This window comes from Nocardia sp. NPDC052001 (genome assembly GCF_040680615.1).
Taxonomy (GTDB): domain Bacteria; phylum Actinomycetota; class Actinomycetes; order Mycobacteriales; family Mycobacteriaceae; genus Nocardia.
The window spans coordinates 1-48,221 of the sequence record NZ_JBFAXC010000023.1 but is presented as its reverse complement, the minus strand read 5'-3'; the positions used below and the strand labels follow the sequence as shown (position 1 = coordinate 48,221).

The following is a 48,221-nucleotide window of genomic DNA, read 5'->3' as shown; positions in this document are numbered from 1 at the left end:
GAACTCTTTCGGATACGGCTTGGGCACTGTGACATCCTCTCAAGCCTGCCGCTCGGCAAGCTATCTCGGTTGTCACCTACTCCTGCAGCAGCCCCTACGCACGAAGGGTCGACACGACCTCGTGTGCCGCGTTGAACGGATCCCCACTGTTGCTCACCCCGCGAGTATGCCGTCTCGCGTGGTTCCGGTCGCCATGGTGGACTCGCGTGATGGAGAAGAGCAGGGGCCTGGACGATCCTCAATTCGCTGAGCGAGCACGAGGGATCAAGCCGGTCGACCCGAACAACCTGACCGAGCGTGAGTAACTGCGCCAGTTCGTCGCACGCCCAGGAATGTTCATAGGCTTCACCAGTTTTCGTGGAGTGACGTGTTTTCTCGACGGCTACGACTACGCCACGCGCCGCTCGGGCGGTCCAGGACTGGAAGGGTTCCGTGACTGGCTCCTGGCCAATCATCTTCACCGCCAGAGTAACTTCGCCTGGCCCGGCTTGATCAAGCAAATCGCGTTGCCCGAGTGGGACTTCGTCACCGATCTCACTCCCGAGCAGGAAACTCACCTCATCGATGTGCTGTTCGAGCTGCTCGATCGCTACCTCGCGGAACACGAAACCGCCAGCTGAACACTAGCTCGTGCCGCCAGCCGCCGGTTGGTCAGCCATCCAATCCGGCTGGCTGGCACCGCTGCCCGTCCCGCGCACGACGGAAGAGGCACAATCACCGTCGTGGATTCGGACAGCGCACACTCATCTATCGAGCCCTCTGGTGGCGGCGATTCGGTTGCGGCTCAATGGAATCTTCTCCGAACCGAACAGACCTACTACCGTCGCTTCCTGGACCACGATCTGATCGAGGCCGTCTACGCCCACCCACGGCTACGAGTGCTTTTTCCATTCACCAGTGTCGCGACCCTGCACCTGAGCAGATGTACTCGCTACCCGTTTTCCTTCGATATCCCGTGCGTCGTCTCCGATTACGGCGGGGGCTTCGACGTCATACGCACACCCAAAATGGTGGCCGGGCCGAGGATGATCGGGGTCGGTGTGACGGTCTCAGAAGCAGTGGCGTTGATCGCCGCGCATCTGCCGCACGGGTGCGGGCCTGCGATTGAGGCAACAGCCGAGAACCTCCGCTGACCCGACTCCCGGAAACGACCGCCTGAGCCCGCACCGTACACCGCGCTGTTCGCAACGGTCAGGGGGATACGTCGGAAAGTCAACCGGCAGTATCGATCTGGTACTGACCGAGCGTCGTCGACTGCCGTTTTCTAGTGCTCCCTGATAGGTCCATAACCAAGGCAGTATGCCGCGGGCCGCGAGATCACCGGGACCTCTGAGAGCCCTTACAACCGGGAAATCTCCTTGGCCTTTGCGATCGCCCACAGCAGCAGGTCAACGGGAACCTCGTTGACGTCGAGGCGCACCACCGCATCGGTCCATGACCCGTTCCCCTCGTCCGGGTCCGGGACTGCAATGGCGAAGTGTGAGCCACGTCCGGGTAGGGCCGGGTCGGTGAACTCGAAGACTCGCTGATCGACGCTGATATCGCTGAAATCGATGATCTCTATCTGTCGCCCTTGAAAGGTATTGCCGGTCATGCTTTCCAAGCCCCGATCAGTTCATTGACGTGAAAATGGTCCCCACGATCAGCTGCCCTTGATCCGAACGGGATCGCCAGGAAACGCGTGGGTGACAGTTGGCTGTCCACTCCAACCTCGCCCGCCAGATAGCGGTGATTCCAGCGAACGTAGATCGCCCACCGCTCGAGTTCCCAGGCCACCGCTTGCTCGTCCGCGGGCCAGACGTAGTACGCGTCGGCCGCATCGGCATAGTCGAAGTATCGACACTCGAAGTAGTGCGGTCGACCGTCGACATCAGCGACCCCGGCACGCGGTCCGTCGTAGCGGTCCGACTCGATGTAGATGCGCTCAAAGCGATCCGCGATCAGGTCTGCTTCATTCCGATCTCTACCCACGGCCGGATGCTGACCCGCAGTCCGACACTCACGCCGCCCAATATCCGCAACTAGCCGCGACCCGAGCCTTGGTCGCCCCCAATCTGGTTGTCTGGCAGCGCTTCCTACGGAGAGGGTGTCGAAGAGCGTGCGCTGGAATGCGTCACCGCCGGGATGGGAGAAGTCGGGATAGTCCGAGACTCGACGTCGAACCCCTTGCTCGACGTTGGCGATCAGAGCGGTGCCTGTTGTTGGGTCCCATCCGTCCACGGGGCGTTGGCGCGCGATCAGCGTCGGTGTTCCGGTGAAGTAGGCGATCCACCCGGTGGCTGTGAAATCTCGAATACTCGACGTGCCAATCGTCATTGCCCACCGCCGGCGTGCTGGCGTAGCTCGTCGAGGGTGCGGGTCGCCCATTCGCGAGTTCGTTCGTCCTCCGATGCGGCGATAAGCACCGAATGCCATGCGGGTGTGGCCAGCAGTGACCAGTAGCCAGTGCGCAGTAGTCCCAGGGTTGCCCAGTCCGGCGGAGCGAGGTTGCGGCGACCGTCCAGAAAGCACGCGAGGGACCACACCGATTGATAGCGACCCTGGTTCGGGGCAAGCGCGCTGATGTGTGAAAGATAGTGCGCGAGAGTGTGTTCGGAGTGCTCGTACTCACGCAGGGTCCAGCCCATGCCGCCGCACCAGGCCAGGGTGGACAGCAGGTCGCCGGTGTGGTCGATGAGAGCCTCGTCGGCATCGGGTGCGGTTATCGCGTCGTGGACCGGCGCGGCGCACGCGACTTTGTAGGCGAATTCACCGTTCAAGTGGTCTCCGTCGCAGGCCTTGCGCAATAGCCACGGATCGGCCGCGGGATCAGCCAGCTCGCAGAGGGCGTACACCAGGTACACCCGGCCCCAGCCCGCGGTGCGGTCGGCGAGCCAGATGAGGTTGTTCGTGGCGTCCGGCAACCGGGCAAGTGCCTGTGAGGCCAGTAATCCGAAGGTGTCAGAGAGCAATCCGATTGTCTGGATCAACGCTATGTCGTCCTCGGTACCGACGACCGCGAGCAACGCCATACCCAGAACGGTCGGGTTCTGGTCGGTACTGGTGAGGGTGAGATGTCGGCCGAGCTCGCGGGCCTGGCTGGAGTCCGCGCGGTGAACCGCCGCGACGATCGATGGCCACAACGCGATGCCTATGTCGTAGTCGATCACCTCGCGATACAGCCGGGCTATGTCACGGTGTTCGGTTGGCGTGCTGAAGAATTCGTCGATGAGTCGACTCGTGCGCGTGCCCTGGTCGTCGGACCTGTCCGCACTCCACACGCGACCGCTGCGGCGGTTGGCATCGGGGTACGGTTCGCCGTCGCGGGGCAGTGGAACGTCCGGGTACCGGTGGGCGAGGGTGAGTGCGTGTTGGTAGAAAGTGGTCGGGGAGCCGGGCTGGCCCGAGCCCGTGGACGCGCTCATCGCGCGGGGATGAACTCGATTCTTTCGATCATGGGAACCGATACTGACAGGAGTTGACTGCCGTCGCAATTGAATTGAGCTGCCCTGGCGAGAAGTTTCGCTACGGTGGTTCTCGAACTGTTCATCCGTGCCGCATGGCGTGCTGATCGAACCGGTCAGCACTGTGTCGCGAAAGATGAAGGGGCAGTCCTGGTTCGAGGTTCCACAGGCGGCATCGACTGCTAGTAGTGGTAGGTGAAGTACCCCGAGGTCCAATGGTCGCGATCCACACGAGTCCTGTCGATGTGAAAACAGTCGGGTTCGTCCTCGAAGCCGGGTAGGGTCCGCGCCTGCAGGATTCGTTCTTGCGCACGCTGCTCACTCGAGTAGACACCCAAAAGTTTGATTTCGTCCTCTTTTTCGTCCCAGATGAGGTCTCCGTCATCGTCGATGTGCCGTATCGGTGAGCCGTCCGGTGGTTGTGCATGGTGGATGTGTCGCAGCAGGTAAACGTCCACCCGTCGGACCCTACCGGCGAGAGCGTGAACCTACGTTTCGGCCAGGACAATCGAGTGGTCGCGCGGCATTGACCACCATGAGCTGCGGCCGCGAGGATTACGACCATGACCACGACAGCCTGGCTGAACACCGCCGACCGGTTCACGCCTGGCGCTGAGCTCTATCGCAGCGAGCGTTGCTTCGCTATGTGGGCGTACACGATCAGCCACGGGCAGTTGCTGTTCCGCAGTAGGCAAGGACAAGACTGGCTGCGTCGCGACTATGACACCACCATCGACGTGTTGTTCAAACCAGCCATCGCGATGAAGCTCCAAGACCGCTATGAAGGACTGGTGGTCCGATGCGCTACCGGCGACGAAGCAGCTCACGTACTGGCAGATCTGCCTCAGGTGAGCCTGTTTCCCGATGTGTGATTCCCCCGGAATCTGTTGTGGCAGAACAGATTGATTCCTCGAACCGCTACTCGGCTGGAATCAGCGGGTGGCGTCGGGGACCCACATGTATCCGCTGGCCCCGGTGTTGACGCAGATGACCGGTTTGCCGGTGTTCACATCCCGGGTCTTATGCATCAATTCGCTGTGCGGGCACCAGGTGTGCGCGATCGGTGTGGCGTTCGCCGATGCGGGTCCGGCCAGTGCGATGCATGCCGCCGCGATGATTCCCCCGACTACCACTGTGCTCGGGAATGCCTTCAAGGTGTTCTCCCCTCGTTGTGTGAGAACAACGTTGCCGTGAGGGCGTTAACGAAACCTTGCGGTTGGCTTGTACCGGATTCGTGCCGCGCGGCGTCGATCGCTACCGTCCGGGGCGCGACGCACCGCCCGGATCCTGCTCCCTGCCCAGCAAATCCGGCGGTGCGGGGTGGGCGATCTCGTTCGCCCTGTAGTCCAGTCGGTCGGCCGAGACATGGATGTGCGCGATACGGCGCGCGGCGCTGAGCGCGGCTTCACCCAGTACCGTCATCACCGCGACTCCGTCGACCATCTCGGCTCGTCCCGATGCGCGCAGCGCATGCTCCACGTCGAGTTCGGCGACGGCCTCGGCCGCGTCCAGGTAAGTGTCCAGCGCCTCGGATGCCCATGTGCCATATCCCAATTGCGTCATCCGGACCACGACGGCGATCAACGTGTCCATCGCGGAGGTGCGGTAGTCGACCTCCCAGCCGCGTCGGCGCAACGCCGCGTCCACTTCGGCGCGCGCACTGGCCCATTCGTCGTCCTCGGACTGCGTCTGCGGTTTGTCGAGGCTGCCGGCGACCGCGCCCATCAGTTCGAACGTCGGCAGTTCGGGACCGTCGATCGCGGCGAGCACATTGCCAATCGCGGTCACCGAGACCCCGCCCACCTCGATCAGCGCCCGGATCATGCGCAGTCGGCGCAGATGGTCCGGACCGTAGGTGGCCTGGTTGGGCCGGGTAAGCGCGCCGGAGGGGAGCAGTCCCTCGCGCAAGTAGTACTTGATCGTGGGCACCGGGACGCCGCTGCGTTTGCTCAGCTCGGCGATCCGCATGCGGTCGGGTTCGATTTTCGCACCTCCACTTGTCTGCCCCCCAACGATGTGGATAGTGTAGCTATCCATCAATGGATAGTTGAACTATCCATTAGAGCCGATGGGCCTCGAGGAAGGGATCCCGTGAAGATGAGCGTGTTTCGGCATGCGGCCGAGCGAACGGTGATGATCGGGGTGAGCATGGGTGTGGTCTGCGCGAGCACCTCCTCGTGCAACCCCGACTCGACGGCCGAGCTGCAGAGCGCCGCGCAATCGGCCGCGATCGTGCGGGCATTGGACGAGGTGGTGCAGGCGGGACTGCCCGGAGTGCAGGTCGTGATCACCAAGCAGGGCTGGGATTGGACAGCGACATCGGGAGTGGGGGACCTCGGCACCGGCGCCCGCTTTCCGGGCAAGGGCCGGATCAGGATCGGTAGCAACACCAAGACGTTCGTGGCGACCGTACTGCTGCAAATGGTCGCCGAGAACGCGGTGGCCCTGGACGCGCCCGTGGAGCGCTATCTCCCCGGCGTGGTGCGCGGCGCCGGCAATGACGGCACGCGGATCACAGTGCGAAACCTGTTGCAGCACACCAGCGGTCTGCCCGATATCGAGCAATTGCTGTCGCAGACGCCGCAGGACGAACTGGCCGCATTGCGTTGGCAGCGAGTCGACGCCGCCGATCTGGTGCACCGGACCATGGCACTGCCACCGCGTTTCGATCCCGGCACGCGGGCCGAGTACAGCAACACCAACTATCTGCTGATCGGGCTGCTCATCGAGCACCTCACGGGTCGCCCGGTCGCCACCGAGATCACGCGCCGCATCATCACGCCGCTCGGGCTGCGCGCGACCTACTACCCCGAGCCCGGCGACACCGGTCTGCGCGATCCGCACCCCTCGGGCTACGCGTACATCGCCGGGCATCGCGTCGACTACACCGATTTCGACCCATCCTGGGCCGGCGCGGCGGGCGCGATGGTGTCCACCGGCGCGGAACTCAATCGGTTCTTCATCGCTCTGCTGGCCGGAAAGCTGCTCTCGCCAACGGAATTGGACGAGATGACACGCGATCCCCGGCCATTCGACCGGTTACCGGGCGCGGGCTACGGGCTCGGGCTGATCCACATCCCGGTGTCCTGCGGCAAGCAGGTCTGGGGCCACGGCGGCAGCATCTCCGGTTTCCACACCCGCAACGGCGTGACCGCGGACGGTCGTGCGGTGACCGTCGTCGTCAACGCGGACCCCGGCGACGACCGCGGTCACGACGCGGTGATGAAAGCCTTCGACACCGCGATCTGCTCGGCGAGCTGAATCGGTCCCGACCTCATCGCCCGCCAGGGTGTGCGCGATCCCCACGCTGGTCCGGTGCGGTGAGTCGGCGGGCCGCCAGCATGGTGGCCGCGCGCCGCTCCTGGGCGTCGGCGCGGTCGTTGTGCAGGGCGTGGACCGCCGCGGTGCGAGCCAGATCGGTGAGCAGGGTCAGCAGGGTGTAGGGCTGGAACAGGTCGGTGATGAGCCCGTCCTGCTGACCGCGCCGGATCTCGGCGATCTTGGGGGCCACGGCGTTGCGGATGGCCTCGTCGGCGGCGGGGATGCGGGTGACCTCGATTTCGGCCCAGGCCTGCAAGCGCGCGTTATCGGGATTGCGCAGGTAGTGGTCGAAGAGCCGCCCGACATAGGACGGCAGGTCCGCCGCGTCCAGGGCGGTTTCGGCGGTGGTGTCGTTGGCCCACTGCGCGGTCACGGCCGCGTACAGCTCGTCCTTGCCGGCGAAATACGCGTAGAGGCGGTCCTTGCTGGCATGGGCTTGGGCGGCGATGCGATTGCGAACTCGTCCCGCGCATCACACTGCTCGACCCGCGACTACTGTCGCGCGACCACAGCTACTCCGTGCGCCTGGGCACCGAGGCGGTCGAGTTCTTCATCGACGGCAGCGAGGTCGGCGCCTTCGACCGCCCGCCGCACGGACACGGCGTCGACCTCTCCGGACAACCCATCCCGTTGATGGGCCAGCTCTGGCTCGACGGCAGCTACTGGTTCCCGCTGCCGATCCCCGAATACAACGACCGCGCACAGCAATTGACGATGACCCGCTACCGCCAAGGCACGACCGAGTCGGGCCCGATCGGCTAGCCGCGCCCGAACAGCCTTGGTCCGGAGATCGCAGTCGACCGGTGACCGCGGGCAGGACCTCGTCACCGGTCGACGGCCCGGAGCCCTCGTCCAGGTGGTCACGGCGGCGGCCGATATCTCGATCAGCCCTCGAGACAGCCGAACCCGGCGACCCCGATCAGGGCACCGGGTGCGATCGGGTCGATGCCCCCGGCGTGGACCGTCGACTCGCCGCGCCCGCTATCGATGTGCTGGAAGGCAGCGGGTGAGCAGTGCGCGGATGTCGGCAGCGGTCGGCGGGGTATCGGTTGCTATGCCGCGCAAGGTTATTCCCTGTGCGGTGTCGGTGAGCAAGGTGGCGGTCTCGGGATCGGTGTAGTGGGTGTACATGGTGCGGGTGGCCTCGGTGAAGCGGTCGGCGATCGGGCGCAGCGCGGGGCGGCGGATGGCGGCGATGTACAGCTCGAGTTGCACGGTGGTGAGGGTGCGCTCGGTGGTGAAGCAGTCGATCAGGGCGCGCGCGGTCTGGTCGATGATCCCCTCGATCGTCAGGGTGGGGTCCGCTCCGGGGATGGCGGCCATGATCGCCGCGTAGTCGGTGACGCAGAGTTCGAGGGCCGCGGCCAGGAGATCCTCTTTGTCCCGGTAGTGGTACGTGGTGCCGGCGATCGGGACGTCGGCGGCCTCGGCGACCGCGCGGTGGGTCAGACCCTCCACACCGCGCTCGCCGATGACCTCGATCGCGGCGCGCGCGATGCGCTCGCGGCGGTTCGGGTCGAATCGGCGGCGGCGCAACGGTTTCGGTTGCACCTGGGCGGGCTCGCTCACTGATACCTCCATCGCGGCCGTTCGGGCGTCTCCCGAGACCCGTTCAGGGTACATATGTACCTAACGTGTTCCGTGTCATATTCGGTCGCGCGCGCCCGCATGCTCAAGGTACAGTCGCGCGCGCCCGCATGCTCAAGGTACAAATGTACTCAGCGACCACGACGCGAAGCACAGGGTGCTCCGCTCCGATCGAGTTTCGAGGTGATGACTTATCTCCCAGGCCAAGTAGCCGTCTGTTCCGGCACCGACCCCGCGAGCCACGCTGTGCGTGCTCGGGTCGTGTCGTGGACGGCTCCTCCCGATGGCCTGGGCGTTTGTCGTACCCACCCCACCCTCCTGAACGCAGTTGGCGTGCGCGGCCCCGGCCTGCCCGTATTTCCTCTCAACTGTCAGAACAGGAGGTTTTCGTGTCTTCGGAAACCCTTGCCGGGGAGCGTGATTCGCACACCCGCACGAGTCGCGCGCTGACCATCACCCTGGTCGTGGTGCTCGTCGCCGAGCTGATGAACGCGCTCGACGGATCCATCGTCTATACCGCCCTACCCACCATCGCCGGCGACACCGGAGCAACCAGCGCCGCGGTGCAATGGATTGCGGCCGCCTACACCCTCGTGTTCGCCCTCGGGCTGATCACCGGCGGTCGCCTGGGTGACCTGTTCGGCCGCAAACGGGTCTTCCTGGCCGGGACCGCCGGATTCACCGTGGCCTCGCTGCTGTGCGCCGTGGCGACCGGGCCCGGCATGCTGATCGCGGCCCGCGCGATACAGGGCGGCGCGGCGGCGGTCATCGTGCCCCAGGTGCTCACCACGCTGTACGTCAGCTTCGACGGCGCGGCCCGCGCCAAAGCCTTCGGGCTGTACGGGCTGATCATGTCGCTGGGCGGCGTGCTCGGACCGGTGCTGGGCGGAGTGCTCACCGGCGCGGATCCGTTCGGTCTGGGCTGGCGGTCGATCTTCGTGATCAACCTGCCCGTCGGGCTGGCCACGGTGGCGCTGGCGTGGCGATGCATGCCCGAATCGAGCGATCCGTACGCGCGGCGAGTGGATCCGATCGGGATACTGCTGTGCGGTTCGGGTCTGTTGCTGATCGTCTATCCACTCACCGTCGGTGGCCAGCACCGGTGGCCCGCGTGGAGTGTGGGCATGCTGCTGGCCGGTCTGGCCGTTCTGGGCGCCTTCATCGCTCAGCAGCGCCGCAACAGCTCCCCGCTGATGCCGCTGTCGCTGTTCCGGGGCAGAGCGTTCGTGGGCGGGGTGTGCGCGCAGCTGATCTTCGGTCTGATCTCGGGAGTGTTCCTGCTGACCTGGACGCTGTTCATGCAGGACGGTCTCGGATTGTCCGCGGCGCAGTTCGCACCCGCGGCCGCGGCGGTGGCCGTCGGCGGTATGGGCGGGGCCATGTTCGCCTCGAAACTCGTTGTGGCCCAAGCACGGCGAGTTCCGCAGGCGGGGGCGCTGCTGGTGGCGCTCACGCTGGCGGGATATCAGCTGATGGTCACCGCGCAGGGCACCGGCGTGCCCGTGCCGGCCGCGATCGCTCCGATGCTCGCGCTCGGCTGCGGATTCGGGATGATCGGCGCGGGCGTGGCCGCACTGGCACTGGGCCAGGTCGATCCGGCCGATATGGGCTCGGCATCGGGTGTGTTCAACACCGCGATGCAGGTGGGTACCGCGGTGGGAATCGCACTGGCCTCGGTGGTGTACTTCGTGCACGCTCCCGCGGGCAGTGAGGGACTCGAGGTGACCACCGCCTTCGCTGCGGCGCTGCGGTACGCGATCGGCGCGGTCGTGCTGATGTGGGCGCTGCTGTTCCTGCTGCCGGGCCGGCGAGCCCGCGACTGAGTGCCGGGTTCGGTCCGGCCGTGACATATCAACGCATCCAACATATTCGGCATCCTCGGAAACGGATGGTCGATGATTCGAGTGCTGATCGGCGGCGGCCCGCGGCTGCCGCGCGAAGCGATGGCCGCGGTGCTGTCCGCACTGCCGGGCCTGCGGGTGGTCGCACAGGTCGGGCTCGGTACCGAGGTGGTGCCCTGTGCGCTGCGCACCGATCCGACCATCGCGCTGCTGGACGCCGATCTCCCTGGGCTGGACGGGATTTCGGCGGCAGCGCGACTGCACGCGGTGCTACCGGGCTGCCGGGTCGTGCTGGTGACACCGCCGCACCGGCCCGATCTGCTGCGCGCGGCGCTCGCGGCCGAGGTGGACGGGCTGGTGAGCCGAGGCGCGCCGCTGACCGCGCTGACCGAGGCCGTGAGCCAGGTCGCGCAGGGCCGGCGTGCGATCGAGCCGCAGGCGTTCGTCGAGGCCTTGCGGGCACCGGGCAATCCGCTCGCTGCCCGCGAGGTCGAGACGCTGCGGCTCGCCGCGCAGGGCCGCACACCCGGAGAAATCGCTGCGGCACTGCACCTTTCGGCCGGGACGGTGCGCAACAACCTGGCCGCGATCAACCGCAGGATCGGTGCGCGCAACCGCATCGAGGCGATCCGGATCGCCACCGCGCGCGGCTGGATATGAGCGCTCGTGCGATGTGCACGCACTCGCGTGCGATCTGCATGACATCCACTTCGACGAGCCGGCCCGACAGAGAGAACTCTCGCAGGTGAGCACGCTGATTCGTGTTCGAGCGGGGCGTGCAATCGGCTCGCGTGATCGGTGACCGAGTCGAAAAGCTGTCCGGGATAACCCCATTGACCCGAACCGACGGTGACCACCGTCGAGAACAGGAGAGACCATGTCTGCCCACTGTCAGGTGTGCGGTAAACAGCCCAGCTTCGGACAGCGCGTCGCGCGAGCCGGGCGTCGCGCCCAGCAGCGCTATGTCAAAGGTCGCACCAGCCGCCGCTTCAACCCGAACCTGCAGCCGGTGCGCACCGTGCGGGACGGCACCCCGGTGCGGATGACAGTGTGCACCTCATGCCTGAAGAAGGGCCGCGTGCAACGGCGTCCGACGCGATGAGCGCGACCCCCGAACGGGACGAATTCCCGTGCCACGACTGCGATGTGCCGACCGCGCCGATCATTGGTCCGCACGAGTGGTACACCGTCCACGACCTCGTGTGGGCTCGCGCCCGAGCCCGGCCCGACAGCATTCTGTGCATCGGCTGCGTGGAGACCCGGCTCGGGCGGCGACTCACGCACGGCGATTTCCTGCCCGCGGCGCTCAACGATCCCGCCTACGGGCAGCACAGCGCCCGCCTGAAAGACCGGCTCCGCCGTGACCGACATCCATCGAACCAGGAACCCATCATGTCCCCACCCCCGTTCACCTTCCGCGAGGCCACCGCCGACGATCAGCGTTTCCTGACCGAGATGCTGATCGAAGCCGCGCACGCCTCCGGGCAGATGCTGCGCATCGACACCGTGCCCGACACCGACTCGTACCGCTATGTCGCGGACTGGGGCACACCCACCGATCTCGGCGTCATCGCCCACGATCGCTCCGGACGTCCCGCCGGTGCCGCCTGGCTACGACTGTTCGACCGCTCGATCGGCTCACCCGCGTTCATCGACGAGCACACCCCGGAGCTGACCATCGCCACGACCGCATCCGCGCGCGGGCGGGGTGTGGGAACCGCTCTACTGCACCACCTTCAGACCCTGGCCACCCACGCCGGGCTGCCCGCGCTGAGCCTGGGCGTGCATCGCGACAACCAACCCGCCCAACGGCTTTACCGCACGCACGGCTGGACGCCCCATACGATGGCGGGCGACTACCGCATCCTGGTCAAACACCTGCGCTGAGAAGCGTTCCGAGCTCGTCCACGAAAGGAGAACACCATGTCATTCGCACCCTGTCTGGGCGTCGCCGACACGCGGTGAGCACAGCCTTCTACCAGAAGCTCGGCTTCACCGTCGACAGCCGCACCGCCACCGCGGACACCGACATCCACATGCTCCTGTTCGACGGCCAATTCTGCGGAATGCTCTACCGCAACACACAATTGGAGAACTGGCTCCCGTCGCTGACGGGCAAGCCGATCGGATTCACCGGCATGTTCTACCTCGAGGTGCAGAACTTCCAAGCCATGCTCGACACCTGCGCTGCGGTCACCGCGATCCTGCGCGGCCCGTCCGCCGATCACACCGGCACCCGCGAGTTCTACATCGCCGACCCCGACGGCTACATCATCGGGATCAACGACGCCGCCTCCCGCCGGAACAGTGACCTCGTCGGCGACTACACCACCTGACGCGCGCCGCTCGTCGCGGTGCCCGAGCAGGGCGGGGTGGGCCGTCACAGCACCCACCCCGCGGTCTGGCTCTCCGCGGGCAGGCGGTCCGCGCGCCGGAGCCGGTCGGCGAGCAGGCTCAGATAGTCCAGCGATTCCGCGGACAGCCCGGCCGCGGCGTTGATCAAGCGCCGCAATCCCGAATTGGTCAACCCGGCTGCCACATGGTGCGGCGCGGTGTCGAAGTCCTTGCCCGCGTTGGTGAAATGGTCGGCCGGCACATCGAATACCCGCGCCAGTGCGACCAGCAGTTCCATCGAGGGCCGATCGCGCCGTCCCCTGCGGAGCTGTGACAGATAGGCCATCGACATGCTGTGACCGGCCTCCGCGAGCCGCGCGACCAGCTCGGTGTTGGGCAAACGGCGACCGTGCTGATGCTCCCAGCGGCCGATCGACTCGTTCAACCGGTGCGCGAAGACATCGGTCACCATCGAGCGTTGACTTCGCATCGCTCGTTGGGGGAGAGCCCGCCCCAGATGCCGAAGCGTTCCTCGTGGGCCAGTGCGTATTCCAGGCATTCTCGGCTCACGCCACACCGCGCGCACACTTTCTTCGCGGCATGCCCGGTCTGGCCCCGCTCGGGGAAGAACGATTCGGGATCGGTTTGCGCGCACACCGCACGCTGCACCCACCGTGCGGTGCGAAAAGCGTTGCCCCCGAGATGGGTTCGTGTATCGACCCGTTCCAGTGTCATCGGTGCGCCTCGATCCTCGGTGGTGTGGGCGATGTCGTCGTCCGCGAGAGCCCGTGGACTCGGTCGGCACTCCGGCGGGCATTCCCAAGGGGGCCAGCCGATATCGGCCGAACAGCGCACTGTCGCGTCGTTCGGCCGATACCATTGGAGGGTCGACCGTTCGAGTCGGTGCGCCCGGGTGGATATGCGGTGACAGTGCCCCCTCGGAACGGTGGTCGTTCCCGGAGGCACCGCGACTCGCGTCCGGTGTCCCCGTGAAAGGCCGCGAGCCGGTCAGCGTCCCTCGATGAGAGTTGCTGACTCGTAACGAAGATTGCCGGTTCTGCCCGGTTGGGGTCAATCGACCTTGGTCCCCTCATGCGGGGACCTAATAGGGTATTCGGACATTTAAGACGAATGCGACGTCTCATCGGCGGGAGTCGCACTGCCCGTGCGTGATTCGCGTCGATGATCGCTCCACGGTTCGGCGGATCACGAGGAGGCGGTGAAAGCCCTTGGCGGCCAAGCAATTACGCGGACGCAGGTTTGAACGCGGTTGCCGGTACCGCGGCTGTGCGGTGTCCCGGTACGGATGGCCGTCCACGAATACAAGTGCTGTTCATATCGCATTCGTGTGCCGTTTCAAATTCCTTAGCCTGCTGGACATCAGAGAAATCTGATAGCTGACCGGCGACGATGGTGATTGACGCCACCGCCGGACGGCGCAGAGTCGCGGGCGTGGACTCGCCGCGTGGTGGGCGTGGATGATGCGGGCCTGCGAAAATGCGCCCGGTCGGCGAGAGTTGGCCGGGCGGAGGCCTTTCGGCCCTACCTCGCCGCCTGCGGGCAGCCGGTGGATGGCACGGCAACGGATGCTTGTCGAGGCGAATCCGATATGCGACTGTGTGTTTGCTGAAAGATGTCCAGCCATCGGGTTGCCGGGCTCTGGAGGCAGTCTTCCGATGCGCCGCTGTCACCGTCGATGCTGGAGGTGTTCGACTCCAGCATCCATCACGACAGGTACACCGGTGCGATCAAGCATCGTGTGGAAACCCTGGTCGATGGGGAGGACACCGTCGAGGGTGGACGAACGGTCGTCCGCAGCGCGTCCATTGTCTCGCATCGGATTCGGGGGATCCTGGTGGACCGGTTGTCTGCCAACTCCATTGGCGAAGGACCATGCTGGCCCACGCGATCGGGCATGATCTATGACCCCTAGATCCCTTCCCGTCGGCAGCACTGCGGGATCAGCGCGCGGCCTGACCCTCGTCGTAGCCGAGACGGGCGTGATGCACCTGGTCCATATGGTCCTCGGCCCAGCCCTTGATCGCCTGCATGACCGGGAGCAACGACACACCGAGTTCGGTCAGTTCGTAGTCCACTCGGGCCGGGACCGAGGTGGTCACCGTGCGCGCGACCAAGCCGTCGCGTTCCAGATTGCGCAGGGTTTGGGTGAGCATTTTCTGGCTGACGCTGGCGAGGCGGCGTTGCAGATCGCTGTGCCGCTGCGGTCCGTCCGCCAGGGCGTTGATCGCCAGGCTCACCCATTTGTCGGCGATGCGATCGAGTAGTTGCCGCGCCGGGCATTCCGCGAGATAGGCGTCATAACCTGCGCTGGCTTCGATGCGGCGCTGCGCGGCCGTACGGGTGGGCAATGGGGCTCCTTCGGGTGCGGTAGGCACTCGCGAGTGCCTACTTCCTGGAGAAGGTCAACTCGACTTTATTGATCGATATGCCCATCACAGACACCATGCGCGCGGTGATTGCGCGCGGCTACGGCGGCCCCGAGGTACTCGAGTTGGTACAGGTCCCCATCCCGGTTCCGGGGCCGGGACAGCTGTTGATCCGCGTGCACGCCGCCACCGTCAACCCGGTAGACCTCGTCACCCGCTCCGGCGCACTGGCCGACGCCGGTCTGATGACCCCGCGCGCGAGCACCGGTATCGGCTGGGATGTTGCGGGCGTGGTCGCAGCTGTAGGCGTCGGCGAGACCGACGTCGCATCACCATTTGCGTTGGGGCAGAACGTCATCGGCATGCGTGATCTCCTCGATCGTGATCTCGGCACGTACGCCGAGTACGTGGTCCTGGATGCCTGCGCGGTGGCCCTGAACCCGGGCCTGGACGCCATCGCGGCCGCCACGCTCCCGCTCAACGGTCTCACCGCTTTGCAATCGCTCGATCTGCTCGACCTCACCGCCGGCGACACCCTGCTGGTGACCGGAGCCGCGGGCGCGGTCGGCGGATTCGCCGTCGAATTGGCCGCCGCGCGGGGGCTTCGTGTCCTGGCTCAGGCGAGCGCGTCCGATGAGGCGTTCCTGCGTGCGGCAGGAGCCGAATGGACTGTTCCGCGTGATGCACCCGATCTGGGCGCGGCGGTGCGGGCACTGATTCCCGGTGGGGCACACGGTGCCCTCGACGCCGCCGGGCTGGGCATGCGAGCGGTAGCCGCCGTGCGGACCCGAGGCGCGTATGTCACGGTGACCGGTGGCGCGCCGCCAATCCCGCTGCGAGGCATCAGAGTTCACCAGCAGTGGATCAGCGCCGACGGACCTGCCCTGGCCCGCCTCGCCACCGCCGGGCTGACACCGCGCATCGCCGACACTGTTGCCCTGCATCACGCCGCGGACGCCCACCGCCGTGTGGAACGCGGTGGCCTGCGCGGGCGGGTAGTCCTGACCCCGTGACCGGTGGCGGATCCACGCGCCGCCCGCGCCTGGCAGCAGCGCCGGCCTTACGTCGCCCTATCGGACAGTCGGCAAGAACCGGGTCGATCGGGGCAGACCGCCGCAGAGCCTGTGCATGGTGAGCGGATCCAGCCGATCCTCTCCGTCGCGGTGGTATCCGGGTGTGCTCTGGCTCACCGATGTGGTCGGCGGTGAGCTGCGGGGTGCCGGTGTCGTTCTGATAGCCGCGGCGGCGCAACCGCTTTGGTAGCGGGAACCTGCTCCGGGTGGGGTTCACCCCGGTTGGGTGAGGTGAGTGCGGCGGTGTCCGTCCTACCGTGACAGCAGGTGATCGATTCCGATCGGATTCACCTTCTCACCCTGGACCCGACATCGGAAGGATATCGCCATGTCATCTGAGACCGGTGCGGCCCGTAGATCGATCGCCGAGGAACAAGCCGTGGCGATGGGGGTTCCGGCCTCGGCGCAGGCCAGCGATAGCGGTGGCACCGTCCTCGCCGTCGTAGACCGCTGGTCGGTGCGATGAACCCCCGGCCCGGCCGATCCATTCGACGGATACTCGAGGTCGGGCCGATATCGGCGGCTCGATGCGCATCCGGCTCGAAGCGCTCGCGGTGTGCACCGCCGCCGTCCTGGCCGGAATGGCGGTGACCACACCCATCGATTTCGGTTGGGCCGCAGCGGGTTCGACACCGAACCTGCAACTGATGCTGTTCAATGTGCCCCGCGCCGCCGCGTGCGCGGCTTTGGCCGCGGTGCTGGTGTCGGTCATGTGTGAATCGGTGACCGTGCGTACCACCTGGCTGATCGCGTCCGGATCCGCGCTGCTGCTGGCGAGCAATCATCTCCTGGCGCGCGCGATGAGCGGTGAGGTGCTGTCGCTGGGACTGGTGGACACCATCGTGGGTGGGGCATTGCTGGGTGCGCTGCCGGCGCTGGCCGGTCGCCGTCGTACGGCGCAGGCCGCACTGCTGCTGGGTGCGCTCTCGGGGGTCATCATCGCCGGCCGGTTCACCGTCACGGGCCACGGGGACGATGCGCGCTCGGCGCTGCAATGGGCGCTGTTCGATCCGCCTCCCATGGCGTTGATCATCCTCGCGCTGGGGCTGCTGATCTGGGGAGCCTGGACACACCGGCACGCCGAGCCCGCCCCCACCGCGGAGGTGCCGTTGCGTCCGGTCGCGGCGGTGCTGGTGCTACTGGTGCTGTCGCTGCTGCGCACCGATTGGCTTGCCGGACAGAATAACTGGTCGTTTCGCATGATCGCCGGCATCGGGTTGACGGCACTGGCGACCTTGGTAGCAGCATTGCTGTTGCCGGGCCGCGACGGTGTGCTGCTGGCGCTGGCGTTCGCGTTCACCGTCGCCGGTGGTGCGGTGGTGCTGGCCGGACCGCTCCCGGCGTGGTCGGTACCGCTGGTGATCGCGGCCGTCGCGGCGGGTCTGGCGTGTGGTGTCCGCTGGCCGCGCCCGGTCGCGGCGGTCGCGGTCACCATCGCACTCGCGGTATTCGCCACCACCACCCGGGTTCATGCTCCGATCCCGGTCGCGCTCATCGCGATGACGGTCGCGGCGGTCGGTGGTTACTGCCTGGCGACCGTCCTGCCGCAGGACCCCCCGACCACCGTGGTCGCGCTGGTCACCCTGATCACGCCCTCGATCGTCGCGGCGCTGGTGAACCGCCGATACCACCACATCGCCGACTCGAAGGTGTGGTTCCGCAGCCCGTCGTGGGCGTCCTGGGCGCCGGGATGGGCCGCGGTCGTGGTCACCGCAAGCGCCGGGATCATCGCGTTGGCTCTGCCACATCTGCGCCACTCGAGCCCGCCCACACAGCGCCCCTCCGCACCGATGGTCACCGTCGGGTGCGGACCGCTCGCTCCCTGAAATGAAGGAATGATTGCTATGCGTATGACTCGAATCGTCGTCACAGGCGCCCTCGCGTTGCCCATCGCAGCGGGAGTGACACTCCTGGGCACCGGGGTCGCCAATGCGGCCGTCGTGGACCCCACGCCACCGGCGGCCCACGTCGTGGACGCTGCCGTTCAGCGTGATCCGGCCACCGGCCTACCGGTGGCGACGCTGAACAGCATGATCGGCTCGGCAGGCTCGGGTGCTCTGATCGGTGCGGGTGCGGGTGCGGGTGTGGGCGCGGTCGCGGGCGGAGTGGCCGGTGGCGTACTCGGCGGCGTCGCCGGGCTTCCGATCGGACTGGCCGGTGGCGTGTTCGGCGCTCCCATCGGCGCGGCGGCCGGTGCGCTCGCGGGCCCGGTGGTCGGTGGTCTGGTCGGCGGCGGTGTCGGTGTCCCGCTGGGCGCTGTCACCGGCGGCATCGCGGGCATTCCGCTGGGGCCCGCCGCGGTGGTGAGCGGCGCGCTCGCCGGTGGCATCGCGGGCGGCATCGTCGGTGCCGGTATCGGCGCGGGGATCGGTGAGGCCGTGGGTGTGCCGGTCGGCACCGCCAGCGGCGCGGCTCTGGGGTTCGCCGCCGGTGAGGCGGTTCCGGTGGGGGCTGGAGCCGTCGGTGGCGCCGCGTTCGGCGCGGGTATCGGTGCCGGCGTCGGCGCGGGTATCGGTGCGGGCGCGGCCTATGCCACCGGCGCGCACTGAACCGGTGAAAGGGCCCGGCGGATGCCGATCGGAGACCATCCAGCACGGTCATGCGATGCACGGTCATGCGATCGCCGTGCGCACCAGGCGCACCCGCGGCCCGGCGACGAGCGTAGCGGCTCGGCGCCGGGCCGGCGGGCTCGGAATACTCAGTGCGGCACGGTGACCGGATCGCCGCAGCTGGACGGCGGCGCCACCAGCGAGCACGGGGCGGGCGCACGAGAGGGGCGGTAGTCGGGCGCGACGCCACCGGCGCGGGTGATGTCGGTGTAGGCCGCGACGGCGTCGGTCGGGCGGCGGGTCAGGGCCGGATCGGTGAGCACGTCGACGGTGTACAGGCCGAAACGTGGACTGTACGAACCCCATTCGTAGTTATCGGTGATGCTCCAGTAGTTGTAGCCGATGATGTTCATGCCGTCGGCCTTGGCGCGCTGCACCCAGTAGACGATGTCCCGCAGCGACGCGGCGCGGGTGTAACCGTCGGTGCGGGGGCGGCCGTTATCGGTGGGCATCCCGTTCTCCACCACATACAGCGGCCGTCCCGGGAACCGCTTCGAATACTCGCGCAGAGCGTAGTAAATGCCTTCGGGCTGTAGCGGATTGCGCCAGGGCTGTGTGAAATCGGGCGGGGTGATCGCACCGATAGAGAGCCCGTAGTAGTAGTCGATGCCGATATAGTCCAGCCGATCCGCGATGCGATCGAGCACCGGGAGCGCGAGCACGCCGTCGACCACCGGTATGTACGCGTCGTTGCTGGTTACCATCGCACCGGGTTGCACGCGGTGGATGTAGTCGTAGATCGCGTTGTGCGCCTGCGTGATTCGATCAGCCATCACCGGAGCGTCGGTGAGGCCGATACCCCCGTGGGTGAACTCCTGGTAGATGTACATGGCGGGTTCGTTGAAGGTGACCCACATCGGGTCGAATCGCGCGTACCGATCCACGACTGTGCGCGCGTTCGCGAGCCAGTCGCTCACCATGGCGTCATTGCGCCAGCCGCCGCGCCCGGCTTCCCAACCCGGATAGACCCAGTGGTCGATGGTCAGCATCGGGCGCATGCCCGCCGCCACGATCGCCCCGACGACATCGTCGTAGAACTTCAATCCCCGCTCGTCCCATACACCCGGGCTGGGCTGGATCCGAGCCCACTCGATGCTGATGCGGTAGGTCCGCACCCCGAGCTGTTGTGCCAGAGCGATATCGGATGCGTAGCGGTCGAAGAAGTCCACCGAGTCCTGGTACGGATCGGCGGTCTGACCGGCCGCGATATAGCGGGTCCAATTGCTGTCGGGCGCATGGCCTTCGGTCTGAAAGCCCGAAGATGCCACACCCCACAGAAAGTCCGCGCCCACCGGTGGCAGGGTTGCCGTGGGCGGTGCCGCCGGGGCGGGGACCGCCCCGGCGAACAATGTCCCGGTGAGGGCCAGCGCGGAGATGGAAAACAGAACCGTACGTCGATTCACCTCGCCGCTCCCGTTTCCCTAGTGCTGGTCGGGCATGGCGCCCGCACCGATCAGTGCGGACCGCCGACCGAACCCGTCACCGCACAGCAGTCCGCTCACAGCGAGCCCCAGGCCTGCAGCAGGTAGGTGATATTGGCCAGGGTCGAGGTCACCACACTCGCGAGATCGATGGCGGCCGAGCCCAGGTTGATGATCGGGAAATTCATTGCGCACCCTATCTGTGAATCATTGGCGTTGACCCCGTCGACTCTTGTGCACGGGCGCGCGCGGCGCCTCACCCGATTCGTGTGAAGCACTGGCGAATTCGCGCCGCCATCCGGTGACCGTAGGCGCCGACTCCGGCGGCGAACCTCGGGCCGCGTCGGGGACCGAACCACCGCGCCGCACGCGAACTATCCGCCGAACACCCCGGTGCGAGTCGCCCCGGACAATGTCGTGCGAGCCGAGACCGCTCTCGAATGCGCTGTGGTTATGCCGGTAACCGCACCTCACCCGAAATAGGCGGGGTCCGCGCGCGCACACCGCCCTAGCGTGGCAAGCGAATCACTCGGAGCACCGCTCGGATACACGGGTACCCGGCCGGACCGGTCCGGAAATCGAACAGGAGAACTCCATGCGAATCGATGTGCACGCACACTATTGGACCGATGATTACCTCGACCTGCTGGTCGAACTCGGCAAGACCGATACCGATACCCAGCGCGGAATGGGTGCGGGCGGTGGCGCGGAACTCGACGCGCGCCTGCGGCTGATGGACCGGGCCGGGGTCGATATGCAGGTGCTGTCCACCGCCCCGCAGAATCCGTACGGGCAGGATCGCGATAAGGCCGTTGCCGCCGCACGATACGTGAACAACCAGTATGCGGAAGTGGTGGCCGCGCATCCGGATCGATTCCTGGCCTTCGCCTCGGCTCCCATGCCGCACATCGGGGAATCGATCACCGAAATACGCAGGGCGCTGGACGATTTGGGCATGGTGGGGGTGGCCATGAACACCACGGTGCTCGGGCGTGCGCTGATCGATCCCGATTTCGCCCCGGTCTTCGCCGAACTCGATTATCGCGGCGCGGTGCTGTACCTGCATCCGGCCGGGAACAGCGCGTGCTCGCCGCTCATCCGGGACTACAACCTCACCTGGATGGTCGGCGCGCCGATCGAGGACACGATCAGCGTTATGCAGTTGATCACCAGTGGTTTTCCGGTGCGCTACCCGAACATCAAGATCATCAACTCGCATTTGGGGGGCGCTCTGCCCATGCTGTTACAGCGGGCCGACAACCAGTACCTGTGGGAAGCCCCGCAGACCCCCGAAGCGCCCAGCGTGCTCGCTCGCAGAATGTGGTACGACACCGTCGGCCACGGCCATCTGCCCGCGTTGCGCGCCGCGATCGATTCCTTCGGTGCGGACCGGCTGATTCTGGGCACCGATTTCCCCTATGAGAACGACAAGATCTTCGTTCGCGCGATCGACTACATCTCGGATGCGTCGATCGCGCCCGCCGCTTCGCAGGCGATTCTGGAATCGAACGCCGAGCACTTGTTCGGACTCGTACCCGCCGCGAGCCACACCGTGTGATCTTCGCGGCCTCCCAACCCGATGCCACGGCCGATCCGATCGCCCGCGCGGCGGTCGAATGCGGCTGACTCCAGACCAATTTGCCCGGATGCGGTGCGTTGTCCCTACCGATGACGCGCCGCGTCCATCTTTTTGGAAGGCCTGCCGCGCGCTCGTGAATCCGCATGTGAGGAACCTCATCGGATGCCGGCACCGCCAGTGTTTGCGGTAAAGTCGCTGGCGGCGGTTGTGACGTGTCAGCACGCGAGCCGGAGGTTTCGGTGACCACATCACAACGAACATCTGTATGTCCCCGGTCGGTATTGGAACGCTCGGCCCCATACCGGATACCCACACTCACCTGCGATCCGATTGCCCGTTTCGAGCTGTTCGATCGTCTGGACGGCACCGATAAGCAGGGCACTGCGCGGGTGGTGATCGTGAGCGCACCCGCGGGTGCCGGAAAAACCGTTCTCCTGCTCGACTGGATCGAACGACGGCTGCGCCCGCGCGCGCCCGAGACCAGGATCGCCTGGCTGACCGTCACCGAGAGCTTCAACCGGGATCGCGGCAGCTGGCCCGCGGTCGGCGCGGCACTGAGTCAGGCCCTCGGCGCGTCGACGCCCCCGCCGGGCACTACGTTCGCCGCACACGTGATCGATGTGCTGAGCGAGCACCGCGCACCGGCGGTACTGGTGATCGACGACGCGCACCTGCTCACCGATTCGCGCGCGCTGGCCGCGCTGGAATACCTGATCCGGCATGCGCCTCCCACCCTGACGATCGTGCTGTCCGGGCGCTTCGAACCGCCGCTGCGCTGGCACACCCTGAACATCGGCGGCCGCGTGACCCGCATCCGCAAATGGCATCTCGCACTGACCAGATCCCTTGCCGCGCAACTGTTCACCCAGCACGGCTGTACCCTCACCGAACCCGAACTCGACGCGGTCATGGAGTCCACCCAAGGGTGGACCGCGATGGTGCGGATCGCGGCGCTCGTGGTGTCCGGCGGCGCGCGTGACCGAGCCGCATCCCTGGCGATGCTGGCGGCACCCGCACCGGCGGTGGAGGATTTCCTGATCGGTGAGGTACTGCGCGGGTTGCCCGAGCGCATGCTCGAACTCCTCATCCGCACCAGTGTTCCCGAGCGTTTCACCGAGGAACTCGCCGACAGGCTGCTCGATCAGCGGACCCTGGAGACGCTGAATGAACTGCAGCGCATAGGTTTTCCGTTCGTGCGCCGATCCGATGGCGGCGCACTGTGGTTCACCTACCATCCGATGGTGCGCGCGTATCTGCTCGTGCAGGCGAGCGGGCTCGGCGATGCCGAGCTGTCGGATCTGCACCTGCGCACCGCGCGCGGGCTGTGCGATATGGGCCTGCCCGCACAGGCCCTGCCGCATCTACTGGCGCTGCACGATCGCGAGCCGTTGCGTAAGTTCTTGCGCGACAATGGGCTCGGGCTCGTCTTCGACGGTGCGGGTCCGGAATTGCTCGATCAGCTCGATCGCGCGGGGTCCGAGATCTCCGATGATCCCTTCGTCTGGCGATTGCGGGCCATCGACGCGGTCGCGCGCGGTGCGGACCGCGAAGCGCTCGCCTATCTCGAGCTGATCCGTTCGCAGCCGTCCTCATTGCCCTCACTCGCCCCGGCGCACTGGCTCGACGCGCTCGGGTTCGCGGTGAGCATCGATGCCGTGCTGAGCTCCGGGGCAAGCCTCGGCGATCGGGACGCACGCCAGGAGTTGCCCGCCACCGGCAATCTGGACATCGATTGTTATCTGGCGGTCCAGACCGCCAGTGACATGCTGCTGCACGGGCGGATCGAACGTGGGGAGGCGCTGCTGTGCTCGGGCATCACGCTGGCCGAGCGGACCGGACGCCAGCGCCTGGTGCTGCGATCGCTCTCACGCCTGACGATCTCCTCGATCTACGCGGGCGCGATCACCACCGCGCGTACCCGTGCCGAATATGCCATCGGCTACGCCCGCGAGCACGACCTGCGCGATATCGCCGACGCACATCGGATGGAACTCATCCTCGCGCTGACCCGCTATGTCAACGGTGATGATTTCGACGTCCAGGCCATCACCGATATCGCCGCATCGATCGAGTCCGAGCCGTCCGGAATGCCGGTCACCGGTCTCGCCATGCTGGTCGCCTGCCAATTCCTGCTGAGCAAGGCCGCCTCGGACCGTTACGAGACCGTCCACCGCGTACACGCGACTATGATGCGGTTGCTGGATGCGGATCCGCTGCCGGCGGGCAATCACGGCGTGCAGCTACCGGGCATCGTGCGCGCGCTGCTCAAGCTGCGGGAGATGCGCCCGGCTCAGGAACTGGCCGAGCGCGCCCGGGCGGTACTGGGCGAGACCCCGGAGGTCGTGCTGATCCAGGCCATGCTGGCCGATGCCGTGCACAAGCCCCGTTCGGCCCGGGCTTTGCTCGAATCGCTACTGCTGCAATCGCGTTCGCTGTACTCGGTCACCGAGCTGTCCGCGTGGCTGCGCTACGCCAGCGTGCTGCACGAGCTCGCCATGCCGACCAAGGCGGCGGAGGCGCTCGAGGCCGCATTGCGGATATCGGCGCCCGACTCGATAGTCTCGCCGTGGCTCGATGTCCCCGAAGCGATCGAACTACTCGATATCTACGCGGGCCGATTCGGTCGCCTGGACGCGTTCGCCGAGACCCTGCGCCATCACCCCGCGGCAGTGCGCGGCGGCGCGCAGCCCGCGCTCACCGAGTCGGAAACGATTGTGCTCAAACATCTTCCGTCCAGTCGCACGACGGGTCAGATTGCCGCGGACCTCGGAGTGTCGATCAATACCGTCAAAACCCACCTGCGCGGCATCTACGGCAAGCTCGAAGCGAACACCCGCGGCAACGCCGTCGAACGGGCGCGCCTGGTAGGGCTGCTGTGACTCGGGTGGAAGAGACGGACCGCCCTCCGGCGGCGGTTGTGCTCTGAGGGTTCGGAGAACAGCCCCTCTCGTCCACCAACGCCGGGCACCTGGGACAAGGTCACCCGACCGTCACTATGGTCCACCACTCACGCCCGCACCCACCAGGTCATGACTCATAGGTGCACCCATACCCTGGTCGGGAAGATCCTGGAAGACCCCGATCAATGGACCTCGGTCGTATGGGGAAGATCGGTGGCCGATGTCCCCACATGCAGGGTGAACGCGCCCGGCTCGATGGCCCAGCCCGCGGCAGTCCAGTGTTCGAAAGCGCGCTGGGACAGGTTGATTTCGACGGTCGCGGAGCGGCCGGGCTCGAGGGTGATCGCGGTGAATCCGGCGAGCCATCGGACCGGCCGGTCGATCGCGCTGCCGGGCCTGGAGAGATAAGCCTGGTAGACCTGTTTGCCGGTGCGCTCACCGGTATTGGTGACGGTGAGCCTCGCGGTATGCCCGGAGACCGTCAGCCCGGTGGACGACCAGGTCGTGTAGCCGTGCCCGTGGCCGAACGGGTAGGCGGGTTCGGTGCCCGCGCGCAGCCAGGCGCGATAGCCGATATGGATGTCCTCGGTGTATTCGAGGATGCCGTTCTCGGGTGTGGTGTCCAGAATCGGCACATCTGAGATGGTCTTGGGCCAGGTGGTGGGTAGCCGCCCGCCCGGTTCGACCACACCGGTCAGCACATCGGCGAGCGCGTCACCGAACTCCTGACCGGGGAACCAGGCCAGCAGCACCGCCGCGACATCATCGCGCCACGGCATCTCCACCGGCGCACCGGAGTTGACCACGACCACCGTGCGTGGATTCACCGCCGCGACCGCGGCGACGAGCTCATCCTGTCGGTCGGGCAGGCGCAGTGTCTTGCGGTCGGTGCCCTCACTTTCGATCTTCTCGCTGGTGCCGACCAGGACCACCGCCACCTCGGCATCGCGCGCCAGTTCCACCGCGGCCGCGAACTCCTCGTCTTTGGGCCGTTGTGGGCGATCGATGCCCAGCAGGAAGGCCAGCAGCACGCCCAGCCCCGGAATAGCCTGCGGGACAGCGATAGTGAGACGCACGTCGATCTCTTGTCCGGCGACCAGGTTCCGGGTCACCGACACCTGGGGCGGCTCCAGCAGCGCCGCGACGGGATCGCCCGCGGCGTCGATGACGTTCTCGTCGATCGCGGGGGTGCCGTCGATATCGAGTCGCACCTCACCGGTGCCGCCGCACCCGATCTGCCAGTCGCCCGCGATATCCGCGCGCAGGCGTGCATGCAGTTCCATATGCGTTGCGCGGGCTGCTAGTTCGTCACCGAGCAGCACGATATGCGCAGTGCCGCGATGGCGGGAGCCGATCTCGGTCGCGCCGTCCAAGTACCGCAGTCGCACCCCGGGTGTCCCGATCTCGGGATCGGTGACCAGCTCCGATGGCGCGGGGATCAGCCCCTCGATCAGGCGCACGCCCGGTGTGTGCGTCACGGGCAGCACCGCTCGCAATCCGGCCAGGGGAGTGCTGATGTGGGTGGGCGTGACCGTGGCACTGCCGCCGCCCATGATGCGTGGTTCGGCCGCGGACGGTCCGAGGACCGCGACGGTCGTGCCCGCGCGCAGCGGGAGCGTTCCGTCGTTGTGCGCCAGCACCATCGATTCGGTTGTCAAGCGCCGTACCAGGTTCCGCGCGTGGTTATCGGTGAAATGTGTGGTCGGCCAAGGGGAGCCGTCCAATGCGCCGACGCGGGTGGCGAATCGCAGTATGCGCCGCACCTTCTCGTCGATCGCGTCCGCACCGACCTCTCCGGCCTCTACCGCCGCCAGCAGCGGCTCGCCCCACAGCATCGGCGGGCCGGGCATGCACAGATCGGTGCCCCCGGACGCCGCCGCGGTGGAGCGCACCGCGCCCCAATCGGAGACGACGACGCCGTCGAATCCCCACTCGCCCTTGAGCGGCTCGTCCAGCAGCGGATTGTCGGACATGGCCGCGCCGTTCACGCCGTTGTAGGAGTCCATGATCATCCAGGCGCCCGCCCGCACGGCCCGTTCGAACGGATAGAGGTAGAGCTCGCGCAGCGCGCGATCGGAAACCCGTACGTCCACGGTGAAGCGTTCGGTCTCGGAATCATTGGCCACGTAGTGTTTCGGGCACGCGCTGACCCCATAGTCCTGCACCGACCGCACATACGCCGCGGCCAGCTCACCGGTCAGCAGCGGATCTTCGGAGAAGCATTCGAAATGCCGCCCGCCCAACGGAGATCGGTGCAGGTTGATGGTCGGCCCCAACACCGCGTACACGTTCTTGCGGCGCGCTTCGGCGGCGATGAGCGCGCCGATCTCGGTGAGCAACGCCGGATCCCACGTCGCACCGACCGCGGTGCCCGAGGGCAGGCTCACCGAGGGGCCGGGCTCGTCCACACTCTCCCCGCGCACCCCGGACGGTCCGTCCGAGATGGGCATCTCCGCGAGCCCGATGGCGGGATCGCCCGCGAGCCGGAACAGCCCGGCCCCGGAGATCAGTCGTATCTTCGCCGATAGGTCGAGCTTGGCCAGCAGCTGGTCGATGCGGTCGTCCATGTGTGGGTAGTGCCTTTCAGTCGATGTTGCTTTGTTGGTCGGTCCAGTGCGGGTTGTGCAGGAATTCGCCTGTCCCCGACACGAATACGCGGTGCGCCTGGGAATCGCCGCGCAGCCGGTCCATGAACCAGGCGGTCAGATAACCGAGGTAGCCCTCGACACCGTCATTGCAGCCCAGGTTCGTACAGCCGGGCTGACCCTGAATGTCGTTGTGGCTGGCATTGATCAGGGACGCGCGGGCCTTGGATATCGATGCGGGTAGCGCGTCGTAGACGCCTTGCATGGCTCCGCCGGTGGTCCCGGTGGTGGGGACCGGATCCGCGGTGCCGCTGATGAGCAACACCGAGCCCGAGATCACAGTGGTGGGGATATCGCAGACGTTCTGTCCGGGAATCAGCGGCGGCAGGCTCGCACACAGACTCTGCGAGGGCATTTCGATGGTGACCGCGGTCTTGATCAGGCCGTTCGAGCGCGCGGCCGCGTTGAGTGTGCCGAGTCCGCCCTGGGAGTGGCCCATCGCGCCGACCGCGCCGGTGTCGAGCTTTCGATAGAACTCGCTGCCCGGATCGCTGTTCTGCTGCGTCAGATAGCTCACCCCGTCGAGCATTTGAGCGCCCGTGCCGGTGTTGGTCAGATCGGGCGCGATCACTACGAATCCCCAGGAGGCCAGGTGCCGCAGCAGATAGTCGTATTCGCGGGGATGCGCCAGCGTGCCGTTCCCCCAGGCGATGATCGGAGCGCGGGTCGCGCTCGCGCCGAGGTCGGCCGGATACCAGATGTCGAAGACGTCCCCGGTGGAACTGCAGCAGTCGGTTCCGGCCCGCGTGGTCACCGGATGCGGCCCCGCCGCGTGATAGGTGGTCTCGATGGTTCCGGCGGGTTGGTAGGGCGCGGCCTGGGCTGGCGTTACGGACGAGATCGCGGCGAAGGACAGCGCGATCACCGCCGCGACGGTATGGACACGGCCGCGCTGCCGTGTGTATGTGTGGTTCACGAGCGCCGACGTTAAGGCCGTTCGGTACGGTCCAGACCCGGCTGCGATCGTTCTGCAGACAGTTGCAGACGGCGACGGCCGGCAGACGTATTCTGGCGAAATGTTCGATCCGGCATGACCGGACGGCGTGCGGAGAGGCGGGCGCATGAGTGAGATCGGGCGCGCGCTGCGCACGGCGCGGCTGGCCGCGGGGCTGAGTCTGCAGGGTATGGCCGCGCGCACGAACTATTCCAAGCCCTACCTCGGGCAGCTCGAGACGGGCGCCCGTGTCGTTCGGCCCGAACACGTGACCGCCTACGAGTCGGCGCTTGGGACCTCGCTGAGTCCGCTGTACGCGCGACTGCCGGTGCTCGCGCGCACCGAGGGTGAGCTGTCGATCGACCTGGCGTCATTGCTGTTGCCGATCGTGCCCAGCGGCGGCGTATCGGGGTTCGCGCTCGCGGAGCTGAGTGCGGCTGAACGACTGGCGATGTGGGCGCGCGGGCTGCAATGGTCCGAATCGAGCCCGCCGCGCGGTGCGGTGCTCGACTGGCTGGAGGTGAATCTTCCCCGCCTGCAACAGATCCCACCCGGCACCGCCCGCGCGGAGCAGTCCCTGCGGGTGGGCGCCGAGCTCGCGGATATCGCCGCCTGCATGTGCTGGGATATCGAGGACACCGACGCCGCACGCCGGTTCTACCTGAGTTCGGCACGCCTGGCCCATACCGCGGGCGACCCCGCCTTGGCCGCCGCCGCCCTGGCGGGATTGGCCATGCAGTACCTCGACCAGGGCCGCCCCGAGGACGGTTTGGAGGTGGCGCACTCGGCGCAGTACATCGCCAGGCGGTGCGCGCCGCCGCGCTTGCGGGGCACCCTGGCGCATCTGCTCGCCACCGCGTACGGCATCGTCGGCGATAGCGCGGCGTTCGAACGAGAAACCGCCTACGCCACGGAGTGTCATCTGGAAGCGGCCGAGTACCCGCTCGCGGATACCGCGCTCGACCGGAGCCTGACCGCGCTCAATCTGTGCTTCCTGCTCGGGCCCCGACGCACCTGGCCGGGGCGGGGCAGACAATCCGAACTGCTCGCCCCCAGCTATCGCCGCCTGGCCGAAACTCGCCCGAGCCTGGCTGAGGCAGCATTCGGAATGGATCGAACTCCCGTGCCCGCCAACATGATTCATCCCGCAGTGACGGTGACATCCAATGCCCGTCTGCAGGTTATGCTGGGTGAGCCCGAGCGCGCCGCCGAACTCGCCGCAGCCGCCCTCGCACTGGCCGGACCCCGGGCGGCGGGCCGTACGGCGGCACGGCTACGCGACTTCCATCACGAATCACTGGTGTTCGCAGCAGTTTCCGATATTCGCACGGTGCGCGCCGCCGTCGCCGATATCACGATCGGCCGATGAGCCGGGCACGGTGCGCCTCGGCCGCTCCACTCCGGGGCCTGGATCGATCGAGAATAACGTAACAGTCTACAATGTAATTGTGACTTCGGACAATGCACCGCGGCCCGGGCGGCCCCGCGACGCTGACAAGGACCTCGCGGTACTCATCGCCGCGCGCCACCTGCTTGCCGAAGTCGGCTACCCGCAAACGACCGTGGTCGCGATCGCCAAACGCGCCGGGGTGAACACTCCGGCGATCTATCGCCGCTGGCCCACGCGACAGGCATTGCTGGAGGAGGCCATTCATGGTCCGGGCGGGCACGCGCCGCCCGAGCCGACCGGCGATCTGCGCGCCGACCTGGCCACCTGGGTGCGGATCTTTCTGGTCCGCGCCGAAAGTCCGGCAGCCCGGGCGGGCGTGCCCGGACTGCTCGCCGATTCCCAGACCGAGGAGGCGCGGCGCCGTCTGCTGGCCATCGGGGCTCCGGCCCGCAAGGCATTCGCCGAACTGCTCGGCGGCGCGGTGGACGACGGTCGCATACCGCCGGGTGCCGATCCGGAGCTGCTCTTCGAGATCCTCTCCGGCGCAACGACATTCCACGCCCTGCTGCGAGGCGGCGAGGATGCCGAGCGATTCGTCTCCGGTGTCGCCGACGCGCTGTATGTCATGGCCGCGCACGGGGTGCGATCACGGTGACGGCTGCGGCCCCGCGCGTCGCTGCGTAGAGCCGCGTGCCGTCTGGACGAAGCAGCTAATCCGCTGCGGGGCAGCGTCTTTCGTCGATCCGGTGCGCTTCTAGGAGCCGACCGTCGAATGCTGGTCAGCCGGAGGGGTGTATACCCGCGGGTCGAGATCCAATGTAAGGAAACCGTTGTCCGCGCACGATGCCCACAATTGCGAGCCGTGCCACTGCGGCGCCGACATGCACCAGTCGCTCGAGAGATCGCCGAGCACGATCTGATCGCCACGCGGACCCATGGCCCGGGCCTGATCGAACGCGCCCCGGTCCATCGCCTGGGTCACCGATTGCAGACTAAGTAGCGGCAGCCCGATGACCGACGCCAGCGCGTGCGGCGAATTCCACAGTTCGGCATTGTGCCCGGTACGCGCGGGCGGGTTGTAGTAGGCGATCTCCCGAACCTGGGACGGATCGCGCACATCGAAGACTCGGACGCCGGAGGAGATCCAGCCGCATGCCAGCGCGGTGGGATCGACCGGCCGATCGGCGGCGCAGTAGTGCGAATCATAGGCGAAGATGGAACCGCCCATACCCGAAGCGATTGCGCTGGTACGGTTTTCGATCAGATTGATCTCGAGTTTGATCGAGTTCACCACTTTCGGGTGGAGGTCGTCGGAGATGTCGATGAGCTTGACCCCGCCGGATCCGGCCTCATCGGCGGCGAACACGTACGGGGTGCCGCCGTAGCTGACCGGGATGGCATGCTGGGTCGCCATACCGTCGGTCCAGGTCAGCTGGGTCAGCACCGGTACCTGCGGATTCGGGTCGCGGCGCTGCACGGCGCTGATGTCGAGCACGCTCATACCGCCCGCGTTGTTCGCCAGATACAGGCGATTGCCATCGTCGCTGATACCCATCCCGTGCATGGAGGTTCCGGGCATGCCCTGCCAGATGACATGCGGCTGAGCCGGATCGGTGAGGTCGATGGCACTGACGATGCCCGGGATGGTGCCCGAGGACCAGTAGGTCATACCGTCCGGGGAGAACCCGCCCTCGTGCCCGGTGAGCGGTACGAGCATCGACAAATTGGTGCCGGGGCCCGGATTGAGCAGAACCGGATGCGCACAGTCCGAGATGTCGTAGACCGAGATCAGCCCGTACCCCGTCATCGCCGGAACCCCGACGCCCACCAGCAGTTTGCGAGTCTCGTTGACTTTCAGGCTCTCCCAGGTGCCCGCGAGCATCGCCGGTTCGGTGAGGTTGGCGGTGGGCACCGGATTCGCCGGATCCGAAACGTCCAGCACCTGTACGCCGGTCGCGGGTCCGAGCAGATCACCGGGGAAGAAACTGCCCAGGTACACGCAGTGGTCGAAACCGGTGGAGGTGACACCGCCACCGCGCCCGGCGAAGCCGCCGACGCGAGTGAGGTTGCAGCTGTAGCCGAGTGTGCTGCGTCCACTTCCGCGGTCGGCGGCCGAGACATCACCCTGGATGCCGGTTTCGGTCAGCGAGGCGTCGCGGCAGTCCGCGCGGGGGACGGCGGTATCGGCGATGTCGTGCAGCTCCTGTACGACATCGGCGGGGTTGTCCGGTGGTTGCGCGAATCCGTTGCCCAGTGGAAGCAGTGTTGCGGCCGCGACGACGACCAGGGAACGCCTGGTGCGGCGAGTAGGGAGAGATCTCATGATGTGCCCTCGACGGTGAGGGTGCCTTTCTCTGGATGCCGATGGAACCGAGGCAAGATCGGCCGCCGCTTCCGCTTGCCGGTGTATCTGTCCTGATCTCGGCCCGACGGCGTAACCGAAACCCGACGTGATGCCGGACACACGGCAATAACGTAACATGCTACTATGTAATTGTGAGCGTCGATCCCGAGGAGGGCTTCATCTCCGCGTCGAAAGATCGCCCATGAGCGAGCTGCATGTCGAAATAGATTCCGGCGTAGCGGTTTTGACCCTGAATCGGCCGGAGCGGCGCAATGCCTTCACAAGCACGATGGGCCGCGCCCTCGGCCGGGCATACCGCGATCTCGATGCCGAGGACTCGGTGCGTGTGCTCGTGTTGACCGGAGCCGCACCGGCATTCTGTGCCGGAGCCGATCTCTCCGGAGGCGGGACGACGTTCCGAAGCCCGGACAGCGCAACGTTTTCCGCCTCGCCGGTCGATCCGCCCGCGTTCGCCTTGCGCAAACCTGTCATCGCCGCGGTCAACGGCCATGCCATCGGTATCGGCATGACACTGGCCATGCAGGCCGATATCCGCTTCGTCGCCGCCGACGCCCGATACGCCATTCCGCAGGTGCGACTCGGGGTGCTGCCCGATGCCATGGCGCATTGGACCGTGGCCCGGGTCGCCGGAATGGCAGTCGCGGCGGAAATTCTGTTGTCCGGCAGGACATTCGATGGCGCAGAGGCATGTCGGCTGGGATTGGCCAGTCGCGCCCTGCCCGCCGCCGATGTACTTCCGGCCGCGCTGGAAATGGCCCACGACATGGCAGTCAACGTTGCGCCGATGTCGGCCGCCCTGTGCAAAAGACTGCTGTGGGACACCGCGATTCACGGCTACCACCCGAGCCGCGTCGCTGATCTGGAAACCGAACTGCATCTGCGGGTCATGGGCCGCCCCGACGGCGCCGAAGGCGTGCGGGCGCGGCAGGAACACCGCGATCCCCGGTGGTCGGCTCGACTGTCGGCCGAATGGAAGGACCTGACCGATTCATGAACACCACTCCCGGCGTCGTGTCCCGAACCCTCGACGGTGCGGTGCGAACCACCGACGATGTACTCGGCGATGTCGATCTCACCGGTCGCACCGCCGTGGTGACCGGGGCGACGAGCGGGCTCGGGACCGAGACCGCTCGGGCGCTGGCCGCCGCGGGCGCCACCGTCGTTCTGGCCGCCCGCGATTTCGGCGCCGCGATCCGGACCGCTCGCCGGATCCGCGCACTGCACCCGCAAGCCGACCTCGATGTCATAGCCCTGGATCTGACGGACCTGACCAGCGTGCGTACCGCCGCGGGCACGCTGGCCCTGCGCCGATCGGGAATCGATCTGCTCATCAATAACGCGGGGGTGATGTATCCGCCGCTCACCCGGACCGGCCAGGGACTCGAATTACAGTTCGCCACCAACCATCTCGGGCATTTCCTGCTGACCACCGAACTGCTGCCGGTGCTGGCCGCCACCGGCGCACGGACCGGGACCACGGCGCGGGTGATCACGGTGTCCTCCGACGCGCACCGCGCGTATCCGATGAATCTGGACGATATGCAGTTCCTCGCGCGTCCGTACGACAAGTTCATCGCCTACGCGCAGTCGAAGGCGGCGAATGTGCTCATGACCGTCGAAGTCGACCGGCGGATGGCCGGCGAGCCGGTCGCGGCCTACGCCGTGCATCCGGGTATTTGCGTAACAGGCTTGGCGCGCTTCATGTCTCGGGACGACTTCGATCGCATGCGCCAGCTCACCGTCCGCACCCCCGGGCGGCTGGCCAATCCCAAAACGATCGAACAGGCCGCCGCGACTTCGGTATGGGCTGCCACCGCAAGCGAATTGGACCGGCGCCGCGGTGTGTATCTGTCCGATTGCGCGGTCGGCAAGGCCGCGGACCATGCCACCGATCCGGACACCGCACATGAGCTGTGGGAACTGTCCACGCGACTTCTCGCGCGGCGCTGACCTTTCCGGATTGCTTGTGGTACTGCATATTTCATTCTCAGGAGAATCGCCATGCCCCTTGCAGTGGACGCCGACCAGCACGCGCTGGCAGAGTCCGTCGCCGCCTTCGCCCGCAAGCTCGCGCCGATTTCGCACACCCGCGAGCACCTGCACCACTACGCCGCTGGGAGCGTGGACACCGAGGTCTGGGCGGCGCTGTGCGCGCAGGGCCTGCACAGCCTGCACCTGCCCACCGAGTACGGCGGTGACGAATGCGGACTCGCTACGCTCGCCGTGGTCGCCGAACAATTGAGTGCGGCACTGTTTCCCGGCCCGTACCTGTCCACGGTCACCGCGAGCGCGCTGGCGATGCTCGCCGAATCCGGTGCCGAGCAACTATTGGAAGACTTCGGGGCGGGTACGACCGGTGCGGTGCTGACCGGGCACGGGGTGCGGGCTACGCGCACTCCCGAGGGGTGGATGGTATCCGGGGATTCCGATCCGGCACCGGGATTGCCGGGCGTCGAGCGCGTGCTGGCGCGTGCCGATATCGACGGCACTCCCGATGCGAGCCTGTGGTTTTGGTTCACCACCGCCGACACCTCCGATGCTGTGCGGATGATCACGAGCGAGTCCGTCGACCTGACCCGGTCGGTCGGCCACGCCGAATTCGACGACTACCCGGTCCGCGCGACCCGGGTGCTCGACGGGATCGATCCCGCCGCCGCGGAACTGTGGACGGTCGCGCTGGCGGCGGCTGAGGCGAGCGGGGTATCCACCTGGTGCCTGGATACCGCGGTCGAATACATCAGTGTGCGAAAGCAATTCGGTCGCCCGATCGCCAGCTTTCAAGCCGTTGCGCACAAGGCGGCACGCATGCTGGTTCGGGCGGAAGTCACCACCGCGGCGGCATGGGACGCCGCGCGCGCGGACACCCAGCCGCCCGCACAGCAACGCCTGGCGGCCGCGCATGCCGCCCGCACCGCCATGCCCGCCGCGATCGATCAGGCACTCGAGTGCATCAGCCTGCTCGGCGCCATCGGATTCACCTGGGAACACGACGCCCATCTGTATTGGCGCCGAGCGATCAGCCTGGCCGCGGCGATCGGTGGCGAAGACCTCTGGGCGCGCCGACTGGGGGAGCGCGCCCTGATCGCGCAGCGTGACTTCTCCTTCGTAACACCGCGGTCGCTCCCGGACCTGCGCGAGCGGGTCGGGGCGGTTCTCGACGCGGTGGCCGCCCTGCCCGACGATGAAATGCCCTCTGCCGGTTGGGCTCCCGCGCGCGGGGCCGCTCGCCGCGCCCTCCTGGTCGCCGCCGGTCTGGTCGCACCGCACTATCCGCGCCCGTACGGCTTGGCCGCGGGCCCGGACGAACAGGCCGTGATCGCCGAGGAATTCGCCCGACGCGAGCTCACCCAACCCGAACTCGGCATCGGCGGCTGGGTGCTGCCGACCCTGCTCGACCACGGCAGCCCCGCCCAGCGCGAGCGCTTCGTCGCCGATACCCTGCACGGGCGCATTATCTGGTGCCAACTGTTCTCCGAACCCGGTGCGGGCTCGGACCTGGCCGGATTGTCCACCATCGCAACCAAAGTCGATGGCGGGTGGACGTTGAATGGGCAGAAGGTCTGGAATTCTCAGGCCCAGGAAGCGGATTGGGCGATCTGCCTGGCCCGTACCGACCCTTCGGCGCCCAAACACGCGGGCCTGACCTACTTTCTGATCCGCATGGACAGCGCGGGCATCGACGTTCGACCGCTGCGGCAGGCGACCGGAATCTGGGAATTCAACGAGGTCTTCTTCGACGAGGTATTCGTCCCCGACAGTCAGGTCGTAGCCAACCCCGGCGACGGCTGGCGCATCGCCGCGGGCACGCTGTCCAGCGAGCGACTGGCCATGGGCTCGGCCACATTCGGTCATGGCTCGAGCGCGCTGGCTCGCCGACTGCTCGAATCGGGTGACCACACCGGCTCGCGCGAGGACGCCCTGCACGTTCTGGGCCGCACCACCGCACTCGAACTCTCGGTCGCGGCGTTGAACCTGCGCAACGCGCTGACGCTCCTGCACGGGGTAGCCGACGGCAATGCCGTCGGTAACAGTGTCCGCAAGGTCTGGCACGCTCTCGCCCAACGCGAGGCATCTCGCGCCGTGACCTCGATCCTGGGCCCGCGCGCTGCCCTGGGCGATCCGGACCAGCCCTACGCCGTCGACTTTCTCGGCCTGCCCGCCGTCATGTTCGGTGGCGGCACCATTGAGATCCAGCTCGATATCATCGCGCGGCGGGTGCTGAAATTGCCTCGCTGACAACGTGTCTCAATGACACTACCCCGACTCCGGCGCCACTGGTGCCGGAGCCGGGGTAGTTCGGTGATCAGAACGCGGTGCCACCGGTGGCCGGAGTGCGCCCGGCCTTCATGATCAGCGCGCCGATCAGCGCGATCGCCGAGGTGATCACCACGAAGTAGAAGCTGATCTCATAGCCCCGGTCCGCGAAGATCAGCGGAATCTCTTGCGTAACTGCAGGTCTGCCCGCCACCGTCACCTCCGCCACGACCGGATTCGCGTTCAGGAACGCGGTGGCGATCGCGATTCCGATGGCCACGCCCATCGCCTGCATGACGCCCAGCATGCCCGAACTGATGCCCTGCTGTTCGGCGGGCACCGCCTCCACGATCAGATTGGGCATGGTGGCGTAGTACAGCGCGAAGCCCACACCGGTGACCGCGCCGATCACCGCCATGGTCACCCACCCGTGTCCCAGTGCGGCATAGGCGATTCCGGTGCCGACGAAGACCGCCAGTGCCACGACCAGTGGCCGGCGCCCGCCGACCCGGCGAATCCACAGACCGCCCAGGAATCCGAACAGCATGGCGATCAACGACTGCGGCAGCGTCACATGGGTGGCGAAACGCATCAGGCTGAAGCCCTCGCCGTAGCTGTAACCCGGATTCAATTGCACTTGAACCATATCCGGCGGCAACTGCGCGAGGACCAGATCCTCGGGCACATGCACCGCACCGGGCGGCAGCTCCGCACCGGGCGGCAACGCGGCCTTGGCCTGTGCTTCGGCCTGCGCCTGCGCCTGGGCGAGCGCTTGGGACTTGACCTGGTCGTAGGTCGCGGCCTTGGCCTGGGCCACGATCTCGGACGCGGGCGGAGACTGAATCATGTACGCGGGTCCGTAGGACTGCACACCGATCATCAGCGAGCCCAGCAGCGCGATGAACAGCACCACGCTCACGCGCGGGGTGAACAGTAGCTTCATATCCATAATCGGCTGGCGCGCACGTATTTCCACGATCGGGAACAACGCCAGTAACGCCAGCCCGCCGATCAGCCAGGCAAGTGTGGTCGGCCGCAGCCATCCCCAGTCCTGGCCCTTGTCCAGATAGATCAGGGTGAGGGTCGCGCCGCCGCCGAGCAGCACCACCCCGAGCGTGTCGAGCCGTTGCGGAGTACGCAGTTTGGTCTCGGGCACACCGACGATCAGCAGCGGAATCATGATCAGGGTGAAAATGAACAGAAACCAGAACATCCCGCGCCAACTGGTGTGATCGGTGATGTAGCCCCCGATCAGCGGACCGATCAGCGCCGAGACGCCCAGACCGGTGGAGGCGATGCCCAAACCGACCGGAACCAGCCTGCGCGGCATGAGATCTCGGATCAGGCCGTACGACACCACGGTGGTCGCGATGGCCGTGGCCTCGAGGGCGCGCCCCAGTAGAAACAGCCCCCAGTTACTGGTGACCGCGCACACCGCGGTGCCGATCAGGAACAGCACACCGCACACCAGGAACAGTCTCTTCTTGCCCCAGATATCGCTGAGCTTGCCGATCAGCGGTGAGACCGCGGCGCCGACGACGCCGAAAACGATGATGGCCCAATTGATGTTGGCGCCTTGGTCGGGGAACGATGGAGCGATCTGCCGCAGCGCCGCGGAGACCATCACATACTGCATCGGGGATATCTCGGTGAACAGCACGATCACGGCGAGCACCGAGTAGATCCTGTATTTCGATGCGCCATCGAGTCGGGCGGAATCGTCAAGATCGGGACTCGCGGGTCCTGAATTGTCGACAGAGGTGGACATGAAGCGTCCTCCGGAAGTGGATGAATAACACGTCGGCGTGAAACGTGTCACACCCCTGGCCGGTGCGGCTGCGGGGGATTCCACTGAGCGGGACTCGGGAATGCGGCCTTCTTTGAAATATGCCTATTCGGAATAGAATTGGACGGAAATACCACGGTGCGATGCCCGGTACCACCCAACCCACAGTGGGCTGGCCGACCGATACGCTGCCGAGCGATATCGGATCGCTCACGATCGGGGCGTATTCGACCGAGCGGTTTTCGGCCCATTGCACGAACGAATGCCGCCGCAGTTGTAATAACTGCACTGACCTGCACATTCGTCAGTGTTGATGCGATCACATCCGCTCGCTTGTCGCTGAAATACCAACTACCTTCGCGCGGGGATCGCCGAAAGCGGGTCCTGTGTGTAAACCGGAGGGCTCATGAGGGGCGCTCCGCTGTCGAGAGGACCAATCACCGTGGAGATTTCCGGCTCCGCCGCCATCGTCACCGGAGCTGCTTCCGGCCTCGGTGCGGCCACCGCCACCCGCCTCGCCGCCGCCGGCGCCACCGTCTTCGGCCTGGACCTGGCTCAGTCGATCGAGCGCGCCGGGGACAACGCTCCGGCCGGGGTCACCTTGGTTCCGACCGACGTCACCTCCGCTGACGAGGTGGCCGCCGCGGTGGCTCAGGTGGTGGAATCCGGTGTGCCACTGCGCATCGTCGTCAACTGCGCCGGTGTGGGCTGGGCGGGACGCATCGTCTCCAAGCACGGTCCGCACGATCTCGAGCTGTTCCGCACGGTCATCACCGTGAACCTGCTGGGCACCTTCAACGTCATGCGCCTGGCCGCGGACGCCATCTCCAAGACCGAGCCGGTCGACGAGTACGGCTCGCGCGGGGTCATCATCAACACCGCCTCGGTCGCGGCGTTCGAAGGCCAGATCGGCCAGATCGCCTACTCCGCCTCCAAGGGAGGCGTCGCGGCCATGACCATCCCGGCCGCACGTGACCTGGCGCAGTTCGGCATTCGCGTCAACACCATCGCCCCTGGCACCGTCGACACCCCGATGCTCGCGGGCATGAACCCCGAATACCGCGCTGCCCTGGCAGCCGGAATCCCCTTCCCGTCCCGCCTGGGCCGTCCCGACGAGTACGCCCAACTCGCGCAGTACATCACCGAACACGACTACCTGAACGGCGAAACGATCCGCATGGACGGCGCCCTACGCATGGCCCCACGCTGACATCGGGGCGGTGTCAGCGTGGTGGCCGAAGCCGCATCCGTTCCAGAACCCGAATCCGGAGTGTCTGCACCTGCCGACCCCTCCTGGGGTATTTGGCTGTTGGGTGCGCGCGTTCCAGGCGGGCACTCGACAAAGGCTCCCCGCGTTACAGGGGAAATGCGGTGTCTAGCTGCAGCACAACCGATCTCGATAGGTCCTATAACGAAGCTGTGATCGAAAACGGGGTGTTTCTGTGCCGCAAGTCTCCTAATCCTTGGTCTCACCGGCTGCAGGGTGCGAGAGTTTCAGTCCGACAACCACCACATCGCTGAGCAATGCGCGATCACGTATCGCGGTAAGACGCCTGAGCCCCTGGACGAGGTTGCGAGCGCGCCCAGCACGCAAGCAAGAACGCGGTGACGTTCGCGAACGTCAGACATCCAGCCCGCCGGGGTTGCAGTTAAGGCCCCGGCGCTCCAATCGCATCGCAGCACTACGACGTAAATATCGCGAGAGAGTGATGCCTCGGTCGGACTCGGGTCCGGGGCGTCACTAGTCTTCAGGCGGGTGTACCAGACGAAGCATCGCCCGACGGCGACGCGCGACCTCCTCTGCGCCGATTATCTCGGCGCGCACCGAATCGGCATGTGGTGCAATATCGTCCAAGACTTCTCGGACGGCTGCTGCTTCCGGCAATCGCATCGACTGGAGTTGTTCGTGAAACTCCCGATCTAGCTCAGCCCCAGCGTTTCGAAGTTCCTTCAACTTGTTTTGTCGCTCTCCCCGCAAAGTTGAGATCCGAATACTGAGGTCGAGAAGCTTCGGCACCTCGACCAAACCTTTGACCACCGCCGCGCCAAATCCTCCGGTGGCAAGGAAGCTGATCACCTCTTGCCAGGGGTTGACTGTGACGCTGCTGGAGATCCTCAGACGCGACCGCGCGAATTCGCCTGGTGACACAATCAGCGTCTCTTGAGTGTCAGGCTTTCTCGCTTCCTGAATGGCATGTTCGGCGACCGCGAGCGAAACCGACGCGAGAACCAGCCTTCGAACGTTGTGCTGTGCCTCGACGACGTTCCCGAAGGTGGCATCGCCGAAATCGACTGAGATCAGTAGCCCTCCGGGCGAATCTAGCGGGATCTCACGGTCGGGCGGATCGACGCCTTCTGCGGCAGCTTCGAAGTAGAGGGGATCGCGGCGTGCGCGGCGGGAGGGCGGCATCGCCGGATCGTACTAAGCTACCAATGGAAGACGCGACCCGTTCAGTCGCGACCTAGTGGAAACGGACTACATCCCCGAGGCTGAAGGTCGTTCCGCGCTCGTTCGTACTGCCGAGCAGTTTGCTGCGCACGTGCTAGTGCCGAATTGTCACGGCCTCCACCGGCTCGCCCGTTTGGCATCTGCGTCGGACCCTCGACGGCGGCCTATTCGACACCTACACAGGCAGTTTCAACGCGGTCTGGACATCGGCCCGGCCAGTGGAAGGGTAGGGGACCATGGCACGCACCGAGTACTACAACGACCCAGCGGCTCCCGAACCCAACAGCCTCGTCGTGGCGGCCTCGGCTGTGGTCGCAGACGACACCGGCCGCATCCTGCTCCAGCGTCGCGCCGACAGCGGCTTGTGGGCGTTGCCCGGTGGCGGAATGGAGATGACAGACAGCCTGCCCGGTTGCGCGGTGCGTGAGGTCAAGGAGGAAACCGGCCTGGACATCGAAATCACCGGCCTCGTGGGCACTTACACCGATCCCCGCCACATCATCGCCTATACCGACGGGGAGGTCCGACGACAATTCAACGTATGCTTCCTCGCACGCGTCGTGGGCGGAGATCTCGCCATCTCCGAGGAGTCCACCGAACTGCGGTTCGTAGCCCCCGCCGAACTCGACCGGCTCGACATGCACCCCACCCAGCGACTGCGGTTGACCCACTACCTTGAGGGACGGTCTACGCCCTATCTCGGCTGAATGCCCGGCGCAGCCGCAGCGTCGCCAATCACGTTGCAGGGCATACTAATTCACTAGCTGTCCGACGCCTGGGCGCGCTGGAGATCGATTCCTCACGCGCACGTTCAGAAGTGGATTTGGTCAGACGAGGTGCCCATGGTGTGGACGTAGGCGATAGGTGCGCTTGTTCCGGGAAGGGTTGTTGATTTCGATGAAGTCCCCGGCAATCCAACTGCGTATCAGGGTGTTTGCCGTGCGCGGGCTGATTCCGAGATGTGTGGCGATCTCCGAGCCGGTGACTACCGCGCTCTCGCGAAAGAGCTCGAGAGTTCGGCGTTGGCGAGGATCGAGCTGTCGGAGAGTGGCGACCGCGTCGCCATGTCTGGTGCCTGGTGTGCGGGCGACCTCGGCGGCGCGGGACCGTACGGAGCGGAGGGCCTGGGATGCTGTCGCAGAAGAAGTTCAGGAATCCGGTGAGATCTGCTTGCGCACGACCCAGGTAGTAGTTGTGTGATGGACCGACGGTCAGTGCGGTGTAGTAGCCGTTGAGGTTACGAGCGTAATGCTCGTCGAGGGAGTAGATGCTCTTCAATCCGTAGCCCGCGCGGTGCAGGACGAGCGTGGTGAGAAGTCGGGCGGTTCGGCCGTTTCCGCCGTCATACGGGTGAATTGTCGCGCATTGGCAGTGGGTGAGTGCGGCGATGAGTGGTGCGGGCAGATCGCTCGCGCGGAGGCGAGTGTTTATCCACTCGAACAGGTCTGCCATCAGTTCGGGGACATCGGATGCTACGGGTGGCAGATAGACTGTGCGACCAGTGGCGGCTTCACGAATCACGTTCTGACCCGACCGATATGGCGTCGGCGTCCACTCCCCGGACATGACGAGCCCATGGACGCCCCTGAGTTCGAGTTCGGTGATCGAGCCGCCCGCAGCGGCCAGGGCTTCGATCTGCTCGAGCGCACGGTAGTAGTTGCGGGCCTGGGCCTCATCACGTTCTCGGCACGGGAAGTGGTTTCCAGCAATCACTTCCGCGACCTGGGCCAGTGTCAACCGGTTGCCCTCGATCCGGGTGGAGTAATGGGTGCCCGCCAACCTGGCGGTCTCGCGGAGCGCTGCCAGAACATCGGCATGGATCGGCAGTTCGATGATCGCCTGCCGGTCGGCCTCGATGGCCATGAGCGCGGTCGCGGTCGCAGCACTGATCGTGAAGTTCGGCTGGAACATGACGCCATAGTGGTGACAAACGGTGCACAGCGCATCGCACCATCTCCTTGTTCGGGATCGCTCTTTCGGGCGAACCGTGCCGAAGCCGATCCGTCGCGGGATTGGGTGAGGAGATGTTCTGCGGTGTTCCGTTGCGGCGCAAACGTTTCGTGGTCGCGTAGCCGACGCGGTCGGTGCGCGGGTTGTCGTACCCGATCGTTAAGTTGGTGCGCGAGTAGGACACAACGGTGGGGGAGAGTATGGCTCGCGCGATATCGGTCGATTCCGGTGAGGATGTGTGGCAGGTGCCCGCCGAGTGGCCGGTCGTGCCCGGCCGTGAGTGCGGCGCGCAGGTGGCGCTGGATCCGGAGGTAATGGCGGGGTGGGCGGCGCACTGTTCGGAGGCGGCGGCCGAGGTCGCGGCGTGGGTGGCCGCGCGCGGGACCGAGATGCGCGCGCTGCTCAAGGCCGTCGAATCCGCGGAGCTTCGCGAAAGCGGTCTGGCGGCACTGCAATTCCCGTCGTCGGCGACTCCGCTCGGTGCGGCTGTGGTGGCGCAGATTTCGGCGCTCGTTCCACGCTGGTCCGACGGGAACGCCGCGGTCGCGGATGCCTGGGTCGGCACGTACGGTGTCGCCTTCGCTGCCGAGGCGGCGGTGCGCTTGTCGAGTCTGGACTGGGCGTTGCTCCCGGGGACAAGCACATTCGTTCTGGCTTGGCGGCGTCCCGACGACATCAGCGGCTCGATGTTCACCGCGGTGCTGTTCCGGATGCGCCAGCATCTGGCCATGGCGCCCGAGGACGTCTATCGGGCGGCGGTGGCGCGGCTGTCGGCATTGCGCGATGCGAACGCGCACCCGGTCACCCGGATCGCGACCTCGGTGCTGGCGCCCACCGAACAGCAGTGGGTCGACGCCGATATCCGGGACGCCGGGCGGCCCGCGAGAAATATCAACAACGTGCATCGCATGCTGCTGATGTCGATCACCACAGCCGAGCAGTTCGCCGCGCTGGTCGACAAGACCGAAGCGCCGAGTCCGGGAGGTGGCATCGACCGCGTCCCGCTCTACACCGGCATCGCCCGGCTCGGTGCGGACGCGGCGGCCATGGTGGACCAACTCTCCCGGATCAGCATGTCCGGCTGGGAGCGCAGGTTCATCGACATCTTGGCGTATTTGCCCTCCGATGAGGCGTTTTCGCTGCTGCTGAGCCACGTGAACCCACCGGAGGTGTCCGCTCCGGTCCTGGCGGCGATGGCACGTTTCCCGCGGCGCGCTATGCGGGTGCTGGCCGGATGCGAGCGGCCCAGCCCTGTGGTGCGTGATCTGCGCGAGCGCTACGCCCGCACGCGCCCGGACCTGGCGGCCGAATTCGGAGTTGTGGTTGCCGCGCGCGCGTGGGCAGATCTCGAGTCCCTGCCCGAATCATTGCGCACGCCACTGCATCAGCGGCGCGTGACCCGCACCCGCCCCGCCGTGGACACCTCCGCGTTCGGGCATCGGCCCGTCTCGCTCGACTGGCGGCCCGGCGAACAGGCGCGCTGGGCCACACAGCCGGATCAGCGGCGGTCGGTCAGCCGCGTCGAGAGCGCGAACGCCGCGCAATTCGTGAGCGCGGCCGGGCCGGTCGGCGATATCGACCCCGAAATCCTCATGCCGTTCACCGGAACTCAGGTGACGACGTGGATGGTCGGCTGGCTCAACGGCAAGAAGCACCGCGCCACCGCGCGCCGCTGGTTCGATCGCCATATCGCCACGGCCGCACCGGATCTGATCGCCATGGTGCTCGCCGGCCCGGGCGCCTCCCGAACCGCCGCCGACAAAGCGGTGCGCGCCCTGGCCGATCGGCACCGAGACACGCTGCTGGCGACCGCTGAGCGCGTGGTGCCGCACGCGGTGGACACCGTCACCGCGGTCGTGGACAGCTGGACCGGGCCGAAGCAGATTCCCGCGCTGCCCGAATGGCTCATGCCCGCGGGACTGCCGCCGATTGTCTTGCGCGAGAACGGTTTCGCGGTCCCCGATGCGGCGGTGTGTACGGTGGCCACGATGCTGTCGTTGAGCGACTCGCATGGCAGGCATCCGGGTCTGGCGCACCTGGCCGCGATCGCCGAACCGGAGTCGCTGGCGCGATTCGCCTGGGGGCTGTTCGAGGCGTGGATTTTCTCCGGCATGGCGGAGGGTGGCATCTGGGTGATGCAGGCGCTGGCACTGTTCGGCGATGACGAGATCGCCTGGCGCCTGGAACCGATTGTCCGGACTTGGTATTACAGCGCCGGGTCACCGGCCGAGGCGGCCTTGCGGGTGCTGGTCGCCATCGACAGTGACGCCTCGCTGGCGGTGCTGCATCGAATCTCTCAGCAGGGCAACGCGAAAGCGTTCAAAAAGCACGCGGGCGTGGCCGTGCGCACCATCGCCGACGCGCGCGGGCTGACCAACGACGAATTCGCCGACCGCTTGGTGCCGGACTTCGGGTTGCGTGAGAACGGCGCGATCATCGTCGATTACGGCCCCCGCGCGTTCGTCGTGCGGATCGACCAGCGCCTGAACCCGCTGGTGTTCGACGCGGTGCCCGACGAGCGCGGGGGATGGGTCGCGGCAGAGCGCCGCAAGAGTCTGCCCCGGCCCGCCGCCACCGATGATCCGGACAGGGCCGTGGTGGCATATCAGGACCACACCGCCTTCAAGGAGATTCTCAAAACCACAGCCGCGGAACAGATCACACGACTCGAACAGGCGATGCTGTCGGGGCGGCGATGGACCGCCGCGGAGCATCAGCGGCTGTTCGTCGCGCATCCGGTGTTGCAGCACCTGGTCCGCAGGCTCGTATGGGTGAGCGTCGATGACACCGGCGCGGTCACCGGATCGTTCCGGATCGCCGAGGACGGCAGCCGCGCCGATATCGATGACGAGCTCGTGGGCGTGGCCGACCACACCCTCGTCGGCGTCGCACATCCGGTCCATCTGGGCCAGTCCATCCGGGAGTGGGCGCAAGTGTTCGCCGACTATGAAATCCTCGCGCCCTTCGGGCAATTGGATCGCCCGTGGTGGACCGCGCAGACGCCGGGCTTCGCCGATGCGCTCGACCGCCTCGCCGGTCGGAGCGTGCGCACCGGAACTGTATTGGGCCTCAAGCGATTCGGGTGGCGCTGGCAGGACACCGGCGGGGGACTGGTGACCCGGTTGCGGCGCACACTCGCGGACTCGGTGCACGCCGAGCTGAGCATCGAGCCCGGACTGTGGATGAGCGCGCTGCACGAGCAGGAGAAACAGACCATCACCGCGGTCACCCTCTCCGGGGCGAGCCTGGCTGACCTGGATCCGATCGTCGCTTCGGAGATGCTGCGCGAGCTGCACCTCATGAGTTGATTCGCTTGGTGCGCACCATCGTTGGGCTCTGCAGGTCCGGCGACGCGGTGCGTTCAGCAAGATAGCGGGACCCGACTCCGCACAGCACACCCAGGACCGCGAACGTGACCGCGGCCGCGAGGAACAGCGCGCAGGCGTGAGCGGTGAAACTCGTACCGGTGGCGGGTCCGGCGAGGGCGGCGAACAGTGCGACGCCGAGCGCGCCGCCGGTCTGCCTGCTGGTGACGATATGCGGCGAAGGACCGCCGACGGCACCAAATCGATCGCCGATCATGAAGCGCAGCTTGTCGATTCGAGTGGCACTGTCATCGCTCGCGCACGCCAGGAGCTCTACGTCCAGCTCAATCGAGAGCGGCCTCGGTCACCGGAGCCGTACGCGCCATATGGCCCGCGGGCTCAGGTGATCATCGAGGCCGCAGTCAGGCAGGTTCGCAGATAACGACCGGGATATCCCGCGTAGTGCTGCGCTGATATCCGTCGTACGGGTTGCCGACGCCGCGGGTGATCTCGGGCCAGAGCTCGGCCTTCTCCTGCGTGGAAGCGGTGCGCGCGATGTACGGCTTGGTCTCACCGCGCACAGTGATCTCGACATCGGGATGGGCAACGAGATTCAGATACCAGGCGGGGTTGTGCGACGCTCCGCCCAGCGAGGCGATCACAACGATCCGCTCCGGAGTGAAAATCGGCGCGCTCAACAACGTGGAGCGCCGCTCACCGCTCTTGCGACCGATGGTGTGCAGCTCCAACGTCTGCATCGAGCCGAGCTTGTGCGGCCAGCGACCGCCGGTCAGCTTCAACAGGGTTCGGTGTCCGTTTTCCAGCACCCATGCGCCGGTTTCCGCAACCCAATCGGGGGTCTTCTGTTTGTCGCCCATGGCATCTCCCCTTCAGTTGGCCGGCATCTGCCGTCGACATCTTCGCGAGCGTTGTGACTGCATCATGTGTGGCCGCCCCGAGTCAATGACCGGAGCTGACACGAGCCAGAACGCCCTGCGTTGCCGATGTGAGTCGTAGGACGTGCCAAGCTCGTCTTCCCCGGCCTTCCGATCGGCCGCCTCCGACGAGGTTGAAGGCGGGCCGGTATTGACCGGCCCCGGCCAACGATCAGGGCGACCTCACGAATCGAACCTCAGGAGACCGTGATTTCGATATCCGGCACCGGGAGGTTCGGGCGATCGGTGGTGAGAGACAGGACAACCCGGCCCGGCCCTGTCGGCAGTTCGAACTGTTGTGGGTTCATTTCGAACGTGCTGTTGCCACTGAGCACGGTCGAGTAGGTACCGGTTGCGCCGTTGTCGAGATTTCGCCAATTCACCGAGACGCCGACAGTGCACGGAAGGCCGAATGTCGGTGTCCACTTGTCGAAGGTCAGTTGGCCGGAGACGACTCCGCTCTGGTTATAGCTGGGTCCTGCGAAACTGTTCACTCCACCCCAGCACACGCTGCCCAGGGTCTGCAGAGTGCCGAAGCTGGTTGCCTGCGCCATGGCCGGCCCGGCCGTGGCGAGACTTACCCCGGCGAGTACGGCGACTGTCGCGGCACTGCCGATGATCATCCTCGGGACACGCATTTCGTTCCTTTCTTCTCCATTGTTCGAACAGTTGTCGATATCGGTGGATGCGCCAATTCCCTTGGTCCGCAGCCAGATGCGGACCGCGAGATCTTCGCAGGCGCCGATCTCTATCCTCGCCGATGAGAACACGCATGCTCATCGCCAAAGGCTCTCGCACCTACCGGGCTGCGAGATGACCAGCGCCGGACCGCCGGACGCGATGATGGCGGTCCTTCCTCGTTCCTTCCAGATCGGTCGCGTCGGGTTGTGCCACTTTCACAAGCAAGGACGGAAGCAGTCCGGAAAACCCATCGCCAGGATCGAACACCTGCCAGGCAGTCGGGACCGAATGTGCCTGCGTTTCTGGCTGGAGCTGTCCTCGGATTGGGCTGATCCCGCTCAGGACGCTTTGTTAAGCCGCTTACGAGTCTGTTCGTGCCGGTCGAGCGTGCGGTCGGTCGACCGCACCTTACTGCCGACGTGTAGGACCAGCGCTGGGTATTGTGCTTGTAGCAATCATTGTCGTGGTGAAGACTGAGTCTGGTGAGCGTTCCAGTGGACGAGCAGTATTCGGTCGATATGGCCATTTGTGGTCACGTTCTGCGTCACGTCTATGAAGACGAGACCAGCGCTGAACTGTCAATTGCGGTGCAGCACGGGCAGATTCAGTACACGCTAGTCTCCAGCGCGCAGCCGATCAATTTTCCCGATGACGAACTCGTTCACGCGATCTGCGATCTTGTCGGCCTGCATGAACGGTATAGCTCCGGGCCGAGCGGTGCCGGACTGGCCACGGCCGTGTACCGGTACGACAAGAACCCCGATGGCGGTTGGAGCGCCAGCGCCTCCTACTCCTACGAGTAGGAGCTTTCTGCGCCGCGCCCGCCAGAGTTGAAAACGCACTCTTCTGTCGCGTGGCCCGCTGTACGGATCCGACAACGTGGCGTTCCTGAAAGCCAATGCGCCGAGATCATCTCGGATCGCCGAACGCACTGATCTGCCGATTTCAGTGCATTGCGTTGGGCCTGAGATCGTCAGCGATGCGTGCTTGGCCAATGACCCACGTATGCCGCACGCGGCATTCTGGCCGAAT

Annotated in this window: 46 protein-coding genes; 25 read left to right on the top strand and 21 right to left on the bottom strand. The window is 66.4% G+C overall.

What is annotated here, in order from left to right:
* Positions 1 to 362: 362 nt before the first annotated feature.
* A complete protein-coding gene (locus tag AB0L82_RS42865) occupies positions 363 to 620 on the top strand; it encodes a hypothetical protein (protein ID WP_364651144.1) in 258 nt (85 codons plus the stop codon).
* Positions 621 to 722: 102 nt separating this feature from the next.
* On the top strand, positions 723 to 1,133 hold the full coding sequence (locus tag AB0L82_RS42860) for a DUF6193 family natural product biosynthesis protein (RefSeq protein WP_364651141.1): 411 nt from the start codon (positions 723 to 725) through the stop codon (positions 1,131 to 1,133).
* A 206-nt stretch (positions 1,134 to 1,339) separates the two neighbouring features.
* Here AB0L82_RS42860 and AB0L82_RS42855 read toward each other — a convergent pair whose 3' ends face one another.
* The 4 genes from AB0L82_RS42855 to AB0L82_RS42840 all read right to left on the bottom strand — a co-directional run bounded on the left by AB0L82_RS42855 (position 1,340) and on the right by AB0L82_RS42840 (position 3,901).
* The gene (locus AB0L82_RS42855; protein WP_364651138.1) at positions 1,340 to 1,594 is read right to left on the bottom strand and encodes a hypothetical protein; all 255 of its coding nucleotides are present in this window, start codon (positions 1,592 to 1,594) and stop codon (positions 1,340 to 1,342) included.
* Positions 1,591 to 2,316, bottom strand: coding sequence for a hypothetical protein (locus AB0L82_RS42850; RefSeq protein WP_364651135.1), 726 nt, complete (start codon positions 2,314 to 2,316; stop codon positions 1,591 to 1,593). Before AB0L82_RS42850 ends, AB0L82_RS42855 begins: the two co-directional genes overlap by 4 nt.
* Positions 2,313 to 3,404 (bottom strand): hypothetical protein, encoded by a 1,092-nt coding sequence (locus AB0L82_RS42845; RefSeq protein WP_364651132.1) that lies wholly within the window; start codon positions 3,402 to 3,404, stop codon positions 2,313 to 2,315. The genes AB0L82_RS42850 and AB0L82_RS42845 overlap by 4 nt, the downstream gene beginning before the upstream one ends.
* Before the next feature lie 221 nt (positions 3,405 to 3,625).
* On the bottom strand, positions 3,626 to 3,901 hold the full coding sequence (locus AB0L82_RS42840) for a hypothetical protein (RefSeq protein ID WP_364651129.1): 276 nt from the start codon (positions 3,899 to 3,901) through the stop codon (positions 3,626 to 3,628).
* Positions 3,902 to 4,006: 105 nt separating this feature from the next.
* Between AB0L82_RS42840 and AB0L82_RS42835 the strand changes: the two genes are divergently transcribed.
* The gene (locus tag AB0L82_RS42835) at positions 4,007 to 4,315 is read left to right on the top strand and encodes a hypothetical protein (protein WP_364651126.1); all 309 of its coding nucleotides are present in this window, start codon (positions 4,007 to 4,009) and stop codon (positions 4,313 to 4,315) included.
* A gap of 60 nt (positions 4,316 to 4,375) precedes the next feature.
* On the opposite strand, the gene AB0L82_RS42830 is transcribed toward AB0L82_RS42835, so the two are convergent.
* Positions 4,376 to 4,597, bottom strand: coding sequence for a hypothetical protein (locus tag AB0L82_RS42830; RefSeq protein ID WP_364651123.1), 222 nt, complete (start codon positions 4,595 to 4,597; stop codon positions 4,376 to 4,378).
* A 100-nt stretch (positions 4,598 to 4,697) separates the two neighbouring features.
* A complete protein-coding gene (locus AB0L82_RS42825; protein ID WP_364651120.1) occupies positions 4,698 to 5,480 on the bottom strand; it encodes a MerR family transcriptional regulator in 783 nt (260 codons plus the stop codon).
* Between the two features lie 60 nt (positions 5,481 to 5,540).
* Here AB0L82_RS42825 and AB0L82_RS42820 point away from each other — a divergent pair, with 60 nt between their 5' ends.
* Positions 5,541 to 6,704: a serine hydrolase domain-containing protein gene (locus tag AB0L82_RS42820; protein ID WP_364651117.1), complete on the top strand. Its 1,164-nt coding sequence runs from the start codon at positions 5,541 to 5,543 to the stop codon at positions 6,702 to 6,704.
* Between the two features lie 13 nt (positions 6,705 to 6,717).
* On the opposite strand, the gene AB0L82_RS42815 is transcribed toward AB0L82_RS42820, so the two are convergent.
* Positions 6,718 to 7,137 (bottom strand): hypothetical protein, encoded by a 420-nt coding sequence (locus tag AB0L82_RS42815; RefSeq protein WP_364651114.1) that lies wholly within the window; start codon positions 7,135 to 7,137, stop codon positions 6,718 to 6,720.
* A gap of 146 nt (positions 7,138 to 7,283) precedes the next feature.
* Between AB0L82_RS42815 and AB0L82_RS42810 the strand changes: the two genes are divergently transcribed.
* The gene (locus tag AB0L82_RS42810; RefSeq protein ID WP_364651111.1) at positions 7,284 to 7,526 is read left to right on the top strand and encodes a hypothetical protein; all 243 of its coding nucleotides are present in this window, start codon (positions 7,284 to 7,286) and stop codon (positions 7,524 to 7,526) included.
* A 219-nt stretch (positions 7,527 to 7,745) separates the two neighbouring features.
* Here AB0L82_RS42810 and AB0L82_RS42805 read toward each other — a convergent pair whose 3' ends face one another.
* Positions 7,746 to 8,333 carry a TetR family transcriptional regulator gene (locus AB0L82_RS42805; protein WP_364651108.1) on the bottom strand — a complete coding sequence of 196 codons (588 nt, stop codon included), beginning with the start codon at positions 8,331 to 8,333 and terminating at the stop codon, positions 7,746 to 7,748.
* Between the two features lie 407 nt (positions 8,334 to 8,740).
* On the opposite strand from AB0L82_RS42805, the gene AB0L82_RS42800 reads away from it, so the two are divergent.
* From AB0L82_RS42800 to AB0L82_RS42780, 5 genes are all read left to right on the top strand, one after another.
* Positions 8,741 to 10,174, top strand: a complete 1,434-nt coding sequence (locus AB0L82_RS42800; protein WP_364651105.1) for an MFS transporter — start codon at positions 8,741 to 8,743, stop codon at positions 10,172 to 10,174.
* 72 nt (positions 10,175 to 10,246) lie between these two features.
* A complete protein-coding gene (locus AB0L82_RS42795) occupies positions 10,247 to 10,852 on the top strand; it encodes a response regulator transcription factor (RefSeq protein ID WP_364651102.1) in 606 nt (201 codons plus the stop codon).
* Between the two features lie 217 nt (positions 10,853 to 11,069).
* Positions 11,070 to 11,294 (top strand): 50S ribosomal protein L28, encoded by a 225-nt coding sequence (gene rpmB / locus AB0L82_RS42790; protein WP_364651099.1) that lies wholly within the window; start codon positions 11,070 to 11,072, stop codon positions 11,292 to 11,294.
* Complete coding sequence (locus AB0L82_RS42785; RefSeq protein ID WP_364651096.1) at positions 11,291 to 12,079, top strand: GNAT family N-acetyltransferase; 789 nt, start codon at positions 11,291 to 11,293, stop codon at positions 12,077 to 12,079. The genes rpmB and AB0L82_RS42785 overlap by 4 nt, the downstream gene beginning before the upstream one ends.
* Before the next feature lie 74 nt (positions 12,080 to 12,153).
* On the top strand, positions 12,154 to 12,528 hold the full coding sequence (locus tag AB0L82_RS42780) for a VOC family protein (RefSeq protein WP_364651093.1): 375 nt from the start codon (positions 12,154 to 12,156) through the stop codon (positions 12,526 to 12,528).
* A 44-nt stretch (positions 12,529 to 12,572) separates the two neighbouring features.
* Here the strand turns inward: AB0L82_RS42780 and AB0L82_RS42775 are convergent, their stop codons facing one another.
* The 3 genes from AB0L82_RS42775 to AB0L82_RS42765 form a co-directional block, all read right to left on the bottom strand.
* Positions 12,573 to 12,998, bottom strand: coding sequence for a helix-turn-helix transcriptional regulator (locus AB0L82_RS42775; RefSeq protein WP_364651090.1), 426 nt, complete (start codon positions 12,996 to 12,998; stop codon positions 12,573 to 12,575).
* The gene (locus tag AB0L82_RS42770) at positions 12,992 to 13,261 is read right to left on the bottom strand and encodes a WhiB family transcriptional regulator (RefSeq protein WP_364651087.1); all 270 of its coding nucleotides are present in this window, start codon (positions 13,259 to 13,261) and stop codon (positions 12,992 to 12,994) included. The genes AB0L82_RS42775 and AB0L82_RS42770 overlap by 7 nt, the downstream gene beginning before the upstream one ends.
* Positions 13,262 to 14,487: 1,226 nt before the next feature.
* On the bottom strand, positions 14,488 to 14,895 hold the full coding sequence (locus AB0L82_RS42765) for a helix-turn-helix domain-containing protein (RefSeq protein WP_364651084.1): 408 nt from the start codon (positions 14,893 to 14,895) through the stop codon (positions 14,488 to 14,490).
* Positions 14,896 to 14,972: 77 nt separating this feature from the next.
* On the opposite strand from AB0L82_RS42765, the gene AB0L82_RS42760 reads away from it, so the two are divergent.
* The 4 genes from AB0L82_RS42760 (at position 14,973) to AB0L82_RS42745 (ending at position 18,535) form a co-directional block, all read left to right on the top strand.
* The gene (locus AB0L82_RS42760) at positions 14,973 to 15,926 is read left to right on the top strand and encodes an NADP-dependent oxidoreductase (RefSeq protein WP_364651081.1); all 954 of its coding nucleotides are present in this window, start codon (positions 14,973 to 14,975) and stop codon (positions 15,924 to 15,926) included.
* A 388-nt stretch (positions 15,927 to 16,314) separates the two neighbouring features.
* A complete protein-coding gene (locus AB0L82_RS42755) occupies positions 16,315 to 16,452 on the top strand; it encodes a hypothetical protein (RefSeq protein ID WP_364651078.1) in 138 nt (45 codons plus the stop codon).
* Between the two features lie 61 nt (positions 16,453 to 16,513).
* A complete protein-coding gene (locus tag AB0L82_RS42750) occupies positions 16,514 to 17,812 on the top strand; it encodes a hypothetical protein (RefSeq protein WP_364651075.1) in 1,299 nt (432 codons plus the stop codon).
* An 18-nt stretch (positions 17,813 to 17,830) separates the two neighbouring features.
* A complete protein-coding gene (locus AB0L82_RS42745; protein WP_364651072.1) occupies positions 17,831 to 18,535 on the top strand; it encodes a hypothetical protein in 705 nt (234 codons plus the stop codon).
* Between the two features lie 149 nt (positions 18,536 to 18,684).
* Here AB0L82_RS42745 and AB0L82_RS42740 read toward each other — a convergent pair whose 3' ends face one another.
* A complete protein-coding gene (locus AB0L82_RS42740) occupies positions 18,685 to 19,998 on the bottom strand; it encodes a family 1 glycosylhydrolase (RefSeq protein WP_364651069.1) in 1,314 nt (437 codons plus the stop codon).
* 613 nt (positions 19,999 to 20,611) lie between these two features.
* Between AB0L82_RS42740 and AB0L82_RS42735 the strand changes: the two genes are divergently transcribed.
* Both AB0L82_RS42735 and AB0L82_RS42730 read left to right on the top strand, forming a co-directional pair.
* Positions 20,612 to 21,574 carry an amidohydrolase family protein gene (locus AB0L82_RS42735; protein WP_364651066.1) on the top strand — a complete coding sequence of 321 codons (963 nt, stop codon included), beginning with the start codon at positions 20,612 to 20,614 and terminating at the stop codon, positions 21,572 to 21,574.
* A 233-nt stretch (positions 21,575 to 21,807) separates the two neighbouring features.
* Positions 21,808 to 24,474, top strand: a complete 2,667-nt coding sequence (locus tag AB0L82_RS42730; protein ID WP_364651063.1) for an AAA family ATPase — start codon at positions 21,808 to 21,810, stop codon at positions 24,472 to 24,474.
* 203 nt (positions 24,475 to 24,677) lie between these two features.
* On the opposite strand, the gene AB0L82_RS42725 is transcribed toward AB0L82_RS42730, so the two are convergent.
* Both AB0L82_RS42725 and AB0L82_RS42720 read right to left on the bottom strand, forming a co-directional pair.
* Positions 24,678 to 27,062, bottom strand: a complete 2,385-nt coding sequence (locus tag AB0L82_RS42725) for a glycoside hydrolase family 3 C-terminal domain-containing protein (protein WP_364651060.1) — start codon at positions 27,060 to 27,062, stop codon at positions 24,678 to 24,680.
* Between the two features lie 16 nt (positions 27,063 to 27,078).
* Positions 27,079 to 28,056, bottom strand: a complete 978-nt coding sequence (locus tag AB0L82_RS42720; protein WP_364651057.1) for a hypothetical protein — start codon at positions 28,054 to 28,056, stop codon at positions 27,079 to 27,081.
* Positions 28,057 to 28,201: 145 nt separating this feature from the next.
* Here AB0L82_RS42720 and AB0L82_RS42715 point away from each other — a divergent pair, with 145 nt between their 5' ends.
* Both AB0L82_RS42715 and AB0L82_RS42710 read left to right on the top strand, forming a co-directional pair.
* Positions 28,202 to 29,443 carry a helix-turn-helix transcriptional regulator gene (locus tag AB0L82_RS42715; RefSeq protein WP_364651054.1) on the top strand — a complete coding sequence of 414 codons (1,242 nt, stop codon included), beginning with the start codon at positions 28,202 to 28,204 and terminating at the stop codon, positions 29,441 to 29,443.
* A 79-nt stretch (positions 29,444 to 29,522) separates the two neighbouring features.
* Complete coding sequence (locus AB0L82_RS42710; RefSeq protein ID WP_364651051.1) at positions 29,523 to 30,119, top strand: TetR/AcrR family transcriptional regulator; 597 nt, start codon at positions 29,523 to 29,525, stop codon at positions 30,117 to 30,119.
* Between the two features lie 99 nt (positions 30,120 to 30,218).
* Here the strand turns inward: AB0L82_RS42710 and AB0L82_RS42705 are convergent, their stop codons facing one another.
* Positions 30,219 to 31,787, bottom strand: a complete 1,569-nt coding sequence (locus tag AB0L82_RS42705) for a hypothetical protein (RefSeq protein ID WP_364651048.1) — start codon at positions 31,785 to 31,787, stop codon at positions 30,219 to 30,221.
* 223 nt (positions 31,788 to 32,010) lie between these two features.
* Between AB0L82_RS42705 and AB0L82_RS42700 the strand changes: the two genes are divergently transcribed.
* The 3 genes from AB0L82_RS42700 to AB0L82_RS42690 are packed head-to-tail and all read left to right on the top strand — an operon-like array spanning position 32,011 to position 36,065.
* Positions 32,011 to 32,823 carry an enoyl-CoA hydratase-related protein gene (locus AB0L82_RS42700; RefSeq protein ID WP_364651045.1) on the top strand — a complete coding sequence of 271 codons (813 nt, stop codon included), beginning with the start codon at positions 32,011 to 32,013 and terminating at the stop codon, positions 32,821 to 32,823.
* Positions 32,820 to 33,779: an SDR family NAD(P)-dependent oxidoreductase gene (locus AB0L82_RS42695; RefSeq protein ID WP_364651042.1), complete on the top strand. Its 960-nt coding sequence runs from the start codon at positions 32,820 to 32,822 to the stop codon at positions 33,777 to 33,779. Before AB0L82_RS42700 ends, AB0L82_RS42695 begins: the two co-directional genes overlap by 4 nt.
* Positions 33,780 to 33,830: 51 nt before the next feature.
* Positions 33,831 to 36,065: an acyl-CoA dehydrogenase gene (locus tag AB0L82_RS42690; protein ID WP_364651039.1), complete on the top strand. Its 2,235-nt coding sequence runs from the start codon at positions 33,831 to 33,833 to the stop codon at positions 36,063 to 36,065.
* Positions 36,066 to 36,132: 67 nt separating this feature from the next.
* Here the strand turns inward: AB0L82_RS42690 and AB0L82_RS42685 are convergent, their stop codons facing one another.
* Entirely contained in the window at positions 36,133 to 37,758 is a 1,626-nt protein-coding gene (locus AB0L82_RS42685; protein ID WP_364651036.1) for an MFS transporter, read from the bottom strand.
* Positions 37,759 to 38,311: 553 nt separating this feature from the next.
* Here AB0L82_RS42685 and AB0L82_RS42680 point away from each other — a divergent pair.
* Entirely contained in the window at positions 38,312 to 39,079 is a 768-nt protein-coding gene (locus tag AB0L82_RS42680; RefSeq protein ID WP_364651033.1) for an SDR family NAD(P)-dependent oxidoreductase, read from the top strand.
* Between the two features lie 531 nt (positions 39,080 to 39,610).
* Here the strand turns inward: AB0L82_RS42680 and AB0L82_RS42675 are convergent.
* On the bottom strand, positions 39,611 to 40,279 hold the full coding sequence (locus AB0L82_RS42675; protein WP_364651030.1) for a hypothetical protein: 669 nt from the start codon (positions 40,277 to 40,279) through the stop codon (positions 39,611 to 39,613).
* 275 nt (positions 40,280 to 40,554) lie between these two features.
* Here AB0L82_RS42675 and AB0L82_RS42670 point away from each other — a divergent pair, with 275 nt between their 5' ends.
* On the top strand, positions 40,555 to 41,025 hold the full coding sequence (locus AB0L82_RS42670; RefSeq protein ID WP_364651028.1) for an NUDIX domain-containing protein: 471 nt from the start codon (positions 40,555 to 40,557) through the stop codon (positions 41,023 to 41,025).
* A 28-nt stretch (positions 41,026 to 41,053) separates the two neighbouring features.
* On the opposite strand, the gene AB0L82_RS42665 is transcribed toward AB0L82_RS42670, so the two are convergent.
* Complete coding sequence (locus tag AB0L82_RS42665) at positions 41,054 to 42,229, bottom strand: Fic family protein (protein WP_364651025.1); 1,176 nt, start codon at positions 42,227 to 42,229, stop codon at positions 41,054 to 41,056.
* Positions 42,230 to 42,456: 227 nt separating this feature from the next.
* Here AB0L82_RS42665 and AB0L82_RS42660 point away from each other — a divergent pair, with 227 nt between their 5' ends.
* On the top strand, positions 42,457 to 45,576 hold the full coding sequence (locus AB0L82_RS42660) for a DUF4132 domain-containing protein (protein ID WP_364651022.1): 3,120 nt from the start codon (positions 42,457 to 42,459) through the stop codon (positions 45,574 to 45,576).
* Here the strand turns inward: AB0L82_RS42660 and AB0L82_RS42655 are convergent.
* The 3 genes from AB0L82_RS42655 to AB0L82_RS42645 all read right to left on the bottom strand — a co-directional run bounded on the left by AB0L82_RS42655 (position 45,566) and on the right by AB0L82_RS42645 (position 47,278).
* A complete protein-coding gene (locus AB0L82_RS42655; protein ID WP_364651019.1) occupies positions 45,566 to 45,850 on the bottom strand; it encodes a hypothetical protein in 285 nt (94 codons plus the stop codon). The genes AB0L82_RS42660 and AB0L82_RS42655 overlap by 11 nt on opposite strands.
* A gap of 145 nt (positions 45,851 to 45,995) precedes the next feature.
* Positions 45,996 to 46,451, bottom strand: a complete 456-nt coding sequence (locus AB0L82_RS42650; RefSeq protein ID WP_364651016.1) for a nitroreductase/quinone reductase family protein — start codon at positions 46,449 to 46,451, stop codon at positions 45,996 to 45,998.
* A gap of 254 nt (positions 46,452 to 46,705) precedes the next feature.
* Positions 46,706 to 47,278 carry a hypothetical protein gene (locus AB0L82_RS42645; protein ID WP_364651013.1) on the bottom strand — a complete coding sequence of 191 codons (573 nt, stop codon included), beginning with the start codon at positions 47,276 to 47,278 and terminating at the stop codon, positions 46,706 to 46,708.
* 393 nt (positions 47,279 to 47,671) lie between these two features.
* On the opposite strand from AB0L82_RS42645, the gene AB0L82_RS42640 reads away from it, so the two are divergent.
* Complete coding sequence (locus tag AB0L82_RS42640; RefSeq protein ID WP_364651010.1) at positions 47,672 to 47,992, top strand: hypothetical protein; 321 nt, start codon at positions 47,672 to 47,674, stop codon at positions 47,990 to 47,992.
* The last annotated feature ends 229 nt before the right edge of the window (positions 47,993 to 48,221 follow it).

Coding starts and splice junctions, on each gene's coding strand:
- AB0L82_RS42855 (WP_364651138.1), bottom strand. CDS start 1,594: ATGACCGGCAATACCTTTCAAGGGCGACAGATAGAGATCATCGATTTC.
- AB0L82_RS42850 (WP_364651135.1), bottom strand. CDS start 2,316: ATGACGATTGGCACGTCGAGTATTCGAGATTTCACAGCCACCGGGTGG.
- AB0L82_RS42845 (WP_364651132.1), bottom strand. CDS start 3,404: ATGAGCGCGTCCACGGGCTCGGGCCAGCCCGGCTCCCCGACCACTTTC.
- AB0L82_RS42835 (WP_364651126.1), top strand. CDS start 4,007: ATGACCACGACAGCCTGGCTGAACACCGCCGACCGGTTCACGCCTGGC.
- AB0L82_RS42825 (WP_364651120.1), bottom strand. CDS start 5,480: ATGGATAGCTACACTATCCACATCGTTGGGGGGCAGACAAGTGGAGGT.
- AB0L82_RS42820 (WP_364651117.1), top strand. CDS start 5,541: ATGAGCGTGTTTCGGCATGCGGCCGAGCGAACGGTGATGATCGGGGTG.
- AB0L82_RS42795 (WP_364651102.1), top strand. CDS start 10,247: ATGATTCGAGTGCTGATCGGCGGCGGCCCGCGGCTGCCGCGCGAAGCG.
- rpmB (WP_364651099.1), top strand. CDS start 11,070: ATGTCTGCCCACTGTCAGGTGTGCGGTAAACAGCCCAGCTTCGGACAG.
- AB0L82_RS42785 (WP_364651096.1), top strand. CDS start 11,291: ATGAGCGCGACCCCCGAACGGGACGAATTCCCGTGCCACGACTGCGAT.
- AB0L82_RS42775 (WP_364651090.1), bottom strand. CDS start 12,998: ATGGTGACCGATGTCTTCGCGCACCGGTTGAACGAGTCGATCGGCCGC.
- AB0L82_RS42770 (WP_364651087.1), bottom strand. CDS start 13,261: ATGACACTGGAACGGGTCGATACACGAACCCATCTCGGGGGCAACGCT.
- AB0L82_RS42760 (WP_364651081.1), top strand. CDS start 14,973: ATGCCCATCACAGACACCATGCGCGCGGTGATTGCGCGCGGCTACGGC.
- AB0L82_RS42755 (WP_364651078.1), top strand. CDS start 16,315: ATGTCATCTGAGACCGGTGCGGCCCGTAGATCGATCGCCGAGGAACAA.
- AB0L82_RS42750 (WP_364651075.1), top strand. CDS start 16,514: ATGCGCATCCGGCTCGAAGCGCTCGCGGTGTGCACCGCCGCCGTCCTG.
- AB0L82_RS42745 (WP_364651072.1), top strand. CDS start 17,831: ATGCGTATGACTCGAATCGTCGTCACAGGCGCCCTCGCGTTGCCCATC.
- AB0L82_RS42735 (WP_364651066.1), top strand. CDS start 20,612: ATGCGAATCGATGTGCACGCACACTATTGGACCGATGATTACCTCGAC.
- AB0L82_RS42725 (WP_364651060.1), bottom strand. CDS start 27,062: ATGGACGACCGCATCGACCAGCTGCTGGCCAAGCTCGACCTATCGGCG.
- AB0L82_RS42715 (WP_364651054.1), top strand. CDS start 28,202: ATGAGTGAGATCGGGCGCGCGCTGCGCACGGCGCGGCTGGCCGCGGGG.
- AB0L82_RS42705 (WP_364651048.1), bottom strand. CDS start 31,787: ATGAGATCTCTCCCTACTCGCCGCACCAGGCGTTCCCTGGTCGTCGTC.
- AB0L82_RS42700 (WP_364651045.1), top strand. CDS start 32,011: ATGAGCGAGCTGCATGTCGAAATAGATTCCGGCGTAGCGGTTTTGACC.
- AB0L82_RS42695 (WP_364651042.1), top strand. CDS start 32,820: ATGAACACCACTCCCGGCGTCGTGTCCCGAACCCTCGACGGTGCGGTG.
- AB0L82_RS42690 (WP_364651039.1), top strand. CDS start 33,831: ATGCCCCTTGCAGTGGACGCCGACCAGCACGCGCTGGCAGAGTCCGTC.
- AB0L82_RS42675 (WP_364651030.1), bottom strand. CDS start 40,279: ATGCCGCCCTCCCGCCGCGCACGCCGCGATCCCCTCTACTTCGAAGCT.
- AB0L82_RS42670 (WP_364651028.1), top strand. CDS start 40,555: ATGGCACGCACCGAGTACTACAACGACCCAGCGGCTCCCGAACCCAAC.
- AB0L82_RS42665 (WP_364651025.1), bottom strand. CDS start 42,229: ATGTTCCAGCCGAACTTCACGATCAGTGCTGCGACCGCGACCGCGCTC.
- AB0L82_RS42655 (WP_364651019.1), bottom strand. CDS start 45,850: ATGATCGGCGATCGATTTGGTGCCGTCGGCGGTCCTTCGCCGCATATC.
- AB0L82_RS42650 (WP_364651016.1), bottom strand. CDS start 46,451: ATGGGCGACAAACAGAAGACCCCCGATTGGGTTGCGGAAACCGGCGCA.